The following is a 41976-nucleotide window of genomic DNA, read 5'->3' on the forward strand; positions in this document are numbered from 1 at the left end:
CCTGGGTAGCGGCGCAGATTTTCTTAGCAGTGGTACGACCTACACCAAAGATGTATGTCAGTGAAATCACTGCATGCTTGTTGTCAGGTATGTTGACACCCGCAATACGAGCCATGTTCTAACCCTTTAATTTGTCCGCTGCGAAACGCAGGGCCTCAGCCCAACGCGAAGGCGCAGCATCATAATGATTCATGACCCTTTATACAAGGGCCAACCCGTTTAGCCTTGACGCTGCTTGTGGCGTCCGTCGATGCAAATCACGCGAAGCGCGCCATTGCGACGAATAACTTTACAGTTACGGCAAATCTTTTTTACTGAAGCACGAACTTTCATCGTTCTCTCCTAAGTGGGGACCTAGCGGAGCAAACCGCCAGGACCTCCAGAACCTTTCAAATTGCTTTTCTTCATCAGTGACTCGTATTGATGGCTCATCAGGTGGCTTTGAACCTGCCCCATGAAATCCATAATGACGACCACGACGATCAGCAGCGATGTACCGCCGAAATAGAACGGCACGTTAAAAAACTGAACCATTGCTTGTGGCATCAAGGATACCGCCGTGATGTAGGCTGCGCCCCACACGGTCAGGCGAGTCATCACCTGGTCGATATACTTGCTTGACTGCTCACCCGGTCGAATACCCGGAATGAACGCGCCACTGCGCTTGAGGTTGTCTGCCACGTCACGCGGGTTGAAAACCAACGCCGTGTAGAAGTAACAGAAAAATACAATCGCAATAGTGAACAGCACGTAATACAACGGCTGCCCTGGACCCAACAACAGAGTAATGTCGCTCAACCAGCCTAGGCTTTCGTTACCACTGCCGAACCACTGACCAATAGAGGCCGGGAACAACAGAATTGAGCTGGCGAAGATCGGCGGAATGACACCCGCCATGTTGATCTTCAGCGGCAGGTGGCTTTGCTGAGCCGCCACCATTTTTTTGCCCTGCTGACGAGCTGCGTAGTTGACCGTAATACGGCGCTGACCACGCTCCATAAACACAATGAACCCGATGACTGCCACCGCAACCAATGCAATGACGAGCAATGCAATGATATTGATGTCGCCTTGCCGAGCCGCCTCAAAGGACTGACCAATCGCCCCGGGTAAACCCGCTACGATACCAGCAAAGATCAACAGCGAGATGCCGTTGCCGATGCCACGCTCGGTTACTTGTTCGCCCAACCACATCATGAACACAGCACCTGCCACGAAGGTGGTCACTGCGACAAATGTGAATTGGAACCCTGTGCTAAATGCAATGCCCTGACCTGCCAGACCCACCGCTACACCCGTTGCCTGAACCAGAGCCAAAACCACGGTTCCGTAACGAGTGTACTGGGAGATCTTGCGTCGACCGGCCTCACCTTCTTTCTTCAACGCCATCAATGACGGCACTGTTGAAGACAGCAACTGCATGATAATCGAGGCACTGATGTACGGCATAATCCCGAGCGCAAAAATACTCATGCGTTCGAGCGCGCCGCCGGAAAACATGTTGAACAGGCTCAAAATGGTGCCCGAGTTCTGTTCAAACATCTCAGCCAACCGGTCCGGGTTTATACCCGGAACCGGAATGTGAGCACCGACTCGATAAATGACAATTGCCAGCAAAACGAATCGAAGACGAGCCCAAAGCTCGCTCAATCCGCCTGACTTAGCCGTGTCGCCGCGTGCTGCCATGGATTATTCCTCGACCTTGCCGCCAGCGGCTTCGATCTGTGCCACGGCACCCTTAGAAGCTTTGATACCCTTCAGAGTGACTGCCTTGGTCAATTCGCCAGACAGCATCACCTTAACGTGCAAAGTGCTCTTACGAATCAAACCAGCGGCTTTGAGGGCCGCCAAATCGATTACGTCAGCTTCAACCGAGCCCAGTTCGTACGAACGGATCTCTTGTGAAACCAAGCTCTTGCGGCTGGTGAAGCCGAACTTAGGCAAACGACGCTGCAAAGGCATTTGACCGCCTTCAAAACCAGGACGTACTGAACCGCCACTACGAGCTTTCAAACCCTTGTGACCGCGACCAGCGGTTTTACCCAAGCCCGAGCCAATACCACGGCCTACGCGCTTACGGTTGGTTTTGCTGCCCGGTGCCGGAGACAGGGTGTTTAGACGCATGTCCATATTATTCCCCTTCTACCTTAACCATGTAGCTAACTTTGTTAATCATGCCGCGAACCGAAGGAGTGTCTTCGACTTCAACGGTATGACGGATACGACGGAGACCGAGACCTGCAACACATGCCTTGTGAGCCGCACTACGGCGGATCGGGCTTTGAGTCAGGGTCACCTTAATGGTGTTTTTAGCCATGACGATTCCTTAGCCTGTAATTTCTTTAACAGACTTACCGCGACGGGCTGCAACGGATTCTGGGCTCTGCATATCTCGCAGACCATTAATCGTTGCACGAACCACGTTAACGGGGTTCGTAGAGCCGTAGCACTTAGCCAATACGTTTTGAACACCTGCCATTTCCAACACCGCTCGCATTGCGCCACCAGCGATAACGCCGGTACCAGCAGATGCAGGCTGCATGTAGATCTTGGCTGCGCCGTGACGGGCTTTGACCGGGTACTGGATAGTGTCACCATCCAAATCGACCGAAACCATGTTACGACGGGCGTTTTCCATTGCTTTCTGGATCGCTACCGGTACTTCGCGTGCTTTACCACGACCAAAACCGACTCGGCCTTCACCGTCGCCGACTACTGTCAGCGCAGTGAAACCGAAAATACGACCACCTTTGACCACTTTGGCCACGCGGTTGATCTGAACCAGCTTTTCCTGGAGATCGCCCGCGTTGTCTTGTTTAGCTGCCATGTGATTACCCTTAGAACTCAAGGCCGCCTTCACGGGCGGCTTCGGCTAGCGCTTTCACGCGGCCATGATATTTAAAACCAGAGCGATCGAAGGCAACCTTCGTGACTCCAGCGCCCTTCGCGCGTTCGGCCAACAATGTGCCGACCTTGGTCGCCGCATCGCTGTTTCCGCCTGACTCGCTGCGCAGATCCGTGTCCAAAGTAGACGCTTGCGCGAGTACCTGGCCGCCATCGGCAGAGATGACCTGAGCGTAGATGTGACGCGGAGTGCGGTGAACGCACAGACGCAGCGCACCGAGTTCGCGAATCTTGAAGCGTGCACGGCGAGCGCGACGCAGACGTTGTGATTTCTTGTCCATTGTCAGCCCCCTTACTTCTTCTTGGCTTCTTTGCGACGAACGTGTTCGTCAGCGTAGCGAACACCTTTGCCCTTGTAGGGCTCAGGCTTACGGTAAGCGCGAATCTCAGCAGCACATTGGCCGAGCAACTGCTTGTTAGCAGAGCGCAAAACCAATTCTGTGTTGCTGGGTGATTCAGCGGTCACGCCATTCGGCAATTGGTAAACAACCGGGTGTGAAAAGCCCAAAGTCAGGTTGATAGCACTGCCTTGAACTTGTGCGCGGTAACCGACACCGATGAGCTGCAGTTTCTTTTCGAAACCGTTCGCTACACCTTCAACCATGTTGTTAACGATTGCGCGAGCAGTGCCGGCTTGCGCCCAGCCTGCTATTGTTTCGTTTTTCGGCGCGAATGTAACCACGCTGTCTTCGAACTTCACTTCAACCAGGTCGTTGACCTGCATGACCAGTTCGCCTTTAGTACCCTTAACCGTCACCGCCTGACCTGCCAGAGACACAGTCACGCCGTTGGGGACGTTAATGGGAGATTTAGCTACCCGTGACATAACGACTCCTTAGAATACGGTGCAGAGAACTTCGCCGCCGACGTTTTCGGCGCGTGCTTGACGATCTGTCATGACACCCTTCGACGTAGAGACGATAGACACACCCAAACCGCTAGCCACTTTGGGCAACGACTGGGAACCTTTGTACTGACGCAAACCAGGACGGCTAAAGCGCTTGATCTCTTGGATCACGGCCTGGCCTTCGTGGTAACGCAAAGTGATGTTCAGCGTTTTTTTCGCGCCTTCAGCCGCCACGTCCACGCTGCCGATGAAACCTTCATCGAGCAAAACTTGGGCAATGTTGACTTTCAGCGTGCTGCTCGGCATCGCAACAGTCGGCAACTTGGCCATCTGTGCGTTACGGATGCGAGTCAGCATGTCTGCTACAGGATCTTGCATACTCATGTGATTCGCCCCTTACCAGCTAGCTTTCTTCAGGCCAGGCACTTCGCCACGCATGGTGGCTTCGCGCAGCTTGATTCGGCTGAGTTTAAATTTACGGTAAACCGCGTGAGGACGACCGGTGATCTGACAGCGACGCTGCTGACGGGCCGGTGAAGCATCGCGGGGTAGCTTTTGCAGTGACTGCTGAGCTTCCCACACTTGCTCTTCTGTGCTCTCGGGGTTCTTGATAGTGGCTTTTAAAGCCAAACGCTTAGCGGCGTAACGAGCGACCGTTTTTTCCCGCTTGATTTCGCGTTGAATCATTGAAGTCTTAGCCATTTCTATAGCCTCACTTACGGAACGGGAAGTTAAACGCCGCCAACAACGCACGACCTTCGTCGTCGGTGTTCGCGCTAGTGGTAATGACAATGTCCATACCACGGATTTTGTCGATCTTGTCGTAGTCAATCTCGGGGAACATGATGTGCTCCTTGACGCCCATTGCGTAGTTACCACGGCCGTCGAATGCTTTACCACTCAGACCACGGAAGTCACGAATACGGGGAATTGACAAGCTGATCAAACGGTCAAGGAATTCCCACATTTGCGCACCGCGCAATGTGACCTTGCAACCGATCGGCCAGCCCTGACGGATCTTGAAGCCGGCGACTGACTTACGAGCCTTAGTGACAACCGGCTTTTGGCCAGCAATCAAGGTCATGTCAGCGTATGCCGCTTCAATCAATTTCTTGTCGTTCACTGCCTCACCGACACCCATGTTAAGGGTGACTTTGGTGATTTTCGGAACCATCATCGGGTTTGAGTACCCGAATTCCTCTACCAAGGAAGCAATAACCTTCTCTTTGTAGAATTCTTTCAATCGCGCCATGGCTTAGTTTCCTGCTCTTAGGCGTTTATAAAAAGCGATTTAAATTGCTTCGCCGTTGCTGCGGAACACACGAGATTTCGTGCCGTCCTCAGCTACAGTGAAGCCCACACGGTCGGCTTTGCCGCTCGTGGGGTTAAAAATCGCCACATTTGAAGCCTGTATGGGGGCTTCTTTTTCAATGATGCCACCGGCTTGTTGAGCTTGCGGGTTAGGCTTCTGGTGCTTCTTGATCATATTGATCCCACTGACGACATAACGTCCGTCAGGGCGAACTACCAAAACCTTTCCGCGCTTGCCCTTATCTTTGCCAGCTAGCACGATTACTTCGTCGTTGCGTTTAATTTTCGCAGCCATCTCAGAGCACCTCCGGTGCCAATGAAATGATCTTCATGAACTGCTCACTACGCAGTTCACGAGTCACGGGTCCAAAAATACGGGTACCGATGGGCGCGTTGTTGGCGTTCAAAATAACCGCCGCATTGCCATCAAAACGGATCAGCGAACCGTCAGGACGACGGATGCCTTTCTTAGTCCGTACGACCAACGCATTCATCACCTGGCCTTTCTTGACCTTACCGCGAGGAATTGCTTCCTTCACAGTAACTTTAATGATGTCGCCTACGCTGGCGTAACGACGGTGTGAACCGCCGAGTACCTTAATACATTGTACACGACGCGCGCCGGAATTGTCGGCTACGTCGAGCATGGATTCAGTCTGGATCATCTAAATTGTCTCCTCAGACCTGGACCGCACGTTCATCGATGTTGACCAGAGCAAAGCTCTTGGTTTTGGACAGCGGACGAGACTCGACCACAGTGACCAAATCACCGATGTTGCAATCATTGTTTTCGTCGTGTGCATGCACTTTTGTGCTGCGCTTAATGATCTTGCCGTACAAGGGGTGCTTAACCTTGCGCTCAATCATGACAACGATGGTTTTGTCCATTTTGTTGCTGACAACGCGGCCGGACAGGGTCCGAGCGGTAGTTTGCTCTGTCATATCTGTCTCCTTAGCCTTGCTTCTCAGCAATGATGGTTTTAACCCGGGCGATTTCGCGCTGGGTTAGCTTCAGCAGGTGGGTTTGACCCAACTGCCCGGTTGCCTTCTGTAGACGCAGCTGAAACTGCTCCTTGCGGAGGTTCATCAGCTCGTCTGTCAGAGCAGCAACGTCCTTCTCACGAAGTTCGACTGCGTTCATTACATTACCGTCCGCTTGACGAAGGTGGTTTCAAAAGGAAGCTTAGCGGCCGCGAGCGTAAATGCTTCACGGGCGGCTTCTTCTGTTACGCCTTCAATTTCATACAAAACACGACCGGGCTGGATCTGTGCGACCCAGTACTCGACGTTACCCTTACCTTTACCCTGACGTACTTCTAGGGGCTTCTGGGTGATGGGCTTGTCGGGGAAAACCCGAATCCATAACTTACCGCCACGCTTCACTTTACGAGTGATCGTACGACGACCGGCTTCAATCTGACGTGAGGTCATACGGCCGCGGCTCAATGACTTCAAACCAAACTCGCCGAAGCTAACCTTACTGCCGCGCTGTGCCAGGCCGCGGTTACGGCCTTTCTGCATTTTGCGGTATTTCATCCGCTTTGGTAGCAACATTTCCGTATAACTCCTTAACGTCCGTTCTTCTTGGCGGCGTCACGGCGCTGAGCTGCCGCGGCCTGGTCACGAACGGCTTGAATGCCACCGAGAACCTCGCCTTTGAAGACCCACACTTTGATGCCGATGATGCCGTAAGTAGTCGCAGCTTCAGCCGTGGAGTAATCGATATCCGCACGCAGTGTGTGCAAGGGCACACGACCTTCGCGGTACCACTCTGTCCGTGCAATTTCAGCGCCGCCTAAACGACCACCAACCTGCACACGAATACCTTCCGCACCTAGACGCATTGCGTTTTGGACCGCGCGCTTCATAGCACGACGGAACATAACGCGACGCTCAAGCTGGCCGGCGATGTTCTGAGCAACCAGAGCCGCATCCAATTCAGGCTTGCGAACTTCTTCAATGTTGATCTGAACGGGCACGCCCATCATCTTCGCCAATTCTTTGCGCAGGACTTCGATGTCCTCGCCTTTCTTGCCGATTACGATGCCAGGACGAGCCGTTGCGATTGTGACCTTGGCGTTAGCCGCAGGACGCTCAATACGCACGCCGCTCACCTGAGCTGCTTTTAATTTCTCGAGCAAAAATGCTCGGGCTTTCAGGTCACTCAACAAGGTTTCGCCGTACTTAGACTTGTCTGCATACCATACAGACTGGTGGTCCTTGACGATTCCGAGCCGAATGCCGGTCGGGTGTACTTTCTGACCCATGCAAACGCTCCTTAAATTTCCGAAACCTTGACGGTGATGTGACATGAACGCTTAAGAATCCGATCCGCACGGCCTTTGGCACGGGGACGGATACGCTTCATAGTCATACCTTCGTCAACGAAAATGGTAGACACCTTCAAGTCGTCGATGTCTTTGCCTTCATTATGCTCGGCGTTCGCAACTGCGGACTCGAGCACCTTCTTCACAATGGCTGCGCCTTTGCGGGTGCTGAAAGACAGGATGTCCAGAGCCTGATCAACGCGCTTACCGCGAATTTGATCAGCTACCAAACGTGCCTTTTGCGCCGACATCCGAGCACCACTTAGCTTTGCTGCTACTTCTGTCATGGCTTAGCGTCCCTTCTTGGCTTTTTTGTCAGCCGCGTGACCGCGGTAAGTACGCGTAGGTGCGAACTCACCGAGCTTGTGACCAACCATTTCTTCGGTTACGAACACCGGTACGTGCTGCTTGCCGTTGTGCACAGCAATTGTCAGACCGACCATGGTCGGAATAATCATGCTACGACGCGACCAGGTCTTAACCGGACGCTTGTCATTAGCTTCGCTCGCCGTTTCGACCTTCTTAAGAAGGTGAAGGTCGATGAACGGTCCCTTACGTAGAGAACGAGGCATCTATCTCTCTCCTTATTTCTGGCCGCGACGGCGGACAATGAATTTATCGGTGCGCTTGTTAGAACGCGTCTTGTAACCCTTGGTCGGAACACCCCAAGGCGTAACCGGGTGACGGCCACCTGAAGTACGACCTTCACCACCACCGTGAGGGTGGTCGACAGGGTTCATCACAACACCACGAACCGTCGGACGGATACCACGCCAGCGCGAAGCACCGGCCTTACCCAACTGACGCAAGCTGTGTTCTGAGTTAGACACTTCACCCAGGGTTGCACGGCATTCCACAGGAATACGACGCATCTCACCGGAACGCAGACGTACGGTTGCGTACGCACCTTCACGCGCCACTAGCTGAGCACTGGTGCCCGCTGAACGTGCGATCTGGCCACCCTTACCGGGGCGCATTTCGATGTTGTGGATCGTTGAACCCACGGGGATGTTGCGAATCGGCAAGCACGAGCCGGCTTTCATGGGAGCGTCAACACCACTGCGAACAGAGTCGCCAGCGAACACACCCTTGGGGGCCAGAATATAACGGCGCTCGCCGTCTGCGTACAAAACCAACGCAATGTGTGCGCTACGGTTAGGATCGTATTCGATACGCTCAACTTTGCCGGGAATCCCGTCTTTGTTGCGCTTGAAATCGACAACACGGTAGTGGTGCTTGTGACCGCCGCCCACGTGACGTGTTGTGATACGACCCTGGTTGTTACGACCACCGGTCTTGTTTTTCTTCTCTAGCAAAGGCGCGTACGGAGCACCCTTGTGCAAGTGGGGATGAACCACTTTGACAAGGTGACGACGGCCCGGAGAAGTAGGTTTAGTCTTAATTACAGGCATTTTACTTCCCTTATTCGCCGCCCAGCTCGATCTCTTGGCCTTCGGCCAAGGTCACGTACGCCTTGCGGATGTCGTTGCGCTTACCAAAACCACGCGCAGTACGCTTAGTCTTGCCCTTGATGTTCACAGTGTTAACGCGAAGAACCGTGACTTCGAACAACTGCTCGACGGCCAACTTAATTTCGCGCTTAGTGGCGTCGGGCGACACCTTGAAGGTGTACTGGTTGTTCGCTTCAGCGATCAACGTAGCCTTCTCAGAGATGTGCGGTGCGACGATCACTTGGTACAGACGTTCGTTGTTCATACCAGCTTCTCCTCGATGCGCTTCACAGCGTCCACGGTCATGATGACCTTGTCGAAGCCGATCAAGCTGACAGGATCAACACCCGCTACGTCGACCGCAGTCACGTAAGGAATGTTGCGAGCAGCCAAGAACACGTTCGCGTCTAGGTCTTCGGTGACGATCAATGCACCACGATTACAGCCGAGCTCAGCCAAACGCGCTGCCATCAACTTGGTTTTGGCTTCAGCCAATTCCATTGAAGACACAACGATCAGACGATCCTGACGGACCAACTCAGACAAAATGCTACGAACTGCAGCACGGTACATTTTACGGTTAACTTTTTGCTCATGGTCACGCGGACGTGCAGCAAAGGTCACACCACCGCTGCGCCAGATCGGGCTACGGATGGTGCCGGCACGAGCGCGGCCAGTACCTTTCTGACGCCACGGCTTCTTGCCGCCGCCAGACACATCAGAGCGAGTCTTCTGTGCTTTAGTGCCCTGACGAGCACCTGCCATGAATGCAGTAACAACCTGGTGGATCAGCGCTTCATTGAAGTCGCGACCAAACACGTCGTCTGAAACTTGTTGTGCGCCGCCGCCGGCGATTTGAATTTCCATCGTCGACTCCTATTAGCGCTTGATTTTAACGGTAGGTGTGACCAAAACGTCACCGTTGTTAGCACCGGGCACTGCGCCCTTGACCAACAGCAGATTGCGCTCTGCGTCTACACGAATGATCTCGAGAGACTGAGTCGTAACGCGCTCAGCACCCATGTGACCAGCCATTTTCTTGCCTTTGAATACGCGACCGGGGGTTTGGCACTGACCAATAGAACCCGGGGCACGGTGGCTCAAAGAGTTACCGTGAGTGGCGTCTTGCATAGAGAAGTTCCAACGCTTAATCGCGCCCTGGAAACCCTTACCCTTTGACTGACCCGTCACGTCGACTTTCTGGCCTGCTTCAAACGCCGCTACAGTCAATTCAGAGCCCACAGCCGGCAATTCTTCGCCTTCGGCACGCATTTCCCAAAATCCACGACCCACTTGCACGCCATTCTTGTTGACGTGACCCTGGACGGGCTTGGAAACACGAGACAAACGACGTTCGCCTACAGTGACCTGAACAGCTGCATAGCCGTCAGTTTCATCAGTTTTGACCTGAGCTACGCGGTTAGGCGTTACCTCAATAACAGTCACGGGCACTGATACGCCCTCCTCGGTGAACACCCGAGTCATACCAGCCTTACGGCCGATCAATCCAATAGCCATTTGCTATCTCCATTCCGCCTGCATACGGGGCTTTAACCCGCTATGGCCCTTTCGGTTCTACACACGCACCGGTTGTCGCCAACGTCCGCCCGGTTTTCGGCGGGTTGGTTTGTTAACTAGCCGAGGCTAATTTGAACATCTACGCCTGCTGCCAGATCGAGCTTCATCAGGGCGTCTACGGTCTTGTCAGTGGGCTCGATAATGTCGAGCATCCGCTTATGAGTCCGCATTTCGTACTGATCGCGCGCGTCTTTGTTGACGTGCGGTGAAACCAGAACGGTGTAACGCTCTTTACGCGTCGGCAGAGGAATCGGGCCATTGACTTGGGCGCCAGTGCGCTTAGCCGTGTCTACGATTTCCTGTGCTGAGGCGTCGATCAAACGGTGATCAAACGCTTTCAGACGGATGCGGATCTTTTGGTTCTGCATCGCTGCGTTTACTCCTAGTAAATTCTCTGGGCACGAAAGTGCACCCGGAAAATGGGAGCGCGAATATTAGAGGGACGAAGAGGTAACGTCAAGGCGTAATACGCCGGGCAACGCGAGGCATAAAAAAGCCCCGGCGATTGCCAGGGCTTCTTTGTGGGCCCGAAGGCCCCACTGAACATTTCAACGACCGGGCCCGTGAGCCCAGCCGCATCAAATTAGTTCAGGATTTTAGCGACAACACCTGCGCCAACGGTACGGCCACCTTCGCGAATCGCGAAACGCAGGCCTTCTTCCATTGCGATCGGTGCGATCAGCGTCACGGTCATCTGGATGTTATCACCCGGCATGACCATTTCAACGCCTTCAGGCAGCTCACAAGCGCCAGTCACGTCAGTCGTACGGAAGTAGAACTGCGGACGGTAGCCTTTGAAGAACGGCGTGTGACGGCCACCTTCGTCTTTGCTCAATACGTATACTTCCGCAGTGAACTCAGTGTGAGGCTTGATCGTGCCCGGCTTAGCCAGAACCTGACCACGCTGAACGTCGTCACGCTTAGTACCACGCAGCAAGACACCAACGTTCTCGCCTGCACGACCTTCGTCAAGCAGCTTGCGGAACATTTCAACACCCGTACAGGTGGTCTTGGTGGTGTCCGCGATGCCGATGATTTCCAGCTCGTCACCAACGTTTACGATGCCACGCTCAACACGACCCGTGACAACCGTGCCACGACCCGAGATTGAGAACACGTCTTCGATCGGCAGCAAGAACGGCTGATCTACCGCACGCTCAGGCTCAGGAATGTACGTGTCCAGCGTCTCTACCAACTTCTGTACTGCGGGCATACCGATGTCAGACGTGTCGCCTTCCAAAGCCTTCAGTGCAGAACCGATGATGATCGGCGTGTCGTCACCCGGGAATTCGTACTGGTCTAGCAATTCACGAATTTCCATCTCGACCAGTTCCAACAACTCTTCGTCGTCGACCATGTCCGCTTTGTTCATGAACACGACGATGTAAGGAACACCGACCTGACGTGACAGCAAGATGTGCTCGCGCGTCTGAGGCATCGGGCCGTCAGCAGCTGAACAGACCAAGATCGCGCCGTCCATCTGGGCAGCACCGGTGATCATGTTCTTGACGTAGTCGGCGTGGCCGGGGCAGTCAACGTGGGCGTAGTGACGAATCGTGCTTTCGTACTCTACGTGCGACGTTGCAATGGTAATACCACGCTCACGCTCTTCAGGTGCGTTATCGATCTGGTCGAATGCTTGCGCTTCGCCGCCGAAAACTTCCGCGCATACGCGAGTCAATGCCGCTGTCAGTGTAGTTTTACCGTGGTCAACGTGACCAATGGTGCCGACGTTTACGTGCGGCTTGGAACGTTCAAAAGTAGCTTTTGCCATGATTAGGCTCCCAATATTGGAACGGAATTAACCGTTGTTCTTTTTAATGATTTCGTCAGCCACTGAGTTCGGCGCTTCCGCGTACTTAGTGAACTCCATGCTGTACGACGCACGACCCTGCGTGAAACCACGCAGGTCAGTCGCGTAACCAAACATTTCAGCGAGAGGAACTTCAGCAGTCACGATTTTAATACCGTTAACGCCGTCATCCATACCACTGACCAAACCGCGACGACGGTTCAAGTCACCAATCACGTCACCCATGTTTTCTTCGGGCGTTGTGACTTCAACTTTCATGATGGGCTCAAGCACGGCAGGGTTTGCCAGCAGAGCGCCCTTCTTCATTGCCATAGAGCCGGCAACCTTAAAGGCCATCTCGTTAGAGTCGACATCGTGGTAAGAACCGTCGATCAAGGTCGCCTGAACACCCAACAAGGGGTAGCCGGCCAAGACACCGTTCTTCATTTGCTCTTCGATACCCTTCGATACCGCAGGGATGTATTCCTTGGGAACTACACCACCGACGATTTCGTTGACGAATTCGAAGTTTTCTTCGCCGTCCAAGGGCAGCGGAGCCAGCTTGATCACAACGTGACCGTACTGACCGCGACCGCCTGACTGGCGTACGAACTTGCCTTCAACTTCGACGGCGTCACGGATGCACTCACGGTAAGAAACCTGGGGTGCACCGATGTTCGCTTCGACGCTGAATTCACGACGCATACGGTCAACCAAGATATCGAGGTGCAATTCACCCATACCCGAGATGATCGTCTGGCCAGTTTCTTCGTCAGTCTTGACGCGGAACGACGGATCTTCCTGGGCCAACTTGCCCAACGCGATACCCATCTTTTCCTGGTCAGCTTTGGACTTCGGCTCAACCGCGACACTAATCACGGGCTCAGGGAACTCCATACGCTCAAGCACGATAGGCTTGTCCAGTGCGCACAAGGTGTCGCCCGTGGTGACGTCTTTCAGACCGACCGCAGCGGCGATATCACCGGCACGAACTTCTTTGATTTCTTCACGGGTGTTGGCGTGCATCTGAACCATACGGCCGACACGCTCTTTCTTGCTCTTAACCGAGTTGTAAACGCCGTCGCCTGAGTTCAGGACGCCAGAGTAGACACGGAAGAACGTCAGCGTACCGACGAAGGGGTCGGTTGCGATTTTGAAGGCCAACGCAGCAAAAGGTGCTTCGTCAGCGGCTTCACGAACTTCTTCGATTTCGTCGTCAACCAAGCCGGTGATCGCCTTGACGTCAGTCGGAGCGGGCAAGTATTCGATGACCGCGTCCAACACTGCCTGGACACCCTTGTTCTTGAATGCGCTACCGCACAAGCAAGGAACGATTTCCTGGCGCAGGGTACGCTCACGCAAACCCAACTTGATTTCTTCTTCGGTCAAGGTGCCTTCTTCGAGGTACTTTTCCATGTACTCGTCGTTAGCTTCAGCCGCCGCTTCCATCATCTCTTCGCGCAATTGCTCGCACTCGTCAACCATGTCAGCCGGGATCTCTTCGTATTCGAAGGTGGCACCCATGTCGTCCTCGCTCCACGCGATGAACTTCATTTTGACCAAATCGATGACGCCCTTGAATTCTTTTTCAGAACCCACGTTCAACTGGATCGGAACCGCAGTGGCGCCCAAGCGCTTACGGATCTGACCGACGACACGCATAAAGTCTGCGCCATCACGATCCATCTTGTTGACGAAACAAATACGCGGAACGCCGTACTTGTCAGCCTGACGCCAAACGGTTTCAGACTGCGGCTCAACACCTGAGGAAGCACAGAATACAACCACACTGCCGTCAAGTACGCGCATGGAGCGCTCTACTTCGATCGTGAAGTCAACGTGACCCGGGGTGTCGATGATGTTGATGCGGTGCTGATCGAACTGCTGCTGCATACCGGCCCAGAAGGTCGTAGTCGCAGCCGAAGTAATAGTAATACCTCGCTCCTGCTCCTGTGCCATCCAGTCCATGGTCGCCGCGCCGTCGTGAACTTCACCGATCTTGTGGCTGATGCCTGTGTAAAACAGGATGCGCTCGGTAGTCGTGGTTTTACCCGCGTCTACGTGGGCCGCAATACCGATGTTGCGGTACTTACTAATTGGGGTGGTACGTGCCACGTTAGTCTCTCCAATAAAGGGGGAAAGGCGCCGCACATTGCTGTGCCGCGCCTTTTCAATGGCCGATTAGAAGCGGAAGTGCGAGAACGCCTTGTTCGCTTCAGCCATACGGTGGACGTCTTCGCGCTTCTTAACAGCAGCGCCACGACCTTCGACCGCATCCATCATTTCGCCAGCAAGACGCAATTCCATGCTCTTCTCGCCACGCTTACGTGAGAAGTCCACCAACCAACGCATTGCCAAGGCAGTACGACGGCTCGGGCGAACTTCGACCGGCACCTGGTAAGTCGCACCACCGACACGACGAGACTTAACCTCGACCGACGGCTGGATGGCTTCCAGAGAGCTTGCGAATACTTCTAGCGGGTCATTGCCCGAACGCTCTTGGACTCGGTCCAAAGCGCCGTATACGATTTTCTCGGCGACTGATTTTTTACCATGCACCATGACATGGTTGATGAACTTAGCTAGTTGTTGGCTACCAAACTTAGGATCAGGCAGGATCTCCCGCTTGGCGGCGACGCGACGTCTTGGCATCTTTATTTCCTTTTTTCAGGGACCCCGGTAATTAACCCGGGCCTTACTTTCAGCCTTCGCAGGAAGACTGGATTAAATTTACTAAAGGGGGATTACCCCTTAGGGCGTTTAGCACCGTACTTAGAACGGCCCTGACGACGATCGGAAACACCCGACGCATCCAAGGTTCCGCGAACTGTGTGGTAACGAACACCCGGCAAATCTTTTACACGACCGCCGCGAATCAGAACCACTGAGTGCTCTTGTAGGTTGTGGCCTTCACCGCCGATGTACGAAGTAACTTCGAACCCGTTGGTCAAACGCACACGACATACTTTACGCAGTGCTGAGTTAGGTTTCTTAGGTGTCGTTGTGTATACGCGAGTGCACACACCACGACGCTGGGGGCACGCTTGCAACGCAGGCACGTCGGTCTTCTGGACCTTGCGCTTACGGGGCTTGCGAACCAACTGGTTAATGGTTGCCATTAATATTGGACTCCTGCCATTCAAAAATACGCCTCGGCCACCGTTTGACGGTTTTACCGAGGCGCGCATAGTAGAGACTGACCAGCCGACCGTCAACCCAAGGGCAACGGTCGGTCGGCCGACCGAGGCTTATAGGCCGCCGGTCAAATCCCCGATTTCTTCGGCCAATGCCGCCGCGACTTCCGCCGCGGTAACACCGCCTGAATTACTTTCGGCCTGCTCGGCGCCACGCTTGCGCTTGCGCTCTGCGTGGTAAGCCAAACCAGTACCGGCCGGAATCAAACGACCCACGACCACGTTTTCTTTCAAGCCACGCAACGGATCGCGCTTGCCGGTGACGGCAGCCTCGGTCAATACACGCGTCGTTTCCTGGAACGATGCCGCCGAAATAAACGACTCCGTTGCCAGCGATGCTTTGGTGATACCCAGCAACAGACGCTCAAACTTAGCCGGGTACTTTTCGTTACCGACCAAGCCTGCGTTAACACGCTTAACGTCCTGGAATTCAACGGTTTCACCGGTGATCAACTTGGAATCAGCCGAGTCCGTGATCTCCGCTTTACGCAGCATCTGACGGATGATGACTTCAATGTGCTTGTCGTTGATCACAACACCCTGGAGGCGATAAACCTCTTGGATCTCGTTGGTGATGTAACGAGCCAGCTCGCTAACACCCAACAAACGCAACAGGTCATGAGGATCGGTCGGGCCATCGGCGACGATGTCACCCTTAGCCACTTCTTCACCTTCGTAAACGCTGAGCTGACGCTCTTTCGGAATCAAACGTTCGACGGGTTCGTTGCCATCGGTGGGCGAGATCACCAAGCGGTTTTTACCCTTGGTTTCCTTACCGAAGCTGACGATACCGCTGATGTCGGCACGAATCGCGGCACCTTTCGGGCGACGCGCTTCGAACAAGTCAGCAACACGCGGCAAACCACCGGTGATGTCACGCGTCTTCGAGCCTTCCTGCGGCATACGGGCGATAACCGCACCGGTACCGACAATGTCACCATCCGACAGCGAGACCAACGCGCCGCCTTGCAGTTGGTACTGTGCAATCGGCTCGTCAGACTTTTTGGCGTCCTGTGCGTACAGCTGAATCAGGGGCTTGATGTCTTTACCAGCCACCGGCCGGTCTTTGCCGTCCAGCACTTCGATCATGCTCATACCCGTCAGGTCATCAGTCTGGACCTTAATGGTGATGCCCTGTTCCATGCCCTGGAAGCGAACGACACCGCCCTTCTCTGTGATCAAGGGGTGCGTGTGCGGATCCCAAGTCGCGACCGGCGCGCCGGCTTCAACCGTGGCGCCTTCTTTGCCCGAAATTATAGCGCCATACGGCAGCTTGTAAGCTTCGCGCTCGCGTCCCTGAACATCGGTAATAACCAGCTGGCCGGAACGTGACACCGCAACCAGGTTGCCGTCTTCACGCTCTACCGTTTTCAGGTTGATCAGTTTAATCGTACCGCCGTGCTTCACTTCGATGCGGTCGGCAGCCGACGCTCGGCTTGCTGCACCACCAATGTGGAAGGTACGCATGGTCAGCTGGGTACCCGGCTCACCAATGGACTGCGCGGCAATAACACCGACCGACTCGCCGACGTTGACCTGGTGGCCACGGCCTAGGTCACGACCGTAACAAGCGGCACAAATACCGTGGTATTCCTCACACACGATGGGCGAGCGCACCAAGACACGGTCAACGCCCATGCCTTCAAGGCGCGCAACACTGGTTTCATCTAGCAGCGTACCGCGTTCGAAGACCACTTCGCCCGTGCCGGTATCGGCAACGTCTTCGGCGACGACACGACCCAGTACACGCTGTGCCAAGGGAACGACCACGTCACCGCCTTCGATCAAGGGTGTCATTTCGACACCGTGCTCGGTACCACAATCCAGCGCCGTGATGACCATGTCCTGTGCCACGTCAACCAAACGACGTGTCAAGTAACCCGAGTTTGCCGTTTTCAATGCGGTGTCGGCCAAGCCTTTACGCGCACCGTGGGTCGAGATGAAGTACTGCAGTACCGACAAACCTTCACGGAAGTTAGCCGTAATCGGCGTTTCGATAATCGAACCGTCCGGACGTGCCATCAAACCACGCATACCCGCCAACTGACGAATCTGCGCCGCGCTGCCTCGAGCGCCCGAGTCAGCCATCATAAAGACGCTGTTAAAGCTAGGACGTTCGACTTCGTTGCCGTCTTTGTCGATGGCGATATCTTTACCGATACGCTCCATCATCTTTTTGGCAACCATGTCGTTAGCACGCGCCCAGATATCGACCACCTTGTTGTACTTCTCACCTTGGGTTACCAAGCCGGATGCGTACTGCTGCTCGATCTCTTTCACTTGCTCTTCGGCTTCGCCCACGATCTGTGCTTTGGCATCCGGGATCTCGAAGTCGTTAACACCGATCGATGAACCCGAGCGCGTGGCGTAGGCAAAACCGGTGTACATCAGTTGGTCAGCAAAAATGACCGCGTCTTTCAAACCGACGCGGCGGTAGCATTCGTTGATCAACGACGAAATGGCTTTCTTAGTCATGTCGCGGTTGACCAAGTCGTAGCCCAAACCAACCGGCAGGATGTTCGACAGCAAGGCACGACCGACCGTGGTGTCGACCATGCGAACGCCCTCAGTACGGTTGCCTTCCAGGTCAATATTAACGTCCAAGATACGGACGCTGACACGGGCCTGAAGGTGAACCTTACGAGCGCCGTAGGCACGCGCCACTTCGTCCGTCGACGCGAACTTCATACCGTCGCCCAAGGCGTCGAAACGTTCACGAGTCATGTAGTACAGACCCAAGACCACGTCTTGTGAGGGCACGATGATCGGCTCGCCGTTGGCCGGCGACAACACGTTGTTGGTCGACATCATTAGCGCACGCGCTTCGAGCTGTGCTTCGATGGTCAACGGCAAGTGAACCGCCATTTGGTCACCGTCAAAGTCGGCGTTATAGGCCGCACACACCAGCGGGTGCAGCTGAATTGCCTTGCCTTCAATCAGCAAGGGTTCAAACGCTTGAATGCCCAAACGGTGCAGCGTCGGCGCTCGGTTCAACAAGACCGGGTGTTCACGGATCACGTCAGCCAGGATATCCCAGACTTCTGCGGTTTCGCGCTCGACCATTTTCTTGGCCATCTTGATGGTGGTCGCCAGTCCCTGTGCTTCCAGACGGCTGTAGATGAAGGGCTTGAACAGTTCAAGCGCCATCTTCTTGGGCAGACCACACTGGTGCAACTTCAGGCTAGGCCCGACCACGATCACAGAACGGCCGGAGTAATCGACTCGCTTACCCAACAAGTTCTGACGGAAACGACCCTGCTTACCCTTGATCATGTCAGCCAGTGACTTCAACGGACGCTTGTTAGAGCCTGTAATGGCGCGGCCACGACGGCCATTATCCAACAGCGCGTCGACCGATTCCTGCAACATTCGCTTTTCGTTACGAACGATGATGTCAGGCGCACGCAACTCAAGCAGACGTTTAAGACGGTTGTTACGGTTGATCACACGGCGGTACAGATCGTTAAGATCCGAGGTCGCAAAGCGCCCCCCATCCAGCGGCACCAACGGACGCAAATCCGGCGGTAGTACCGGCAGCACTTCCATGATCATCCACTCAGGACGGTTGCCCGATTGCTGGAAGGCTTCCAGCAGCTTCAAGCGCTTGGCGATCTTCTTGATGCGGGTCTCAGAGCCCGTGCTCTCGAGCTCTTCGCGCAGCTGCGCGATTTCCGCATCCAGGTCCATATCGATCATGTACTGCTGAATCGCTTCAGCGCCCATCAAGGCGGTGAATTCCTCGCCTTCTTCGTCGACCAGCTGGTAGTACTCTTCTTCGCTCAGGACCTGACCTGCGCTGAGGCTAGTCAGGGCCGGATCGGTGACCATGTAAGCTTCGAAGTACAGCACGCGCTCAATGTCACGCAGCGTCATGTCCAGCATCAAGCCGATGCGCGAGGGCAACGACTTCAAGAACCAGATGTGAGCCACGGGGCTCGCCAGCTCGATGTGGCCCATGCGCTCACGGCGTACCTTAGCCAAGGTGACTTCAACGCCACACTTTTCACAGATCACACCACGGTGCTTCAGACGCTTGTACTTACCGCACAGGCACTCGTAGTCCTTGACCGGCCCAAAGATTCGGGCACAGAACAGACCATCGCGCTCAGGCTTGAAGGTACGGTAGTTGATGGTTTCGGGCTTCTTAACTTCGCCAAACGACCAGCTGCGAATTTCCGCGGGGCTAGAGAGGCCGATGCGGATCGCATCGAACTCGTTGTTGGCACCCTGTTGACGCAACAGATTCATCAAATCTTTCATAGTTTAATCTCCTGGGTAGCCTTAGTCGCTTTCCAGCTCGATGTTGATACCAAGCGAGCGAATTTCTTTGACCAATACGTTGAAGGATTCGGGCATACCCGGCTCCATCTGATGGTCCCCATCGACAATATTTTTGTACATCTTGGTACGGCCGTTTACGTCGTCCGACTTAACCGTCAGCATTTCCTGCAAGGTGTAAGCCGCGCCGTACGCTTCCAATGCCCAGACTTCCATCTCACCGAAGCGCTGGCCACCGAATTGAGCCTTACCACCCAGCGGCTGCTGTGTAACCAAGGAGTAAGAACCGGTCGAACGGGCGTGCATCTTGTCGTCAACCAAGTGGTTCAACTTCAACATGTACATGTAACCGACGGTGACCGGACGGTCGAAGGACTCACCGGTGCGACCGTCAAACAGTGTGCACTGACCGCTGTCCGGCAAATCCGCTAAACGCAGCAGGTTCTTAATTTCTTGTTCTTTGGCGCCGTCAAATACCGGCGTCGCAGTCGGAACACCGCCCTTAAGGTTTTTACACAGCTCGAGAATTTCGTTGTCGCTGAAGCTGTCCAAGTCTTCGTGACGAATGGCCTCATTTGACTTGTTGTACACCTGGTCCAGGAACTCACGCAGCTTGTTGATCTCAGCTTTGGCTTCCAGCATCGCGCCGATCTTACGACCCAGCCCCTTAGCTGCCCACCCAAGGTGAGTTTCCAAAACCTGACCGACGTTCATACGCGACGGAACACCGAGCGGGTTCAAGACCACGTCGACGGGTTCACCGTGTTCATCAAAGGGCATATCTTCGACGGGCATAATGACCGAGATAACACCTTTGTTACCGTGGCGACCTGCCATTTTGTCACCCGGCTGGATGCGACGCTTGACGGCGACGTAGACCTTAACGATCTTGAGTACGCCCGGCGCCAAATCATCACCCGTGGACAGCTTGCCGCGCTTGTCTTCAAAGCGTTCATCAAGCTTAGCTTTCAGCTCGGCCAACTGGTTTTCAGACTGTTCGATCTGCGAATTGAGCTCGTCATCTTTAACCCGAACCTTGAAGATATCGCCGCTGGGCAAGCCTTCCAGGATTTCGCGTGTCAGTGCCGAACCGCGCTTGAGTCCAGCGCCAGATACCACCGCAGCCCCGTCCAAGATGGTCACCAAACGTGATACCGCATCCGAGGTTACAATGCGCAATTCTTCGTTCAAGTCCTTGCGAACTTCGTCCAGCTGACCGGCTTCGATTTGCTTGGCCCGTTCGTCTTTCTCGATACCGTCGCGGGTAAAGATCTGGACGTCGATAACGGTGCCTTTGACACCGGCGCCGACGCGCAGCGAGGTGTCTTTAACATCGCTGGCTTTCTCGCCAAAGATCGCACGCAGGAGCTTTTCTTCCGGCGTCAGTTGGGTTTCGCCCTTAGGCGTTACCTTACCGACCAAGATATCACCGGCCTGAACTTCGGCGCCGATGTAAACCACACCGGTCTCGTCCAACTTAGCCAGGGCCGATTCGCCCACGTTAGGAATGTCCGAGGTGATCTCTTCGGAACCTAGCTTGGTGTCACGTGAGACACAAGTCAGTTCCTGAATGTGAATCGTGGTGAAACGGTCTTCTTGAACGACACGCTCCGAGATCAGAATCGAGTCTTCGAAGTTGTAACCGTTCCACGGCATGAAGGCGACACGCATGTTCTGGCCCAACGCCAGCTCACCCAGGTCAACCGACGGACCGTCAGCCAAAATGTCACCACGAGCAATCGCAGCACCCGGCTGAACGATTGGGCGCTGGTTCATACAGGTGTTCTGGTTAGAACGCGTGTATTTGGTCAGGTTATAAATGTCGACGCCGGCTTCACCCATGGTGGTTTCGTCATCATTTACACGGACCACGATACGCGACGCATCAACCCGTTCAATGGTGCCGCCACGACGGGCAACGACGCAGACCCCCGAGTCAGCGGCCACAGTGCCTTCTACACCGGTACCGACTAACGGCTTTTCAGCACGCAGGGTCGGTACGGCTTGACGCTGCATGTTCGAGCCCATCAAGGCTCGGTTAGCATCATCGTGTTCCAGGAACGGAATCAACGAGGCTGCCACAGATACAACCTGACGCGGACTGACGTCCATGTAGGTCACACGCTCAGGCGGCTGAACCGTAAATTCGTTGTCAAAACGAACCTGAACCAACTCGTCGGTCAGCTCGTTTTGTTCGTTCATCGTCGCCGATGCCTGAGCAATCACTTGCTCGGCTTCTTCGATCGCCGACAGGTACTCAATTTCATTGGTCACAACGCCGTCGACCACTTTACGGTACGGGCTTTCTAAGAAGCCGTACTCGTTGGTGCGCGCGTAGGTCGCCAATGAGTTGATCAAACCAATGTTCGGGCCTTCCGGTGTTTCAATCGGGCAAACACGGCCGTAGTGGGTCGGGTGAACGTCACGCACTTCAAAACCTGCGCGCTCACGCGTCAAACCGCCCGGCCCCAATGCTGAAACACGACGCTTATGCGTCACTTCCGACAAGGGGTTGTTTTGGTCCATAAACTGCGACAACTGGCTGGAGCCGAAGAATTCTTTAACCGCGGCCGCGACCGGCTTCGCGTTGATCAGGTCTTTCGGCGTCAAGCCTTCGCTTTCAGCCTGTGACAGGCGCTCACGAACCGCACGTTCGACACGAACCAAACCGACGCGGAACTGGTTTTCCGCCATTTCGCCAACACAACGCACGCGACGGTTACCCAGGTGATCGATGTCATCGACCTGGCCTTTGCCGTTACGAATCTCGATCAAGGTCTTCAACACCGCCAGGATATCGTCCTTATTCAGGACCATCTCGCCGGTATCAACATCACCACCGGATGCCTTAGCACGACCGACGCGACGGTTGAATTTCATCCGTCCGACTTTTGACAAGTCGTAGCGATCGCCATCGAAGAACAGGCCGTCAAACAGCTTCTTGGCAGACTCGTCCGTCGGCGGCTCGCCGGGACGCATCATGCGGTAGATTTCGACCATCGCACCCGGCAAATCGCGGGTCGGGTCAGCCGTCATAGTGTCAGAAATGAACGCACCCTGGTCCAGTTCGTTAGTGTAAATACACTCGAACTTGGTGACCTTGGCTTCGCGCATTGCACCCAACAGCTCAGCGGTAATCGGCTGGTTACAGCTTGCAACCAACTCGCCGGTTGACTTATTGACCAGGTCATCCGCAATCACCTTACCCAGCAGGTACTCATCCGGGACCGAGACGGTATTGACCTCAGCTTTCTTAAGATCACGGACGTGCTTAGCAGTAATACGCTTGCTGGCTTCAACCAGGACCTTGCCGGCCTTGTCGGTCAAATCGAAATTCAGCGTCTCGCCACGCAGGCGGTCGTGAACCAATTCCATGTTCGCGCCGCCTTTGAGCAGCTTGAACTGAATGTTTTCGAAGAAATGCCCAAGGATTTCTTTGTCTGACATGCCCATGGCGCGCAACAAGATAGAGGCGTGCAACTTACGACGGCGGTCAATGCGGACGAAGACCAGATCCTTAGGATCCATCTCGAAGTCCAACCATGAACCACGGTAAGGAATGACGCGCGCGCTGTGCAGCAATTTGCCAGACGAGTGGGTCTTGCCTTTGTCGTGCTCAAAAAAGACGCCCGGTGAACGGTGCAACTGCGACACGATAACGCGCTCAGTACCGTTGATAATAAAGGTGCCGTTTTCAGTCATGAGCGGAATTTCGCCCATGTACACTTCTTCTTCGCGAATGTCTTTGACCGCGCGGGTGCTGCTCTCTTTGTCGTAGATGACCAAGCGAGTTTTCACACGCAACGGCGCGGCGAAAGTATCACCACGCAAGATGCATTCTTTTTCGTCAAAACCGGGCGTACCCAGTCGGTAGCTTACATATTCCAGTACCGCGTTTTCTGAAACGCTTTTGATCGGGAAAACCGATTTGAAAGCGGCGTCCAAGCCACTCTCGCTGGTGTCGGAAACACCACCCGATTCTAAAAATTTACGATAAGACTCGACCTGAATGGCCAACAGTGGTGGTACTTCCATTGCCTGGGGCAATTTACTGAAGTCTTTGCGAATGCGCTTCTTTTCGGTATACGAGTAAGCCATCTAGTGCCTCTGCTCAAGTTGCCGGACTGTTAATCCGAATGGGACTATCCCGTTAGCGGGATACGGACAACGCGCTAAACGCCCTGTCCGTATCCAACTGTAATAAAGACGCATAAAGGCCGGTGGCAAAAATGCCACCAGCCTCGCGTCGCAATAAAGCGAAGAGTATTACTTCAGCTCTACAGAAGCGCCTGCTTCTTCCAGCTGTTTCTTGATCTCTTCAGCTTCGTCTTTGCTAGCTGCTTCTTTGACGGTGTTAGGAGCGCCGTCTACCAGTTCTTTAGCTTCTTTCAAGCCCAGACCGGTGATACCACGAACAACCTTGATCACGTTAACTTTCTTCTCGCCTGCGCCAGTCAAGATAACGTCAAATTCAGTTTGCTCTTCAGCAGCAGCAGCGTCGCCGCCAGCAGCGGGAGCAGCGGCAGCTACTGCAACAGCAGCAGTTACACCGAACTTCTCTTCCATTGCTTCAACCAGTTCTACTACTTCCATTACGCTCATGTCTGCGATTGCGTTCAGGATATCTTCTTTAGCTAGTGCCATTTTTAATTCTCCAAATGTTTAAACGAAACGGGGGCTGTCTTAAGCCGCCTGTTCCTTTTGATCTTTTACAGCGACGACGGTGCGAACCAACTTGGTCGGAATCGCGTCCAAAGTCTGGGCCAGCTTGGTAATGGGCGCGTTCATAACGCTCATCAGCATGCTGATTGCCTGATCTTTGGTCGGTAGCTTAGCTACCGCGTCTAACTGACTGCCGTCCATCAATTTGCCACCTAGGGCAATTGCGCGGACTTCCAGTGCGTCGTGTGCTTTAACCGCGTCCTTTAGGACTCGCGCGGCCGCACCTGGATCTTCCAGGCTAAAAGCAAACAAGCTAGGACCGACTAATGCCGGATCCAAACACTCAAATTCGGTGCCAACGACTGCCCGCTTGGCCAGTGTGTTACGCACAACGCGCAAGTACACACCACCACTACGTGCCAAGGCACGCAGTTCGGTCAGTTGTCCCACGGTCATACCGCGGTAGTCAGCAACGACAGCAGACAGAGCGCCTGCAGCAACTTTATTGACTTCAGCAACAATCTGCTGCTTGTCTTCTAGTCGCAATGCCATGGGCATCTCTCCTGTCTATTGATGAAAACGCTCAGGCTATGCCTGAGCACCCTTTTTGGTGCTCTCATCGAAATTCGATGGGGAACACCGTCTGCGCAGGACATTAAGCGACCACCTCAGAAGAGAATGGAGCACCTGCGGTCTTTGACGGTTCCCACAAGGGGAACCCCCAAAATTCTTACTTTTCGGCCAGTGAACCCTGGTCGACCGTCAATCCGGGACCCATCGTTGTCGACAGGGTCACCTTGCGAACGTAAATACCTTTGGCTGACGCAGGCTTGGCTTTGCGCAAGTCTGACAGCAGGGCTTCAACGTTTTCTTGCAGTGCAGCGGGCTCAAAACCAACGCGGCCAACCGGCGCGTGGATGATGCCGTTCTTGTCAACGCGGTAACGAACCTGCCCTGACTTAGCATTCTTGACCGCTTCAGCAACGTTCGGCGTGACCGTACCAACCTTGGGGTTAGGCATCAGGCCGCGAGGACCCAAGATCTGGCCCAACTGGCCAACAACGCGCATGGCGTCCGGGCTTGCAATAACCACGTCAAAGTTGAGCTGACCGGCTTTAACTTGCTCAGCCAGATCGTCCATGCCGACGATGTCAGCGCCAGCAGCCTTGGCCGCTTCAGCGTTGTCGCCTGAGGTGAATACCGCAACGCGAACATCTTTGCCGGTGCCGTTAGGCAACACGGTAGCGCCACGCACCACTTGATCTGATTTACGCGGGTCGATACCCAAGTTGATAGCCACGTCCACCGACTCGGAGAACTTGACCGAGCTAATTTCGTTCAACAGCGCAGCAGCATCGGTGAATGCGTAGGACTTGCCGACTTCAACTTTCTCTGCGATCGCCTTTTGGCGCTTAGTAAACTTGGCCACTTATAGACCCTCCACGTTCAGACCCATTGAGCGAGCGGTGCCGGCGATGGTGCGGACAGCCGCGTCCATGTCAGCGGCCGTCAAGTCAGGCTCTTTGGTGGTTGCAATTTCTTCCAGCTGAGCGCGTGTAACCGTGCCCACTTTTTCAGTGTTCGGGCGCGCAGAACCACTTTTCAGACCGGCTGCTTTTTTCAGCAATACGCTGGCAGGCGGAGTCTTAGTGATAAAGGTAAAGCTACGATCGCTGAATACAGAGATAACAACCGGAATGGGCAGGCCCGCTTCCATGTTCTGGGTCTGGGCGTTAAACGCTTTACAGAACTCCATGATGTTAACGCCGTGCTGACCCAGCGCAGGACCGACCGGCGGGCTGGGGTTCGCTTTACCTGCAGCTACCTGCAGCTTGATGTAGGCATCGATTTTCTTAGCCATGATTTTCTCCTAGTGGGTACAAGCGCCTTTCGGCTCCCCGGTTTAAACGTCAGCCTTTGGCGACCTGAGCAAATTCCAGCTCAACCGGCGTAGACCGACCAAAAATAATGACCGCAACTTGCAAGCGGCTCTTGTCGTAATTGACTTCTTCAACGGTGCCATTGAAGTCGGCAAAGGGACCATCGATAACGCGGACCATTTCGCCCGGCTCGAACAAGGTCTTCGGCTTGGGCTTGTCGACGTCCGTGCTGACACGGTCCAAAATCTCGTCAGCTTCGCGCTGCGACAACGGACGCGGGTTATCCGCAGTTCCGCCGATAAATCCGAGCACGCGGCTGACCGACTTAACGGTGTGCCAGGTGACGTCATCCATTTCCATCTCGACCATGACGTAGCCAGGATAGAACTTGCGCTCGCTCTTACGCTTTTTGCCGTCACGGATCTCTACCACTTCTTCGGTAGGGACCAAGATCTGACCGAACTTGTCTTGCAGACCCTCAAGCTCGATTTTCTCGAGGAGCGAGCGCATCACATGTTTTTCGTAGCCAGAAAAGGCCTGTACGACATACCAGCGTTTCATAATTCTCTCTTTAGCCGATAACTGAGGACACGCCCCAGCCAATCAAAGAATCCAAAGCCCACAACAACAGGGCCACCACCAATGTCACACCAATGACGATCAGGGTAGTTTGGGTCAGTTCAGGACGGGTCGGCCAGACAACGCGGCGCAACTCCGCACGCGCCTCTTTGATCAGAGAGGCGAACGCCATCCCTTTAACCGTCTGCAAGGCAACGAAACCGGCGACGGCAAAAACCACCAGCGCGGCGATGGCGCGGTACAAGACCGACTCACCACTAAAAAATGCGTTGCCGTAGGCCAAGCCGCCTAGCAGCGCAATGACGACCAGCCATTTAATGGCATCAAGTGCTCCGCCGTTTTGTGCTTCTGCGTTTGTGCTCATGTCACCACTCTAAAGACGAAAAAGCTGGCCCGATTACAGCAATGTAACCGGACCAGCGGTGTTTGGCAGGCCCAGAGGGATTCGAACCCCCGACCCTCGGTTTTGGAGACCGATGCTCTACCAGCTGAGCTATAGGCCTAAACTTTTGGAGCGCGAATTCTATGGCCTGACCGACCAAGCGTCAAGCAAGGATTCACATTTCGCACCCTGTCATAAAAAAGCCCCGGCGGATGCCAGGGCTTCTTTGCGGACCCGAAGGTCCCACTGAACACTTCAACGACCAGGCCCGTGAGCCCAGCCGCATCAAATTAGTTCAGGATTTTAGCGACAACACCTGCGCCAACGGTACGGCCACCTTCGCGAATCGCGAAACGCAGGCCTTCTTCCATTGCGATCGGTGCGATCAGCGTCACGGTCATCTGGATGTTATCACCCGGCATGACCATTTCAACGCCTTCAGGCAGCTCACAAGCGCCAGTCACGTCAGTCGTACGGAAGTAGAACTGCGGACGGTAGCCTTTGAAGAACGGCGTGTGACGGCCACCTTCGTCTTTGCTCAATACGTATACTTCCGCAGTGAACTCAGTGTGAGGCTTGATCGTGCCCGGCTTAGCCAGAACCTGACCACGCTGAACGTCGTCACGCTTAGTACCACGCAGCAAGACACCAACGTTCTCGCCTGCACGACCTTCGTCAAGCAGCTTGCGGAACATTTCAACACCCGTACAGGTGGTCTTGGTGGTGTCCGCGATGCCGATGATTTCCAGCTCGTCACCAACGTTTACGATGCCACGCTCAACACGACCCGTGACAACCGTGCCACGACCCGAGATTGAGAACACGTCTTCGATCGGCAGCAAGAACGGCTGATCTACCGCACGCTCAGGCTCAGGAATGTACGTGTCCAGCGTCTCTACCAACTTCTGTACTGCGGGCATACCGATGTCAGACGTGTCGCCTTCCAAAGCCTTCAGTGCAGAACCGATGATGATCGGCGTGTCGTCACCCGGGAATTCGTACTGGTCTAGCAATTCACGAATTTCCATCTCGACCAGTTCCAACAACTCTTCGTCGTCGACCATGTCCGCTTTGTTCATGAACACGACGATGTAAGGAACACCGACCTGACGTGACAGCAAGATGTGCTCGCGCGTCTGAGGCATCGGGCCGTCAGCAGCTGAACAGACCAAGATCGCGCCGTCCATCTGGGCAGCACCGGTGATCATGTTCTTGACGTAGTCGGCGTGGCCGGGGCAGTCAACGTGGGCGTAGTGACGAATCGTGCTTTCGTACTCTACGTGCGACGTTGCAATGGTAATACCACGCTCACGCTCTTCAGGTGCGTTATCGATCTGGTCGAATGCTTGCGCTTCGCCGCCGAAAACTTCCGCGCATACGCGAGTCAATGCCGCTGTCAGTGTAGTTTTACCGTGGTCAACGTGACCAATGGTGCCGACGTTTACGTGCGGCTTGGAACGTTCAAAGGTTGCCTTGGCCATCGCGCCAAACTCCTAAATATCATCGTTGAACTTACACCAAAAGGGCGACCGCGCTGCGATCACCCAATGGCGAGAAATGGTGGAGGGGGCAGGATTCGAACCTGCGAAGGCTGAGCCGGCAGATTTACAGTCTGCTCCCGTTGACCGCTTGGGTACCCCTCCGGTGCGCGGATTGTGGAGATCGAGCACTAGGCTGTCAAACGTTTTGTCACAATCGAGCGTTTGGTGCCGGCAGCAAGAATCGAACTCGCGACCTTCGCATTACAAGTGCGCTGCTCTACCTACTGAGCTATGCCGGCGCGGGGCGTAATATAGGGATAAACAATGCCTATGGCAACACTATTGTGAGCCCATCCAGCACTAAATTTTCGTGCAACTGCGTTGGGCGCTCCAGCAGGCCAGATAACCAGGGTGCATTGCCGCCGGTTAAGTGCACGATACCGACCGGCCCATGGCGACTTTCGTACCGATACAGCGCCTCTTTAATCAAACCGACATGCCCCAGCCGCAGCGCATGTTCGACACAGGTTTGGGTGTCGCGCCCGGGGCCGAGCTGAGCCTCGAACAAAGACTTCGCAGTTGAGCGAACCCGATCGGTCGACTCCCCAAGGGCCTTTCGACCCAGCTCGATGCCTGGGGCAATGTAGCCACCCAGGTGCTCGCCGGTGCGGGTCACAAAGTCAATGGTCAGTGCCGTGCCGGCCGAAATGACGCAGCACGCCTCGCCGGGACGAAAGGCCGCCGCAATACCCAGCCACCGGTCGATGCCCAAGCGCTCGGGCTGGCGATACGCCGGCACCAAGCCGTTGGCCAAGGGCAGCACCTTGGGATAATCAATCGCGACACCGGGCCATGCCTGCTCACAGCGCCGTGCCCACAGGTGGGTGCGGTCCGCCGATAACACCGAGGCGATGCGTACACGCGCCACACCGATCTGGCGGAAACAGTCTTTGTCGTCAAACTGACCGGCGCCACTGTGACGGCCAAATCGCCACTTAACGCGCGAGTTACCGAGGTCGCAATCAAGCGTGGGTACGGACACTGACTTCTCCTGAACGAACCGCCTGTTCGCGGCCATCTACATTAACTTGTAATTCGCCGGCGTGATTAATGCCACAGGCAAGGCCATGAACGTCGTCACCGCCGCTCAAAATGCGCACGCTTCGGCCCATCAATGCATCGTGCTTAGCATAGGTGGCACGCCACTGCTCCGGCTCCGTGACAAAGGATTGGAAAATGGCTCGGGCGACGCGACTGGCCAGCTGGTTGCGGGTGACGCTGGCTTTTAGACCAACCGTGCGCAGGTCCGACCAAGGCTGGTCGATCTGGCTGGCCACGGACATCGGCGTTTGGACGTTCAGGCCAACGCCAACGACGGCGCGACAATGACCCAGCGGATCGCCCTGCACTTCCACTAATACCCCCCCGCATTTATGGTCGGCCACCCATAAATCGTTTGGCCACTTGACCTGGATGCCGCGCACCCCTTGCGTGGCCAGCAGCTTGGCGATACCCGACCCGACACGCAGGCTAAGGGCATCCGGCAAGCCGTCATCAAAGGTCTGGGCGCAGGTTAGGTACAGGTTATGGCCCCAGGGCGAAACCCAAACACGCCCGCGTCGCCCTCTGCCCTGTGTTTGGTGTTCTGCCAACAGTACTTGTTGGCGCGCAGCGCTATGCAGGTCAAGCGCCATCAACGCCCGATTGGTGCTGTCCGTGCGCTCGACCACCTCAACCGTAATGCCGGCAAAGGTGCGCCGCAGCGATCGTCGAATACCGACCGGGTCCAGCCACTCGGCGCCACCGGGCATACGATAACCGCGCGCCCGGACCGACTCGATAGCCATCCCTTGGGCCCGCAGCGCTTGAATCTGTTGATTAATGCCCGCTCGGCTGATCGCCAGCGCAGCCGCCAAATCAGGGCCACGATGAAACTGACCGTCGGCGAGCAAATCCAGAAGTGGTGTCATCAAGCCCCTTGAAAAGCAATAGACGGCCCTTACTCAGGGCCTACAGAAACATCCCATGGAAGAACACAATGTCAAAAGAAACCCTCGGCTTTCAGACCGAAGTCAAACAACTGCTGCACCTCATGGTGCACTCATTGTATAGCGATCGTGAGATCTTTTTGCGCGAGCTTATTTCGAACGCCTCAGACGCCTGCGACAAACTACGTTTTGAAGCGCTGGAAAATGACGACCTCTATGAAGGTCAAACGGATCTAGGCATTACCCTAAGCGCAGACAAAGACGGCCGCCAGCTGATCATCAGCGACAGTGGCATCGGCATGAACCGAGACGACGTCATCCAAAACCTGGGCACCATCGCCAAATCAGGTACGGCAGACTTTTTATCCAATCTAAGCGGTGACCAGCGCAAAGACAGCCAACTGATCGGCCAGTTCGGCGTCGGCTTCTACTCGGGCTTCATGGTCGCCGACGAAATGATCGTCGAAACACGCAAGGCCGGTGAAGCCCAGGCGATCCGCTGGACCAGTACCGGGGACGGCCAATTCACGGTCGAAGAAATTGACAAAGCGGACCGCGGCACGCGCCTCATCCTGAAATTGAAAGAAGACGCCGCTGAATTCGCCGACGATTTCCGCTTGCGCAGCTTAGTCACCAAATACTCGGACCACATCCCGGTACCGGTGCGCATGTTTAAGGCCGATGACGAAGGCAACGCCACCACCGAGCTTGAAAACGTTAACGAAGCCAAGGCACTGTGGACACTGGCCAAGTCGGACATCAGCAAAGAAGACTACCAGGCCTTTTATAAGCACATCGCGAGTGACTGGGAAGATGCAGCGACCTGGGCGCACAACAAAGTCGAGGGCAAGCTGGACTACACCAGTTTGCTGTATGTACCCAAACGCGCACCCTTTGATTTGTGGAACCGAGAAGCCCCCAAAGGCCTGAAACTGTATGTTCAGCGCGTCTTTATCATGGACAAGGCCGAGGAGTTTTTGCCGCTGTACCTGCGCTTTATCCGCGGCGTCGTGGACACCAACGACCTGTCGCTTAACGTCAGCCGTGAGATTCTGCAAAACGACCCGCAGGTCCAAAGCATGAAAGCGGCGCTGACCAAGCGTGCGCTGGACACGCTAGAAAAAATGGCCAGCAAGGATAGCGACGCCTACCAAGCCTTTTACGAGCAATTCGGCGAAGTGCTAAAAGAAGGCCCGGCCGAAGATTTCGCCAACAAAGAGAAAATCGCGGGCTTACTGCGCTTTGCTTCGACGCTGGACAACGACGCCAAACAAAGCCAATCGCTGGACGCGTACATTGAACGCGCTGGTGACGAGCAAGACAGCATTTATGTGGTGGTCGCCGACAGCCACGCCAACGCACTTGGCAGCCCCTATTTGGAATTCTTCCGTAAGCAGGGCAAAGAAGTGTTGCTACTCAGCGATCGCATCGACGAATGGCTGGTCTCGCACTTGGCCGAGTACAAAGGCAAGAAGCTGGTGGATATCGCCAAGGGTGATGTGGACGTCGAAAAACTGGGTAGCAAGGACGACGCCGACAAACTCAAAGCAGCCGCTGAAGATGCCAAGGACTTGTTGGCACGCATGCAGGCGGTGCTGAGTGACGACGTTGAGTCCGTCCGCGTGTCCGGTCGACTGGTCGACAGCCCGTCATGTCTGGTCGTGAATGAAAACGACATGGGCATCCAAATGCGCCGGATCATGGAGGCCTCAGGTCAAAGCATGCCCGCCAGCAAGCCGATCCTGGAGATCAATCCCGAGCACGCGCTGATTAAAGGCTTGGACGCCGAAGCCGACGAAGACCGTTTCGACAAGGTCACCCGCGTGTTGCTGGACCAAGCTCGCTTAGCCGCCGGCGACACCTTGGAAGACGCCGCCAGCTACGTCCGCCGGGTCAACGAACTGCTCGTTTAATCGCATGCCGCGTTGGGGCTCAGGCCCCGGCGCGGTGCATTAGCTGTGCGTAAAGCGACAGCTCATCGAAGATCATCCACTCGTTCAGAATCTTGCCGTCACGCAGCTCAAAGTGACTGGCGCCCAACAACGCCACCTCGGCATCCACCGCCGGACCAAACATCGACACGCGGTCGTGCTTGGCCTTGACGCTCCAGCGCAGAGCAATGCGCACCGGCTTATTAGCATCGGCACGAACAATGACGTGGTGAATGGTCAAGACGGGCTCGGACAATCCACCAAAGCGTTCCTGGTCCCAGGCCTGCAAGCCCGTTAATCCATGCACCAAACTCGCCCCCGAACCTTCAAAGCGCAGCGCACGGTCATAATGCTCGACCCATGAATGATCGCCGGTCAAGCGCTTGTGGTAAGCCTGAATCGCGACCTCGGCCACGGCGGCATCGCCGTGCACGCGAACGCTGTCGGACCACCGAGCAACCAAGTCATCGGCACTGGTCTGGCCATCCGTGTTGCCCAACTCAATCATGCGCGCGACCTGAAGCTCGGGTTCGATCCCGAGTTGAATCGCAACACCGCAATTGTCCCGGACCAAATACTCATCAACGATTTTGTCGGCTTCGCAAATGCAGTCGGCGATGGTCAGCATCGTGACCGCCAATCCAGTCGGCGCGCCGAACAATCCATCACCGATATGGTGACAGGGAGACCGCACCCGATGAGATGAGTAAAACACCCGCTCATCCCAGTCTCCTACGATGATGTCATCGGCCAGCAGTTCGCGGTCTGGAAACTGATCCAAGGTCGCCTGGGTTCCGGCAATGACCGGCTCGACACCGACCGATACCGACATCGGGGTCTTAACTGGACAATCATAACTGTACCAATCATGTATCAATTCAAGGCCACGAAGCTCCCAGATCCGATAGGTGATATCGAGGATGTAGTGCTCTGGTGATTTGAACTCACTCGAAAACCCTTGCATTCCCACGGCCCGCTCCTCTGTCTAGTGGATCTCGAGTCTAGGTCAGTGCATTCGCATGCACAAGGCGCTCGACCTACCCATCATAAGCATCACTTATAGTGTGGTTTTGAAATTCTAATTGGTCAGCGCCGGTGTTTTTTGGGATTGTACGAGCCCTACAGTAATCTGCTAACGGAGCCCCACCATGACCCAGCGCGTTGAACATTTTGTCAATGGCCAACTAACAGCCGGCACCTCGACTCGCGTTCAGGACGTCACCAACCCCGCGACCGGCGCGATCACCGCTCAAGTGGCACTGGCCAATGCGGTCGACGTTGACACCGCGGTCAAGGCTGCGCGCGCTGCATTTCCGGCCTGGGCTGCAATGCCACCCATTCGTCGCGCCCGACTGATGAACGCGTTTCTGCAACTGGTTCGTGACAACAAAGAAGCCCTGGCGGCGCTGATTACGGCCGAACACGGCAAGGTCTTCACCGACGCCTGCGGTGAAGTTGAGCGCGGCATCGATATTATTGAGTTTGCCTGCGGCATTCCGCAGCTGCTAAAGGGTGATTTCACCGAACAGGTGTCGACCGGTATCGATAACTGGACCATGCGCCAACCCTTGGGTGTGGTCGCCGGCGTGACGCCGTTTAATTTCCCGGTCATGGTGCCGATGTGGATGTTCCCGGTTGCGGTCGCAGCTGGTAATACCTTTATCCTGAAGCCCTCCCCCACCGACCCGTCCGCGGCTTTGTTTTACGCCGACCTGATGAAACAAGCCGGATTTCCAGACGGTGTATTCAACGTCGTTAACGGCGACAAAGAAGCCGTCGATGCGCTACTCGAACACCCCCAGGTCGAGGCCATCTCGTTTGTCGGATCGACCCCGATTGCCAACTACATCTACGAACGCGGCGCCCATTTTGGCAAGCGAGTTCAGGCCTTGGGTGGCGCCAAAAACCATATGGTGGTGATGCCCGATGCAGACTTGGACAAAACCGTTGATGCACTAATTGGCGCAGCCTACGGCTCGGCCGGCGAACGTTGCATGGCGATCTCAGTGGCGGTCATGGTCGGCGACGCCGGCGATAAAATCATCGGCCAACTCACCGAGCGATGCCGCCAGCTGCACATCACCGATGGCATGGATTTGAGTGCCGAGATGGGCCCCATTGTCACCGCCCAAGCAAAACAACGCATCGAAGGCTACATTCAGTCTGGCGCTGACGACGGCGCTTCGCTGCTGGTCGACGGCAGAGGATTTTCGGTCGACGGTCAGGCCGGTGGTTTCTGGTTGGGCGGCACCCTGTTCGATCACGTCACCCCGGACATGAAGATTTACAAAGAAGAGATCTTTGGACCGGTGCTGGCCTGCGTCCGTGTCGACACCTTCGCCGAGGCGGTTGACCTGATCAACCGCCACGAGTTTGGCAACGGCGTTTCATTATTCACGCGGGACGGCAACGTGGCCCGCGAATTCGGCCGCCACATTCAAGTCGGCATGGTCGGAATCAACGTACCCATCCCTGTGCCGATGGCGTGGCAGGGTTTTGGCGGCTGGAAAAAGAGCCTGTTTGGCGACATGCACGCGTACGGCGAGGAAGGTGTGCGTTTTTACACCAAGCAAAAGTCGATCATGCAGCGGTGGCCGGAGAGCATCGAAAAAGGTGCCGAATTCACAATGCCCGTGGCCAAGTAACCAGCCCCGCCGACTACTAAGAGGGACCGCACCATGAGCAGTAAAAATTTCGATTACATCGTCATTGGTGCGGGATCGGCCGGATGTTTGCTGGCAAACCGCCTCAGCGCCGACCCCGAGAAACACGTGCTGCTGGTAGAAGCCGGCAAGCGCGACAACTATCACTGGATCCACATCCCGGTCGGGTATTTATACTGTATTGGTAACCCGCGTACGGATTGGTTATTTAAAACCCAACCCGACGCGGGCCTGAATGGCCGCTCGCTCCTGTATCCGCGTGGCAAGACACTCGGTGGTTGCTCGTCGATCAATGGCATGATCTACATGCGCGGCCAAGCTCGGGACTACGACGGTTGGGCCGAGCTGACGGGCGATGCCGGTTGGTCGTGGGATAACTGCCTGCCCGCGTTTCAACAGCACGAAAACCACTACCGCCTTGACCAAGGATCCGACCTCGCCGGTGCTGAGCGCGATGCGTTTAAAAAGCTACACGGCCACGGTGGCGAGTGGCGCATCGAAAAGCAGCGCCTGCGCTGGGACATCCTTGCGGCCTTCTCGGACGCCGCAGTCCAGGCCGGCATCCCACGCACTGATGACTTTAATGGCGGCGACAATGCCGGCGTTGGCTACTTCGAGGTCAACCAGCGCAAAGGCTGGCGTTGGAACACCGCTAAGGCATTCTTGCGTCCAGTCAACGCACGTCCAAACTTGACCGTCTGGACCCAGAGCCAGGTCGAGCGCCTAACTTTTGACGAGCAAGATGAACTGACCTGCAACGGCGCCATCATCAACCGTGGTGGCGAATCGGTGGCGGTGACGGCGACCCGCTGCGTGGTCTTGTCCGCAGGCGCCATCGGATCACCGCAGGTGCTGCAGTTATCGGGCATTGGCCCGCGGGCATTGCTCGAAAGCCACGACATTGCAGTCCATGTGGATGCGCCTGGGGTGGGCCAGAACCTGCAAGACCACCTGCAGATCCGTGCGGTCTACAAGGTATCAAATGTTAAAACACTCAACACCACGGCCAACAGCCTGTGGGGCAAGGCTATGATCGGGCTTGAATACCTGTTAACCCGGTCAGGGCCGATGAGCATGTCCCCCAGCCAACTGGGTGCCTTTACCAAGTCCGATCCGGCCCAACCCCATGCAAATTTGGAGTACCACGTACAGCCTCTGAGTTTGGAAGCCTTCGGCGAGGACCTACACCCCTTCCCCGCATTCACCGCCAGCGTATGCAACCTAAACCCGACCAGCCGCGGCCAGGTGCGTATTCAATCCAACCGCTTTGACGATGCCCCGTTGATTGAACCCAACTACCTGAGCACGCCGGAGGACCGCAAAATCGCCGCGGACAGCCTGCGTCAGATCCGCGATATCGTGAATCAATCGGCGCTGGCTCAATACCAACCCGAGGAATATAAGCCCGGATTGCAATACCAAACCGACGAGGAACTGGCGACGCTGGCTGGCGAAATTGCGACAACAATTTTTCACCCGGTTGGCACCGTCAAGATGGGACGGGATGATGACACTATGGCTGTGCTCGATACCCGCTTGCGGGTGCGCGGCGTGCATAACCTACGTGTCGCTGACGCCAGCGTGATGCCAACTATTACCAGTGGTAACACCAACTCGCCGACCCTAATGATTGCCGAAAAAGCAGCGCGCTTTATCATCGACGACCAAGCCTGATCCACGCTCAACAAAAATAAACAGGTACCCCCATGAGTCACTCAGAGCCGGCACCCTTGCCACCTTTGCCCCTGGACGGCGTTAACGTCGTCGACTTCGGCCAGTACATCGCCGGTCCCGCGGTCGGGATGATTTTGGCTGATTTTGGTGCGACCGTGATCCACGTCGATCCGCCAACGGGACCCATGTGGGACAACCCAGCTAACGCGATTTTGAATCGAAATAAGCTGTGCCTGCAGCTGGACCTTAAGACCGAACAGGGCGTCGTCGACGCCCATCGCTTGATCGCCCAGGCCGACATCGTGATCGAAAACTTTCGACCTGGTGTGCTGGCGCGTTTAGGTGTTGACCTTGAAGCCTTGACGGACGAGCGCACGGACTTGATTGCATTGTCCGTTCCCGGGTTTGCCTCCAACGATGCCCTGCGCCGTGATTGGCGGGCGTTTGAGAGCGTGATTGCTGCGCAGTCCGGGGTTTTCACCGACATGGGTTTGAACCGCGTATTGATGGGCATTAACCCATCATTTTCGCCGCTGCCTTTAGGCTCGGCGTACGGCACCATGCTAGCCGCGTCGTCGGTCGTATTGGCCCTGCAGTCGCGTGAAATAACCGGCCGCGGCGATTACATTGAAGTGCCGTTGGCCGCGTCACTGATGGAAGGGTTGAGCTACAACTCTATTCACATCGACAATTTCCCCGCACGCTACAAAACCCAGCGCGAAAAAGAAATCGAGCGGCGCCGGGCCAGCGGCGAGGCCATGGATGTCAGTTATGACGACTTACAGGAACTGCTTGATCCGTTTTATCGCTCATACCTGTGCAAGGACAAGCGGTACTTTTATGTGGTGTGCCCGTCGCACCGCTTCCATGCCAAACGCTGCCTGCAGACCCTAGGCCTTTACGAGGAACTCATTGCCGATGGGTTGCTGGAAGAGCCCAACAGTTACAAGCCCATGTCCGAGTGGACGTCCAACGTATCGCTGGGCGTTTACCCCCTGCCAAAGTTTTGGGCAGACAAAATCGCCGAGCGTATGAAAGCGGTGTTCAGCACCCGTACGTCCGGGGAATGGGAAAAGATCTTTGGTCGCGGCAAGTTTCCTGGCGCTCCGCAGCGATGGTTACAGGAATGGATTTACGACGACCATGCCGAGACCACCGGACTCATCGTAGAGGTGAATGACCCAACATACGGGCCGATGCAACAGCCCGGGCCGCTGGCGTGGATGCACGATCACGCCCTGCCAATGTTGGAACCGCAGGGACGCCGCGCATCGGACCTGACCACAGCCCTTGCAACCATGATGATGAACCCACGGCCAGTGTTTGACGAGGTCAAAGACCCAGCACCCTGGTTAGACGGGGTCAAAATCTTGGATCTGTGCAATGTTATCGCCGGCCCCCATTCGGTCGCCTACCTAGCCCGCTTTGGCGCTGAGGTCATCAAGATCGACCCTGCGAGCCCGCTATATGACTGCTGGAACACGGTGATTTTCGGCCTATCCCATATGCGCTCCAAGCAATCCGTATTGCTGGATATTCGACACGGGGACGGTCGCGTCGCGTTCGAGGCATTAGTTAAGTCGGTCGACGTCGTAGTCTGGAATGCCACGGACAGCCAAGTGGCTCAAATGGGCCTGACGGAGGAGCTGTTATCCGCCATTAACCCCGAAGTGATATTCTGCCAACTCGACTGTTTTGGTGGCATCAAGCAAGGCTTACGGACAAATTACCTCGGCTACGACGACGTCGTTCAAGCCAGCACCGGCATCATGCACCGATTCGGCGGTGGCATGGAGGCGCCCGAGGAGCACGCGCACGTAGGCACCATTGACGTCATGTGCGGGTTCGGTGGGTCACTCGGCATTGCCACGGCCTTGTATCAAAAATACAAAACTGGTCGTATTGGGCGACCGCGAACCTCGCTGGCGGCATTGACCGGACTGGCTCAGATCCCATTCTGTTTTGACTACAAAGGCCGGCCAAATTTTGATGAGCCCGCGGGACGTGAAGCCCAGGGCTACCATGCACTCGAACGTTTTTACCCCACCTCGGACGGCACCTTGATGCTGGCGGCACAACTGAGCCAGATGCACGCCCTGTCCACCGCACTGGGCCTTCCGGATCTGGAACGGGCCAAAGAAGAATTTCGTATTCACTTGCTGGCCGAGGTCTTTGCTAAGCGCAGCGCAGCTCACTGGGTCGATCTACTGCAAGGTCTTAACATCGCAGCTGCCCAATGCGACAGCATTGATACCTTACGCGACGAGCACTGCCAAGACGCCGGCGTATCTAGCGGTATCGAACGCGGTAGTTACTCGTTCTCACGCTACGCCGACCACCCCGCAGGGCGCACAGTGATTCAACTAGATCCCTATGCGGTGCGCCCTCGGCATGCCCCAATCCGCGCACTAACGCCCAGTGAGCAGTATGGCGCGTCAACGCGTGCGGTGTTGCAGTCGGTCGGCTACGATGATGTGGAAATTGATCGTCTCATTAAACAAGGCGACGCGGCCGAACGCTGGAGCGACGAATACTTGCCCACCTAAGGAACCCGCGCCGTAATAAGGACTGTTGTGGACTACACGGCGCTGCGCGTATTCGTCACCATTGCTGAACAAGGTTCGCTAACCCGAGCCGCAACCCAGCTTTGCATCACCCAGCCTGCCGTCAGCTTGCAGTTAAAGAAGCTCCAGTCAGAGCTGTCATTGACCCTGCTGGAGCGCAGCGGCCCGGGTATGCGATTAACCGATGCCGGCCGCAAACTGCTGCCGGCTGCACAACGCGCCGTCGAAGTTTTCGCCGAATTCCGCACCGCCGCACGCGGTCTTCAAGACGGGGTCTATGGCAACCTTCGCATCGGTACCATCATCGATCCCGAGTTCGTACGTTTAGGCGCCACGCTTGGCCTACTGTCACAGCACCACCCAGGCCTAACGTTTGATCTGCGCCAAGGGATGTCCGGCAATGTGGCTCGTGACGTAGAAACCGGGTTGCTCGATGTTGGCTTTACGCTGGGACTACCGGGGTTCAAAGACCTAAGCCCAAAGCTTCACGTCAAACCCTTGGCCGAATTTACCTACAAGGTGATTGCACCGGCCGGCTGGGGTCACGAAGTCACCGGCAAAGACTGGACAGAGTTGGCCACCTTACCGTGGATTAGCACGCCCGAACCCTCCGTGCACTCACGATTGTTAGCCAGCGCATTTGACGGCCTCGGCGTCACCCCACGGATCGCAGCGCGAGTCGACGTAGAGCCCTCGATGATGGATCTGGTGAAGTCCGGCGTGGCCTTGTCACTGGCCCGCGACAGCCTGGCATTGCAGGCGGCCAAGGAACATGGCGTGATGGTTGCTGACCGCGTAGCACTGCAGGCAGAACTGGGGTTTATCTGTGTCAAAGGGCGCGAGGCAGAGCCCGCGATTGGCGCAGCATTCGAGTTGGTGGGGCGGGCGTGGGGGCTTTAACCCCACGCGGTGCGAGCGCAGACAGATTCAATTTAAAAGCCTGGCGCCCGCGGAGCGGCTGACCCACAGGATGTGGGAAATGCCGCGGAGGCCATGGATGGCCGAGAGCGGCCCGGCTCACCCTACTCTCACGTTCGAGTAGCCCATCGAGCAGGCATAAAAAAAGGCCCGACCCCCACAACGTGGGTGGCATTAAAAGCCTGGCGCCCCTTCGGGCCCGGTCGACAGCACAGCTGCCGCCGCTCCACCCTAGTTGACTGCCTCGCAGTCAACGCCGCTACGCGGTCGGGTTACGCCCTACTCCCCCATGGGGAACCCCATGTGAGAGAACACCCGTCGAGCAGGCATAAAAAAAGGCCCGACCCCCACAACGTGGGGATCGGGCCTTTGCATTAAAAGCCTGGCGATGACCTACTCTCACATGGGGAGACCCCACACTACCATCGGCGCTAATCTGTTTCACTTCCGAGTTCGGGATGGGATCGGGTGGGTCCAGACCGCTATGGTCGCCAAGCAAACTTTGGGCAATGAGCTTTCACTCATCCCCGAAATACGCGTCATCTAGAGTTAACTCAAGAACAGTCCAAGCCAATTGGCATTCAACGGTCTGCTTCGGTGTTGTATGGTCAAGCCACACGGGCAATTAGTACTGGTTAGCTCAACGCCTCACAACGCTTACACACCCAGCCTATCAACGTCGTAGTCTACGACGGCCCTTTAGACCCCCTAAGGGGTGTGAGAACTCATCTTGAAGGAGGCTTCCCGCTTAGATGCTTTCAGCGGTTATCCCGTCCGAACTTAGCTACCCGGCAATGCCACTGGCGTGACAACCGGAACACCAGAGGTTCGTCCACTCCGGTCCTCTCGTACTAGGAGCAGCTCTTCTCAATTCTCAAAACGTCCACGGCAGATAGGGACCGAACTGTCTCACGACGTTCTAAACCCAGCTCGCGTACCACTTTAAATGGCGAACAGCCATACCCTTGGGACCGGCTTCAGCCCCAGGATGTGATGAGCCGACATCGAGGTGCCAAACACCGCCGTCGATGTGAACTCTTGGGCGGTATCAGCCTGTTATCCCCGGAGTACCTTTTATCCGTTGAGCGATGGCCCTTCCATACAGAACCACCGGATCACTAGGACCTACTTTCGTACCTGTTCGACTTGTCAGTCTCACAGTCAAGCACCCTTCTACCCTTGCGCTCATGGAACGATTTCCGACCGTTCCGAGGGTACCTTCGCGCTCCTCCGTTACTCTTTGGGAGGAGACCGCCCCAGTCAAACTACCCACCACGCGCTGTCCCTGTACCGGATAACGGTACGAGGTTAGAACCCCAAATTTGCCAGGCTGGTATTTCAAGGTTGGCTCCACCGAAACTAGCGTCCCGGTTTCATAGCCTCCCAGCTATCCTACACAAACAAATTCAGAGTCCAGCGCGAAGCTGTAGTAAAGGTTCACGGGGTCTTTCCGTCTAGCCGCGGATACACAGCATCTTAACTGCGATTTCAATTTCACTGAGTCTTGGGTGGAGACAGCGTGGCCATCGTTACACCATTCGTGCAGGTCGGAACTTACCCGACAAGGAATTT

At 55.6% G+C, this 41976-nt stretch carries 45 protein-coding genes, 3 tRNA genes and 2 rRNA genes (2 of these 50 cut by a window edge); 5 read left to right on the plus strand and 45 right to left on the minus strand.

Annotated features, from left to right (window positions below; genetic code table 11):
• The 42 genes from rpsM to GH975_RS09970 all read right to left on the minus strand — a co-directional run.
• Nucleotides 1–115, minus strand: the beginning of a protein-coding gene (gene rpsM / locus GH975_RS09765; RefSeq protein ID WP_153714344.1) for a 30S ribosomal protein S13. It extends 242 nt beyond the left edge of the window; only the first 115 of its 357 coding nucleotides appear in the window; it begins with the start codon at nt 113–115; the stop codon falls past the left edge of the window.
• A 104-nt stretch (nt 116–219) separates the two neighbouring features.
• Complete coding sequence (rpmJ, locus tag GH975_RS09770) at nt 220–333, minus strand: 50S ribosomal protein L36 (RefSeq protein ID WP_153714345.1); 114 nt, start codon at nt 331–333, stop codon at nt 220–222.
• 21 nt (nt 334–354) lie between these two features.
• Entirely contained in the window at nt 355–1686 is a 1332-nt protein-coding gene (gene secY / locus GH975_RS09775; protein WP_153714346.1) for a preprotein translocase subunit SecY, read from the minus strand.
• 3 nt (nt 1687–1689) lie between these two features.
• Nucleotides 1690–2124, minus strand: a complete 435-nt coding sequence (gene rplO, locus GH975_RS09780) for a 50S ribosomal protein L15 (protein ID WP_153714832.1) — start codon at nt 2122–2124, stop codon at nt 1690–1692.
• Between the two features lie 7 nt (nt 2125–2131).
• Nucleotides 2132–2317, minus strand: a complete 186-nt coding sequence (rpmD, locus tag GH975_RS09785) for a 50S ribosomal protein L30 (protein ID WP_153714347.1) — start codon at nt 2315–2317, stop codon at nt 2132–2134.
• A gap of 9 nt (nt 2318–2326) precedes the next feature.
• A complete protein-coding gene (gene rpsE / locus GH975_RS09790) occupies nt 2327–2827 on the minus strand; it encodes a 30S ribosomal protein S5 (RefSeq protein ID WP_153714348.1) in 501 nt (166 codons plus the stop codon).
• Nucleotides 2828–2837: 10 nt separating this feature from the next.
• Nucleotides 2838–3185: a 50S ribosomal protein L18 gene (gene rplR / locus GH975_RS09795; protein ID WP_153714349.1), complete on the minus strand. Its 348-nt coding sequence runs from the start codon at nt 3183–3185 to the stop codon at nt 2838–2840.
• Between the two features lie 11 nt (nt 3186–3196).
• Complete coding sequence (rplF, locus tag GH975_RS09800; RefSeq protein WP_153714350.1) at nt 3197–3730, minus strand: 50S ribosomal protein L6; 534 nt, start codon at nt 3728–3730, stop codon at nt 3197–3199.
• A gap of 9 nt (nt 3731–3739) precedes the next feature.
• Nucleotides 3740–4135 carry a 30S ribosomal protein S8 gene (gene rpsH, locus GH975_RS09805; RefSeq protein ID WP_153714351.1) on the minus strand — a complete coding sequence of 132 codons (396 nt, stop codon included), beginning with the start codon at nt 4133–4135 and terminating at the stop codon, nt 3740–3742.
• 12 nt (nt 4136–4147) lie between these two features.
• The gene (gene rpsN / locus GH975_RS09810; protein WP_153714352.1) at nt 4148–4453 is read right to left on the minus strand and encodes a 30S ribosomal protein S14; all 306 of its coding nucleotides are present in this window, start codon (nt 4451–4453) and stop codon (nt 4148–4150) included.
• Nucleotides 4454–4463: 10 nt separating this feature from the next.
• Nucleotides 4464–5003 (minus strand): 50S ribosomal protein L5, encoded by a 540-nt coding sequence (gene rplE, locus GH975_RS09815; RefSeq protein ID WP_153714353.1) that lies wholly within the window; start codon nt 5001–5003, stop codon nt 4464–4466.
• 39 nt (nt 5004–5042) lie between these two features.
• Complete coding sequence (rplX, locus tag GH975_RS09820) at nt 5043–5357, minus strand: 50S ribosomal protein L24 (protein WP_153714354.1); 315 nt, start codon at nt 5355–5357, stop codon at nt 5043–5045.
• A 1-nt stretch (nt 5358) separates the two neighbouring features.
• Nucleotides 5359–5727 carry a 50S ribosomal protein L14 gene (gene rplN, locus GH975_RS09825; protein WP_153714355.1) on the minus strand — a complete coding sequence of 123 codons (369 nt, stop codon included), beginning with the start codon at nt 5725–5727 and terminating at the stop codon, nt 5359–5361.
• Between the two features lie 13 nt (nt 5728–5740).
• Nucleotides 5741–6004 (minus strand): 30S ribosomal protein S17, encoded by a 264-nt coding sequence (rpsQ, locus tag GH975_RS09830; protein WP_153714356.1) that lies wholly within the window; start codon nt 6002–6004, stop codon nt 5741–5743.
• Nucleotides 6005–6014: 10 nt separating this feature from the next.
• Entirely contained in the window at nt 6015–6203 is a 189-nt protein-coding gene (gene rpmC, locus GH975_RS09835) for a 50S ribosomal protein L29 (protein WP_153714357.1), read from the minus strand.
• Nucleotides 6203–6616, minus strand: coding sequence for a 50S ribosomal protein L16 (gene rplP / locus GH975_RS09840; protein WP_153714358.1), 414 nt, complete (start codon nt 6614–6616; stop codon nt 6203–6205). Before rplP ends, rpmC begins: the two co-directional genes overlap by 1 nt.
• A 14-nt stretch (nt 6617–6630) precedes the next feature.
• Complete coding sequence (gene rpsC / locus GH975_RS09845) at nt 6631–7329, minus strand: 30S ribosomal protein S3 (protein ID WP_153714359.1); 699 nt, start codon at nt 7327–7329, stop codon at nt 6631–6633.
• Between the two features lie 11 nt (nt 7330–7340).
• Complete coding sequence (gene rplV / locus GH975_RS09850) at nt 7341–7676, minus strand: 50S ribosomal protein L22 (protein WP_153714360.1); 336 nt, start codon at nt 7674–7676, stop codon at nt 7341–7343.
• 3 nt (nt 7677–7679) lie between these two features.
• Nucleotides 7680–7961 (minus strand): 30S ribosomal protein S19, encoded by a 282-nt coding sequence (gene rpsS / locus GH975_RS09855; RefSeq protein WP_153714361.1) that lies wholly within the window; start codon nt 7959–7961, stop codon nt 7680–7682.
• A 12-nt stretch (nt 7962–7973) separates the two neighbouring features.
• The gene (rplB, locus tag GH975_RS09860; protein ID WP_153714362.1) at nt 7974–8801 is read right to left on the minus strand and encodes a 50S ribosomal protein L2; all 828 of its coding nucleotides are present in this window, start codon (nt 8799–8801) and stop codon (nt 7974–7976) included.
• A gap of 10 nt (nt 8802–8811) precedes the next feature.
• Nucleotides 8812–9105: a 50S ribosomal protein L23 gene (rplW, locus tag GH975_RS09865; protein WP_153714363.1), complete on the minus strand. Its 294-nt coding sequence runs from the start codon at nt 9103–9105 to the stop codon at nt 8812–8814.
• Nucleotides 9102–9707 (minus strand): 50S ribosomal protein L4, encoded by a 606-nt coding sequence (gene rplD, locus GH975_RS09870; protein ID WP_153714364.1) that lies wholly within the window; start codon nt 9705–9707, stop codon nt 9102–9104. The genes rplW and rplD overlap by 4 nt, the downstream gene beginning before the upstream one ends.
• Nucleotides 9708–9719: 12 nt before the next feature.
• Nucleotides 9720–10358, minus strand: a complete 639-nt coding sequence (rplC, locus tag GH975_RS09875) for a 50S ribosomal protein L3 (protein WP_153714365.1) — start codon at nt 10356–10358, stop codon at nt 9720–9722.
• Nucleotides 10359–10474: 116 nt separating this feature from the next.
• Nucleotides 10475–10786 carry a 30S ribosomal protein S10 gene (rpsJ, locus tag GH975_RS09880; protein ID WP_153714366.1) on the minus strand — a complete coding sequence of 104 codons (312 nt, stop codon included), beginning with the start codon at nt 10784–10786 and terminating at the stop codon, nt 10475–10477.
• A gap of 215 nt (nt 10787–11001) precedes the next feature.
• The gene (gene tuf / locus GH975_RS09885; protein ID WP_153714367.1) at nt 11002–12192 is read right to left on the minus strand and encodes an elongation factor Tu; all 1191 of its coding nucleotides are present in this window, start codon (nt 12190–12192) and stop codon (nt 11002–11004) included.
• A 27-nt stretch (nt 12193–12219) separates the two neighbouring features.
• A complete protein-coding gene (gene fusA, locus GH975_RS09890) occupies nt 12220–14325 on the minus strand; it encodes an elongation factor G (protein ID WP_153714368.1) in 2106 nt (701 codons plus the stop codon).
• A gap of 66 nt (nt 14326–14391) precedes the next feature.
• Nucleotides 14392–14862, minus strand: coding sequence for a 30S ribosomal protein S7 (gene rpsG / locus GH975_RS09895; protein ID WP_153714369.1), 471 nt, complete (start codon nt 14860–14862; stop codon nt 14392–14394).
• A 92-nt stretch (nt 14863–14954) separates the two neighbouring features.
• Nucleotides 14955–15329 carry a 30S ribosomal protein S12 gene (gene rpsL / locus GH975_RS09900; protein ID WP_153714370.1) on the minus strand — a complete coding sequence of 125 codons (375 nt, stop codon included), beginning with the start codon at nt 15327–15329 and terminating at the stop codon, nt 14955–14957.
• A 129-nt stretch (nt 15330–15458) separates the two neighbouring features.
• On the minus strand, nt 15459–19664 hold the full coding sequence (gene rpoC / locus GH975_RS09905; RefSeq protein ID WP_153714371.1) for a DNA-directed RNA polymerase subunit beta': 4206 nt from the start codon (nt 19662–19664) through the stop codon (nt 15459–15461).
• Nucleotides 19665–19685: 21 nt separating this feature from the next.
• Nucleotides 19686–23780, minus strand: coding sequence for a DNA-directed RNA polymerase subunit beta (gene rpoB, locus GH975_RS09910; protein WP_153714372.1), 4095 nt, complete (start codon nt 23778–23780; stop codon nt 19686–19688).
• 168 nt (nt 23781–23948) lie between these two features.
• Nucleotides 23949–24326, minus strand: a complete 378-nt coding sequence (gene rplL / locus GH975_RS09915) for a 50S ribosomal protein L7/L12 (protein WP_153714373.1) — start codon at nt 24324–24326, stop codon at nt 23949–23951.
• 39 nt (nt 24327–24365) lie between these two features.
• A complete protein-coding gene (gene rplJ / locus GH975_RS09920) occupies nt 24366–24896 on the minus strand; it encodes a 50S ribosomal protein L10 (RefSeq protein WP_153714374.1) in 531 nt (176 codons plus the stop codon).
• Nucleotides 24897–25074: 178 nt separating this feature from the next.
• A complete protein-coding gene (gene rplA, locus GH975_RS09925) occupies nt 25075–25773 on the minus strand; it encodes a 50S ribosomal protein L1 (protein ID WP_153714375.1) in 699 nt (232 codons plus the stop codon).
• The gene (gene rplK, locus GH975_RS09930) at nt 25774–26205 is read right to left on the minus strand and encodes a 50S ribosomal protein L11 (protein ID WP_153714376.1); all 432 of its coding nucleotides are present in this window, start codon (nt 26203–26205) and stop codon (nt 25774–25776) included.
• Nucleotides 26206–26254: 49 nt separating this feature from the next.
• Nucleotides 26255–26788, minus strand: a complete 534-nt coding sequence (nusG, locus tag GH975_RS09935; protein ID WP_153714833.1) for a transcription termination/antitermination protein NusG — start codon at nt 26786–26788, stop codon at nt 26255–26257.
• A gap of 7 nt (nt 26789–26795) precedes the next feature.
• Nucleotides 26796–27167 (minus strand): preprotein translocase subunit SecE, encoded by a 372-nt coding sequence (gene secE, locus GH975_RS09940; protein WP_153714377.1) that lies wholly within the window; start codon nt 27165–27167, stop codon nt 26796–26798.
• Between the two features lie 63 nt (nt 27168–27230).
• A tRNA-Trp gene (locus GH975_RS09945) sits at nt 27231–27306 on the minus strand.
• 169 nt (nt 27307–27475) lie between these two features.
• Entirely contained in the window at nt 27476–28666 is a 1191-nt protein-coding gene (gene tuf / locus GH975_RS09950; protein ID WP_153714367.1) for an elongation factor Tu, read from the minus strand.
• Nucleotides 28667–28743: 77 nt separating this feature from the next.
• Nucleotides 28744–28828 (minus strand) — tRNA-Tyr (locus GH975_RS09955).
• Between the two features lie 61 nt (nt 28829–28889).
• Nucleotides 28890–28965 (minus strand) — tRNA-Thr (locus tag GH975_RS09960).
• A 29-nt stretch (nt 28966–28994) separates the two neighbouring features.
• The gene (locus tag GH975_RS09965; protein ID WP_170272623.1) at nt 28995–29708 is read right to left on the minus strand and encodes a type III pantothenate kinase; all 714 of its coding nucleotides are present in this window, start codon (nt 29706–29708) and stop codon (nt 28995–28997) included.
• Nucleotides 29689–30636 carry a biotin--[acetyl-CoA-carboxylase] ligase gene (locus GH975_RS09970; RefSeq protein WP_153714379.1) on the minus strand — a complete coding sequence of 316 codons (948 nt, stop codon included), beginning with the start codon at nt 30634–30636 and terminating at the stop codon, nt 29689–29691. The genes GH975_RS09965 and GH975_RS09970 overlap by 20 nt, the downstream gene beginning before the upstream one ends.
• Before the next feature lie 68 nt (nt 30637–30704).
• Between GH975_RS09970 and htpG the strand changes: the two genes are divergently transcribed.
• Nucleotides 30705–32567: a molecular chaperone HtpG gene (htpG, locus tag GH975_RS09975; protein ID WP_153714380.1), complete on the plus strand. Its 1863-nt coding sequence runs from the start codon at nt 30705–30707 to the stop codon at nt 32565–32567.
• Between the two features lie 19 nt (nt 32568–32586).
• On the opposite strand, the gene GH975_RS09980 is transcribed toward htpG, so the two are convergent.
• Nucleotides 32587–33549, minus strand: a complete 963-nt coding sequence (locus GH975_RS09980; protein ID WP_153714381.1) for a nuclear transport factor 2 family protein — start codon at nt 33547–33549, stop codon at nt 32587–32589.
• A 184-nt stretch (nt 33550–33733) separates the two neighbouring features.
• Between GH975_RS09980 and GH975_RS09985 the strand changes: the two genes are divergently transcribed.
• From GH975_RS09985 to GH975_RS10000, 4 genes are read left to right on the plus strand one after another with little or no spacing between them, the layout of a single operon-like run.
• Nucleotides 33734–35230, plus strand: a complete 1497-nt coding sequence (locus tag GH975_RS09985) for a CoA-acylating methylmalonate-semialdehyde dehydrogenase (RefSeq protein ID WP_153714382.1) — start codon at nt 33734–33736, stop codon at nt 35228–35230.
• A 33-nt stretch (nt 35231–35263) separates the two neighbouring features.
• Nucleotides 35264–36922: a GMC family oxidoreductase gene (locus GH975_RS09990; RefSeq protein ID WP_153714383.1), complete on the plus strand. Its 1659-nt coding sequence runs from the start codon at nt 35264–35266 to the stop codon at nt 36920–36922.
• A 32-nt stretch (nt 36923–36954) separates the two neighbouring features.
• Nucleotides 36955–39468 (plus strand): CoA transferase, encoded by a 2514-nt coding sequence (locus GH975_RS09995; RefSeq protein ID WP_153714384.1) that lies wholly within the window; start codon nt 36955–36957, stop codon nt 39466–39468.
• A 27-nt stretch (nt 39469–39495) separates the two neighbouring features.
• The gene (locus tag GH975_RS10000) at nt 39496–40386 is read left to right on the plus strand and encodes a LysR family transcriptional regulator (RefSeq protein WP_153714385.1); all 891 of its coding nucleotides are present in this window, start codon (nt 39496–39498) and stop codon (nt 40384–40386) included.
• A 398-nt stretch (nt 40387–40784) separates the two neighbouring features.
• On the opposite strand, the gene rrf is transcribed toward GH975_RS10000, so the two are convergent.
• Both rrf and GH975_RS10010 read right to left on the minus strand, forming a co-directional pair.
• Nucleotides 40785–40900: ribosomal RNA gene (gene rrf / locus GH975_RS10005) — 5S ribosomal RNA — on the minus strand.
• A gap of 108 nt (nt 40901–41008) precedes the next feature.
• Nucleotides 41009–41976: ribosomal RNA gene (locus GH975_RS10010) — 23S ribosomal RNA — on the minus strand; it runs 1913 nt beyond the window's last position.

The sequence above is a fragment of the Litorivicinus lipolyticus genome, assembly GCF_009650135.1.
GTDB classification, from domain to species: Bacteria; Pseudomonadota; Gammaproteobacteria; order Pseudomonadales; family Litorivicinaceae; genus Litorivicinus; species Litorivicinus lipolyticus.

Coding starts and splice junctions, on each gene's coding strand:
- rpmJ (WP_153714345.1), bottom strand. CDS start 333: ATGAAAGTTCGTGCTTCAGTAAAAAAGATTTGCCGTAACTGTAAAGTT.
- secY (WP_153714346.1), bottom strand. CDS start 1,686: ATGGCAGCACGCGGCGACACGGCTAAGTCAGGCGGATTGAGCGAGCTT.
- rplO (WP_153714832.1), bottom strand. CDS start 2,124: ATGCGTCTAAACACCCTGTCTCCGGCACCGGGCAGCAAAACCAACCGT.
- rpmD (WP_153714347.1), bottom strand. CDS start 2,317: ATGGCTAAAAACACCATTAAGGTGACCCTGACTCAAAGCCCGATCCGC.
- rpsE (WP_153714348.1), bottom strand. CDS start 2,827: ATGGCAGCTAAACAAGACAACGCGGGCGATCTCCAGGAAAAGCTGGTT.
- rplR (WP_153714349.1), bottom strand. CDS start 3,185: ATGGACAAGAAATCACAACGTCTGCGTCGCGCTCGCCGTGCACGCTTC.
- rplF (WP_153714350.1), bottom strand. CDS start 3,730: ATGTCACGGGTAGCTAAATCTCCCATTAACGTCCCCAACGGCGTGACT.
- rpsH (WP_153714351.1), bottom strand. CDS start 4,135: ATGAGTATGCAAGATCCTGTAGCAGACATGCTGACTCGCATCCGTAAC.
- rpsN (WP_153714352.1), bottom strand. CDS start 4,453: ATGGCTAAGACTTCAATGATTCAACGCGAAATCAAGCGGGAAAAAACG.
- rplE (WP_153714353.1), bottom strand. CDS start 5,003: ATGGCGCGATTGAAAGAATTCTACAAAGAGAAGGTTATTGCTTCCTTG.
- rplX (WP_153714354.1), bottom strand. CDS start 5,357: ATGGCTGCGAAAATTAAACGCAACGACGAAGTAATCGTGCTAGCTGGC.
- rplN (WP_153714355.1), bottom strand. CDS start 5,727: ATGATCCAGACTGAATCCATGCTCGACGTAGCCGACAATTCCGGCGCG.
- rpsQ (WP_153714356.1), bottom strand. CDS start 6,004: ATGACAGAGCAAACTACCGCTCGGACCCTGTCCGGCCGCGTTGTCAGC.
- rpmC (WP_153714357.1), bottom strand. CDS start 6,203: ATGAACGCAGTCGAACTTCGTGAGAAGGACGTTGCTGCTCTGACAGAC.
- rplP (WP_153714358.1), bottom strand. CDS start 6,616: ATGTTGCTACCAAAGCGGATGAAATACCGCAAAATGCAGAAAGGCCGT.
- rpsC (WP_153714359.1), bottom strand. CDS start 7,329: ATGGGTCAGAAAGTACACCCGACCGGCATTCGGCTCGGAATCGTCAAG.
- rplV (WP_153714360.1), bottom strand. CDS start 7,676: ATGACAGAAGTAGCAGCAAAGCTAAGTGGTGCTCGGATGTCGGCGCAA.
- rpsS (WP_153714361.1), bottom strand. CDS start 7,961: ATGCCTCGTTCTCTACGTAAGGGACCGTTCATCGACCTTCACCTTCTT.
- rplB (WP_153714362.1), bottom strand. CDS start 8,801: ATGCCTGTAATTAAGACTAAACCTACTTCTCCGGGCCGTCGTCACCTT.
- rplW (WP_153714363.1), bottom strand. CDS start 9,105: ATGAACAACGAACGTCTGTACCAAGTGATCGTCGCACCGCACATCTCT.
- rplD (WP_153714364.1), bottom strand. CDS start 9,707: ATGGAAATTCAAATCGCCGGCGGCGGCGCACAACAAGTTTCAGACGAC.
- rplC (WP_153714365.1), bottom strand. CDS start 10,358: ATGGCTATTGGATTGATCGGCCGTAAGGCTGGTATGACTCGGGTGTTC.
- rpsJ (WP_153714366.1), bottom strand. CDS start 10,786: ATGCAGAACCAAAAGATCCGCATCCGTCTGAAAGCGTTTGATCACCGT.
- tuf (WP_153714367.1), bottom strand. CDS start 12,192: ATGGCAAAAGCTACTTTTGAACGTTCCAAGCCGCACGTAAACGTCGGC.
- rpsG (WP_153714369.1), bottom strand. CDS start 14,862: ATGCCAAGACGTCGCGTCGCCGCCAAGCGGGAGATCCTGCCTGATCCT.
- rpsL (WP_153714370.1), bottom strand. CDS start 15,329: ATGGCAACCATTAACCAGTTGGTTCGCAAGCCCCGTAAGCGCAAGGTC.
- rpoC (WP_153714371.1), bottom strand. CDS start 19,664: ATGAAAGATTTGATGAATCTGTTGCGTCAACAGGGTGCCAACAACGAG.
- rpoB (WP_153714372.1), bottom strand. CDS start 23,780: ATGGCTTACTCGTATACCGAAAAGAAGCGCATTCGCAAAGACTTCAGT.
- rplL (WP_153714373.1), bottom strand. CDS start 24,326: ATGGCACTAGCTAAAGAAGATATCCTGAACGCAATCGCAGACATGAGC.
- rplJ (WP_153714374.1), bottom strand. CDS start 24,896: ATGGCATTGCGACTAGAAGACAAGCAGCAGATTGTTGCTGAAGTCAAT.
- rplK (WP_153714376.1), bottom strand. CDS start 26,205: ATGGCTAAGAAAATCGATGCCTACATCAAGCTGCAGGTAGCTGCAGGT.
- secE (WP_153714377.1), bottom strand. CDS start 27,167: ATGAGCACAAACGCAGAAGCACAAAACGGCGGAGCACTTGATGCCATT.
- tuf (WP_153714367.1), bottom strand. CDS start 28,666: ATGGCCAAGGCAACCTTTGAACGTTCCAAGCCGCACGTAAACGTCGGC.
- GH975_RS09970 (WP_153714379.1), bottom strand. CDS start 30,636: ATGACACCACTTCTGGATTTGCTCGCCGACGGTCAGTTTCATCGTGGC.
- htpG (WP_153714380.1), top strand. CDS start 30,705: ATGTCAAAAGAAACCCTCGGCTTTCAGACCGAAGTCAAACAACTGCTG.
- GH975_RS09980 (WP_153714381.1), bottom strand. CDS start 33,549: ATGCAAGGGTTTTCGAGTGAGTTCAAATCACCAGAGCACTACATCCTC.
- GH975_RS09985 (WP_153714382.1), top strand. CDS start 33,734: ATGACCCAGCGCGTTGAACATTTTGTCAATGGCCAACTAACAGCCGGC.
- GH975_RS09990 (WP_153714383.1), top strand. CDS start 35,264: ATGAGCAGTAAAAATTTCGATTACATCGTCATTGGTGCGGGATCGGCC.
- GH975_RS09995 (WP_153714384.1), top strand. CDS start 36,955: ATGAGTCACTCAGAGCCGGCACCCTTGCCACCTTTGCCCCTGGACGGC.